Origin of the sequence: Polaribacter sp. MED152 (assembly GCF_000152945.2) — a bacterium.
Classification (GTDB): domain Bacteria; phylum Bacteroidota; class Bacteroidia; order Flavobacteriales; family Flavobacteriaceae; genus Polaribacter.
Window position 1 is genome coordinate 2,522,988 of the sequence record NC_020830.1, and the last position, 57,671, is coordinate 2,580,658.

The window sequence follows — 57,671 nt, forward strand, 5'->3', positions numbered from 1 at the left end:
AAGTTATTTTAAATGGTAAAGATGCAACTGATGCTGTGCAAAACGGACAAGTAATTTTAAATATGCCAGCAGGTAATGTTGGTGAGAAAACAATAAAAGGTACTATTTTTTTTAGAGAAAATGGAGAGGAAGTTCCAGTACCATTTGAAAGTAAATATTCTGTAATTGCAGAGCCAAGTTCTGCAGTAGTATCTGCAGATAAAATGAATGTAGTATATAGAGGTTTAGATAACCCTATATCAGTATCATTACCAGGTGTAGGAGCTAACAATTTAAAAGTTTCTGCAACAGGTGGTAAATTAACAAAAGCAGGAGCAGGTTATGTGGTTAGACCTGGTAGTGGAAATATTGCTACTATAAACGTAAGTGCTAAATTAAGTAGTGGTAAAACTGTAAACTCTAAAGCAACATTTAGAATTAAAGATGTACCAGCAGCACAAGGTTCTGTTCGTAATCAATTTGGTACTGTAAGAATGCCAAAATCAGGGTTAAACAATTCACCAATAAGTGCTGGTTTACCAGATTTTGAATTCGATTTAAAAATTCAAGTACAGAGCTTTAAAATTAAAGTTCCTGGTGAATTAACTATTATAGTTAAGGGTACAAAATTAAGTGCAGCTGCTAAAAAGGTATTATCAAAAGCAAGAAGAGGAGATATCATCAATATTTACGATATAAAGGCAACCTATAATGGTACTCCGTTTAAAAAAGTATTGCCAGTTAATATAGAGCTGACTAATTAGAAAAATATAAATTATGGTTAGAAATTGCATACTAGTATTTCTTTTCTGTCTTTCAGCAAGTTTTGTAAACGCACAAGCTAATGTGTTAAATGCAAAATCTGCTGGTGAAATAGGAAAAAGAAGTACAGAAAGATTAGAGGCAGATAATGATGGCCCAATACCTTATGGGTATGTAGATGATAGAGATATCATGTGGTCTAAAGTGGTTTGGGAATTTGTAGATTTAAATCAAAAGATAAACTTACCTTATTATTTTCCAATAGATACAACAAGTATTTCTTCAGATAGAAGATCATTGTTCGATACTTTAATTAAAGGTATCAGACAAGGTAAAATTAAAGAAGCCTACACAGATTCTTTCTTCACTTCTAAAATTACTCAAGACGAAATTGAAACTCGTTTGGTAAATATTAGAGATGAAAATGGTTATGTAGACACTTTTAACCTTCAAACAGAAGACGTTGCTGGTTACATGCTAAAAGGTATGTGGTATTTTGATAAGCGTCAAGGAGAAATGAAATATCGTTTATTGGCTTTGGCACCTATGGGTAAAGATGTACAAACTTTAGGAGTAGAGAATATAGAAGACGATAATCTATACGAGTTATTCTGGATTTTCTTTCCAGATGCAAGAGAGGTATTGCACGATTCTAAGGTTTTCAATCCTATGAATGCAGCACAACCAATTTCTTATGATCACCTTTTAAATGCAAGACGATTTAACTCAGTAATTGTTAGAGAAGAAAATATTTATGGTAATCGAGCCATAGAAGATTATATTCGAGGCAATTCTTTATTTCAATTGTTAGAAGCTAATAAGATTAAAGAAGACATCAGAAATCGAGAAATAGACATGTGGAACTACTAAAGTACACTGGTTAAAATATTAAAAACGTTTGCGAAAGCAAGCGTTTTTTATTTGAAACCATTTCCTGCTTTTCGCACTCGCTTTTTTTCGTACCTCAAAAAGAGCTCAAACAATTGCTGCAATCAGGGCTAAACTAATTTAAAAGCGTTAGTTAGGCTTTCAATTAAAACAAAACTTAACTACTTTTACAGCGTGAAATTAGATTACATAATAGTTGGTTTGGGTTTGGCTGGTTTAGCGTTTGCAGAGCAGCTAATAAAGGCTAATAAAAGCTTTACAGTCTTTGAAGATAGTTCTCAAACATCGTCTTTGGTAGCTGGTGGAGTCTACAATCCTGTAATTCTAAAAAGATTTACTCCAGTTTGGAATGCAAAACAGCAATTAGAGCTAGCATTGCCTTTTTACGAATCCTTAGAAGAGAAATTCCAAACAACTTTCGATTATAAATTTCAAACAAAGAAAGTATTTAAATCTATAGAAGATCAAAACAATTGGTTTACGGCTTTAGATAATCCAAAATTGGTAGAGTTTTTAGAACCTAATTTAGATCATGAGCAAAAGCAAGGTGTGATTTCAATTTTTGGGTTTGGTAATGTGAAACAAACAGGTAGAATTGACACTAAAAAACTTGTAGATACCTATAGAGCTTATCTAGAAAAAAGAGATATGATCAGGTTTGAGCAATTCAAACATCAACAAATAAAATTCCATTCAAACCAAGTGCAATATCAAGATATAGATGCAAGTACCATTGTTTTCTGCGAAGGTTTTGGTATGAGAGAAAATATATTTTTTAACTATTTACCCTTGAATGAAGTAAAAGGTGAGTTAATTACAATTCATGCCCCAAATTTAAAGATTGATTTTCAGTTAAAATCAACCTTATTTGTGCTTCCTTTAGGAGAAGATAACTACAAAGTAGGAGCAACTTTTAACTGGTCAGATAAAACATCTAAACCATCTAAAGAAGGTAGAGAAGAGTTAATTGAAAAGCTAAACAAAGTAATTGATGTTCCATATACCATACTTTCACAAACTGCAGGTATTAGACCAACTATAAAAGATAGAAGACCTTTGGTTGGCAGGCAACCAGCTTTTCCTAATTTGGCAATTTTAAATGGTTTGGGTACAAGAGGTGTAATGATTGCACCAACCATGGCAGATGCGCTTTTTAATTATCTAGAAAAAGGAAAAGAACTAGATCCAGAAATAGATATTAAACGTTTTGAGTAGTAATTATTCTAGTTTTTCTGATGTGTTTTTTGCTGCATTTGCATCATAACTTACAAACATATTTATCCATAGAATTCTAGATAACCGTAAATTTAAAGGTGCAGTAATTATAAGCGCACCTAAAACAGTCAAAAAAGAGTTTAATAAATCTAATTGAAAACCAAGTTTTGCAATTAAAAATACAGTAACAGAAATGGCTACTGTAATTCCATAATTTATATACATAGCACCATAAAAGAAAGAAGGCTCTATCATATATTTTAAATTACAATGAGAACAAGTATCGTGAATTTGAGTAATTTTTGTAGGATTGAAGGTAATACCATGCGCAAAGAAATCTCCTTCATGACATTTGGGGCACTTTCCGTTTGCAATACTATAGATTTTTGTTCCTTTTTTAAACATCATAACTTTAAAATTTCTCTACTTTTGCCAAAGGTAAAATTTTTACCACTTTTATTTAGTAACAATTATCACATTTCATGTTAAACGTACACAACTTAACTGTTTCTTTTATGGGAACAGACCTATTTTCTGGTATCACTTTTAAATTAAATAAAGGAGATAGAATTGGTTTAATAGGTAAAAATGGTGCAGGTAAATCTACATTACTAAAAGTACTTTCTAAAGATATCGAAAGTAGTGGAGGTACAATGGCTTTTGACAAAGATGTACAAATTGGTTTTTTAAGACAAGACATAGATTTTGTAGAAGGAAGAACAATTTTAGAAGAAGCCTATCAGGCTTTTGAAGAAATAAAAAAAATAGAAGCTGAGTTAGAAGAAATAAACAATCAGCTTACTACAAGAACTGATTATGAAAGTGATTCTTACACACAATTAATTCAAGATCTTACAGACAAACAAGAACGTTATGAACTTCTTGGAGGTTATAATTATCAAGGAGATACAGAAAAAATATTACAAGGTTTAGGTTTTCAGAGAGAGGATTTTAATAAGCTTACAGATACCTTTTCTGGTGGATGGAGAATGAGAATTGAACTTGCAAAATTGTTATTACAAAATAATGATATTCTGTTGTTAGATGAGCCAACTAACCACTTAGATATAGAATCTATTATATGGCTAGAGAACTTTTTAAAGGGCTATTCAGGTGCAATTGTTTTGGTTTCTCACGATAAAATGTTTTTGGATAATGTTACTAACAGAACTATAGAAATTTCTTTAGGGCAGATTTACGATTATAAAAAACCTTATTCTCAGTTCTTAGAATTAAGAGGAGAAATCAAAGAAAAACAACTGCAAGCGCAAAAGAATCAAGAAAAAGAAATTAAGCAGAAACAACAATTAATAGATAAATTTAAAGCAAAAGCAAGTAAAGCTTCTATGGCTCAATCTTTAATGAAACAATTAGACAAAGTAGAGTTGATAGAAGTAGATCAAGATGATAATCAAGCCATGAATGTGCGTTTTGCAATTTCTAGAGAACCAGGTAAAATTATTGTTGAAGCAGAAAATTTGTCTAAAAGTTATGGAGATAAGCATGTTCTAGAAGGTGTTGATTTATTGATAGAAAGAAATAGTAAAATTGCTTTTGTTGGTCAAAATGGACAAGGAAAATCAACTTTAGCAAAAATGATGGTTGGCGAAATTCCATTTGAAGGGCATTTAAAATTAGGGCATAATGTAGAAGTAGGTTATTTTGCTCAGAATCAATCTGAATATTTACCACCAGAAAAAACAGTATTGGAAATTATGGAAGATGCTGCTACAGACTCCAACAGAATGCGTGTTAGAGATATGTTAGGTTCTTTCTTATTTGGTGGAGATGCAGTAGATAAAAAAGCCAAAGTGCTTTCTGGAGGTGAAAGAAACAGATTAGCTTTATGTAAATTATTATTACAACCTTTTAATGTTTTAATAATGGATGAGCCAACAAACCATTTAGATATTGCCTCTAAAACTGTTTTAAAAGAAGCGTTGAATAACTTTAATGGTACTTTAATTGTAGTTTCTCATGACAGAGAATTTTTACAAGGCTTAACCTCTACTGTTTACGGATTTAGAGATAAAGAGATCAAAGAATATTTAGGTGATATTGATTATTTCTTAGAGCAACACAAAATGGAAAGTTTACGTGAAGCAGAAAAGAAAACTGTTGTAAAAGTAGAAAAAGATACTACTAAAAAAGAAGCGCATCAATTATCTAGAGAGCAAGAAAAAGAGTTGAAAAAACTAAATAATAAGCTGTCTAAAATTGAAACTGAAATCGCAGATTTAGAAACAGAGATTGAAAAGATAGATTTAGAGCTTGCTAGTAATTATGATGAAGTTTCTGCAAGACCTAACTTCTTTAAAAACTACAAAGCAAAAAAGGCAAAAGTAGATACCTTAATGGAAGATTGGGAAAAAGTAGAAGAGCAAATCTCTAATTTTTCTTAATTGTAAAGTTTACTTCATCTTTGGAAATTAATTTTTATGGACTTTAATAAACCCTATATTTCCGAGAATCATAAAATAGAGCTACCTATTTTAACACAGAAAAATGTGGCGCTTTATATAAAAAGAGAAGATGAAATTCATCCTTTTGTATCAGGTAATAAATTCAGAAAATTAAAATACAACTTAGCCGAAGCTAAAAAGCAAAATAAAGCTACATTATTAACTTTTGGAGGCGCATTTTCAAATCATATAGTAGCAACAGCTGTTGCTGGTAATCTCAATGGTTTTAAAACTATTGGTATTATTAGAGGTGAAGAATTGGCTAATGATTTAGAAAAAACACTAGCTGAAAATGCTACTTTAAGAGAGGCTCATCTAAATGGAATGACTTTTAGATTTATTTCTAGAGCTGATTATAGAAATAAAGAACAAACAAATTTTATAGCAGATTTAAGTAAAGAATTTGGCGATTTTTATTTGATTCCTGAAGGAGGTACAAACCAACTGGCTATAAAAGGTTGTGAAGAAATTTTAACAAATCAAGACGCAATTTTCGATTATATTTGTTTGGCTGTTGGAACTGGAGGTACTATTTCTGGAGTTATAAATTCATTGCAAGATCATCAAAAATGTTTGGGATTTCCTGCTTTAAAAGGAATTTTTTTAGAAGAGGAAATCAAAAAATATGTAAAATCAGAAGAGAATTGGAGTTTACAAACCGATTATCATTTTGGAGGTTATGCAAAATATAATGATGATTTAATTCGTTTTATAAACACCTTTAAAAACCAAACAGATATTTTATTAGACCCTGTTTATACAGCAAAAATGGTTTACGGTGTTTTAGATTTAATAGGTAAAAATCATTTTCCAGTTAAAACTAAAATACTTGCAATTCATACAGGAGGTTTACAAGGTATTGTTGGTTTCAATAAAAAGTTAGCAGCAAAAAATCAATCTTTAATACAACAATAATGCGCATTCGGTTTGTACTGTTTTTATCAATTATATTTCTTTTACAAAGCTGTGGGTCAAAAAGAAAAATTGTAAATAAAAAAAATCCTGGAGTAGTAATTATTGAGCCAGAGCCTGTAGAACTGCCTTCTGTTAATCAAAAAGAAATCGTTAAAAAATTAGAAAAGAGAAATCCTAATTTAAACAAATACACATTAGCTTATATTAAAAAGTATGCCCCTATTGCAGTTAAAGAAATGCACGAATATAAAATACCTGCAAGTATAACACTAGCTCAAGGAATTTTAGAATCTGGTAAGGGTAGGAGTGAGTTGGCTTTGAAATCTAACAATCATTTTGGCATTAAATGTCATACAGGTTGGGAAGGTGAAAGAGTGTATCATGATGATGATGAGAAAGGTGAGTGTTTTAGAAAATACTTATATCCAGAAACTTCGTACAATGATCATTCGTTATTTTTAACCAGAAGAAAACGTTATGCATTTTTATTTGATTATAATATTAAAGATTATAAAAAATGGGCTTATGGTTTAAGAAAAGCAGGTTATGCAACAGATAAAAAGTACCCAGTTAAACTTTTAAAATTGATAAAAGATTATCATTTGTATGAGTTTGATAAAATCAAAAAAGGTAAGTATACCAAAGAAATAAAAAAGCTAAATGATGGCGAAACGTTTACAAAACCTATTGTAATAGAAAAGAAATCATCCAATATTCATGAAGTTAAAAAAGGTGAAACTTTATATTCAATCAGTAGAAAGTACGGAATTTCTGTTCAATTGCTAAAAAAAATAAATAATTTATCTAGCAATACCATAGCTATAGGACAGCAATTAATTATTAAAAGATAAAAAAATCAAAGTTGAATTATGCCAATTATTAAAGCTGTAAGAGGATTTACACCACAAATTCCTGAAGATTGTTTTGTGGCTGAAAATGCCACAATTTTAGGTGAAGTTTCTTTAGGTAAAGAATGTTCTGTTTGGTACAATGCTGTAATTAGAGGAGATGTGCATTATATTAAAATAGGGAATAAGGTGAATATTCAAGATGGTGCAGTCATACATGCAACGTATCAAAAATCGCCAACTACAATAGGTAATAATGTTTCTGTAGGTCATAATGCAATTGTTCATGGTTGTACAATTCATGACAATGTTTTGGTAGGTATGGGTTCTATTATTATGGATGATTGTATTGTAGAATCTAATTCAATTATAGCTGCAGGTGCTGTTGTAACCAAAAATACTAGAGTAGAAATTGGTAGTATTTATGCAGGTGTTCCTGCTAAAAAAGTTAAGGATATTTCTAAAGAATTAATTTCTGGAGAAATTGATAGAATTGCCAATAACTATGTAAAATATTCAAGTTGGTTTAAAGAATAAAAAACCCGATTTCCTATTCGAAATCGGGCATCAATTCAACTAATCAACCAAAACTAGTTTTCTATCTCTCTCTTCTGTTTTCCATTCTTTTTTTCATTCTTTTTCGTTTCATCATCTTTTTTCCTTTTTGTTTTCTCTCTTCATTCATTTTTTCAAACTTCTCAAACTGCTCTGCTTTTAAAATATCCTTCATTTTATTTTTGAATTCAATTTTAGCTTCTAATTGCTGACTTCTCATTGCAAAAAGTTCATCTGCAGATGGCTTTTTATCTTCATCACGTAAAGCTTTTCTTTTTTCCATTGCAGCTTTTCTTTCTGCTGCTTGGTTCATTAATAATGGTTTAATTTCATCTTGTTGCTTTTCTGATAAATCTAAATCTAAAGTCATTTTTTTAACTGCTAATTCAGTACGTTGTTCAACAGAAAAATTAGGTCTTTTATCTTTTCTTTTTTTCTGTGCTTGAGTAGTAAAAGTAAATCCGAATACTAAAACTAAAATGCTTGCTATTTTTTTCATAATTATAATTTGTTTAATGTTTTATTTATACTTCTTTGACCTTAGAAATTAGAAAAGGTTTAAATTTGTTTTCTGTTTAACAAGTATTTAACAATATTGAGAATGAAGAAATTACTGTGCATTTTATTATTTCTACCATCAATAATAATGGCTCAAGACATTGCGTCTGATAGCGTTTTTGTAGATTTAAGTAACCCAAGAGCTACACTAAATACACACTTAAATTTTTTACAGGATGATAATTATCAACCTAAGAAATCTGCAAAAACTATTAGAGGTTTAGAGCAGAAAAAAGCAGTAAGGAAGGCCATTAAAATAAAGCAGGTTTTAGATGGTAAAGGTCTTTATATTGATTTAAATTCAATACCAACAGACGAAGATTATAAAGATTCTGTAGGTATTAATGCATATTCTAAGTATATCATTTTTCCAAACAGATTGCCAGAAATTTATTTAGAAAAAAAAGGGAACAATTGGTATTATTCAGAAGAAACTGTACTGAAAATCGATGCAATCTACAACAATGTTTTTCCTTGGTATATAAATTGGTTGCAAGAAATAGTGCCTGAATATGGCCATAAAGGATTTTTTGGTATCGAAATTTGGCAATTAGTTGCGCTATTAATTTTACTGAGTTTAGTAATTCTATTGTATTATTTCTTTAGAAAAATTGCCTTTTGGTTATTAAAGAAAATTCAACATTATATTACTAAAAGTAATGCTGATTTAGAAGTAGATAAGGTGCTAAAAAAATTGGCACACCCAATTAGCTTGTTGCTTTCTATTAATTTGATAGATGTAGTTTTTCCTTCTTTACAATTCACTTTAGAAGTAAATAGATGGGTTTTTCTTGGATTGAGTATCGTTGAAACTGTTTTTTGGATTTACGTTTTCTTAAAGCTGATTAAAGTAGTGATGAAAATTTATGCTGAGTTTACAGAAAATACACACAGCAGGTTAGATGATCAATTAGTGCCAATTCTAAATAACTTTTTTACAGGTTTAGTACTTGTTTTAGGGTTCTTTAGATTATTAACCATATTTGGTGTAGATACTACAACGTTAATAGCAGGTGCTACAATTGGTGGTTTGGCTTTTGCTTTAGCATCGCAAGACACTGTTAAGAATTTGATTGGAACCATAATGATTTTCTTAGATAAACCCTTTCATATAGACGATTGGATAGAAGCAGGTGAAGTTGTAGGAACTGTTGAAAGAGTAGGATTTAGGTCTACTAGAGTTAGAGCTGCAGATACTTCAATTTATCAAATACCAAATAGTAAACTTTCTGAAATTGTAATCAATAATAAGGGCTTACGTTTATACAGAAGGTATAATACCAATCTTGGTTTAAGGTATGATACTCCACCAGAATTAATAGAGGCTTTTGTAAATGGTGTTCGCCAAATAATTATAGAACATCCAGAAACCAGATCTGATTCTTACAATGTAGAGTTTACAGGTTTTGGAGATTCTGCTTTATTAATAATGGTAAACGTATATTTTAAAAGTTTAGCATGGAGCGAAGAACAAACTTCTAAACATAGGCTGCATATTGCTATTATAAAATTAGCGGCTGCTTTGGGTGTAGAGTTTGCATTCCCATCTACAACTGTAACTATAGAGCAATTTCCAGATAAAAGTAATTTATCACCTAAATACAATACCAGTAAAGAAAGTATTAATGCTACAATACAAAATATTCTTACTGAGTTTAAAAATGATGTTCCACCAGAAAACACACCAGAAAGTTAATGAAGAATTTATTTAAAATAATTTTACGTCTTTTAGGGTTGCTAATTATTGCATTGGTTGTTTTTTATTTTTGGGCATCATCACCCAGTTTAGAGGAAAGTGAGTATTCAAGTATAACTCATAATTCGAGTATGGCAACAGGTGAAAATGATTCCGTTTTTAGCATAGCAACTTATAATATTGGTTATTTAAGTGGAATGACGAATAACAGACCTGTACCAAAGCCAAAAAGTTTATTTAAGGCCAATTTACAAAAGGTAAAAAAAGAAACACAGGCTGTAAATCCAGATATTATTGCTTTTCAAGAAATTGATTATAACGCATCACGCTCTTATCATATAAATCAGGAAGAAGAAGTTGCAAGTTTAGGCTACAATTACAGTGCAAGAACTGTAAATTGGGATGAAAACTATTTACCTTTTCCTTATTGGCCAATTAGTATGCATTTTGGTAAAGTAATTTCTGGGCAATCTATTCTAAGTAAATATCCTTTAGCAAATCAAGAAAGAGTGGTACTTTCTAGAGTAGAAGATTCTCCTTTTTATAGAGATGCTTTTTATTTAGAAAGGTTGGCTCAAATTGTAAAAGCCAATATTAATGGTAAAGAAATTGTAATTATAAATATTCATTTAGAAGCTTTTGATAAACCAACAAGAGCAAAACAATTTCAAGAAGTAGAGGCTATTTTTAATAAATACAAAAACGATTATCCAACTCTACTTTTAGGTGATTTTAACGCTAGAGCTAGAGATAAGTCATCTGTAGTACAAACGTTTTTTAAGGATGATAACATAGGAAATGCGGCTTTTAATTATGATGCAATTGCCAATACTTTTGATACAAAAGATCCTTATGAAAGAATTGATTACATTTTTTACACAAAAGAAACTATAGAATATGTTTCAGGTCGTGTATTGAATGAATATGAACAGGCTTCAGATCACCTACCAGTTTTTATGAAGTTTAAGTTAAAATAAATGTGAATTATTGCTCTTTAAAATTTTTATAGAGCTGTTGAATGGAATCTTCAATTTCAATTAAACCAAACATAAAAGTATTTCTTAAAAGACTTAGTTCTTTATCATCTACTTTAATTTGAATATTAGATTTAGTGGTATCTATCAACTCAGAAAATTTAGATAAATCTTCTTCCGTAACTTTTTCTTTTTTAGAAAAAGACTCAATTATTTCGCAAGCTTTTTCAGTTACTTTTTCAGAATTTTTTTCGATTCCTGCTTCACCATTTGTAATATTAGAGTTCGATTTGTCTGCAACTCTTTGAATTATAGTAATAGAATTATACAACCTTTCTGTACTTTCTATGAGCTGCAAAATAGATTTTTTATCATTAAAAGTAATTGACTCTGCAGTGTTTTTAGCTTGATTTATATTTGTGCTAAAGTTGTTATTTACCTTAGTGGTTTTCTCATTTTTTTCATCTCTGGTATTACCAAATTCAATTCTAAAACGATCGCAAGTATTTTTTAAAGCTTTACGAATGTATCTAATTGTTCTGTTTTCTGAGGTGTCTGGCCAAACGATTAGCGAAATTAAAATTCCGACTGTTACACCAAATCCTATAGAAAGTAATCTGTTTAAGGCCAAATCGTAAGCATCACCTTCAGAACCCAAGGCTAATGCAACTGCAGCGACAACCCCATACCTCCATTCAGGTCTAAAACTTGCAATTCCGTTAATGATAAAAAGCGAAAGAAGTAAAGATAGAATTACACCCAACTCCCAAGGAATTAAGGCTACAAAAACAAAACCAATTATGATACCTACAATTGTAGAAAGAATTCTACCTTTTGCCTGCTGAAAGGTATTGCCAATACTTGGCTCGATTACTAAAATAGCAGATAAAACTCCAACAAAACGTTCAGAAATGCCCAAAAGAACCATTAAATAATAGCAAATAGCGCCAGCTAAAGCAGATTGAATTGCCAATCGAAAAGCATCTTTTGCTTCCCCTTTACTTATGTCTTTTATAAAATTAATATTCATTTTTAAGACTGTATACTTTTAGTTTTGAGAATTTTATCAATCAAAATTATGGGTAATATTGCTACTTTAAAACAATGGTTTGCATCGCTTTTGCCTCAATTATTGAACTATAATTATCATTTTCTATATTCAAAGAAATTTCAAATGAATCTTCGTTATTGTTGTAAACTACAAGTACTAAACTGCCATCTTTATTCTTAGCAGTAGTGTAAATAACACCATCAATTTTTGAACTTTTTGCATCAATTCTAACTGCATTAGGCCTAATAAATTTACTAAAATGGCCCAATAAATAATATAAAGGAGTGTATATGACTTCGTCTGTATTTGGATTTATCAGAACAGGAGCGCTATTAAAATTGTCATAAGGATTTGGTTTGCCTTCATTACTTAAAATCATGCACCATTCAATATAGCCTTGTGTACCATGATTTAAATCTGTAATAATATCATAGGCATAAGTTTCAAAAGGAATAAATTTACCTGCATAATCTGTGCTTTCTCTCCAATACTGGCCAATAGGATCTTTAACATCTAAATCAATACTAGATTCGGTATGAATCATGGCTTTTTTAGGCCAGTTTTTATGCAGTTTGTCTAGTTCATGAGCATAATAGTTATTTGCTTTCAACTCAGAATTGGCATACCAATGAAACCCAGTTCCCCAAGCATATTTATTCGCTTCAGCATCATTATAGATGGTGTTTGCATAATTATTCATCACAGATTTGTTATGGTCGTAGATTATAATTTTAACGCCTTCATTTAGATTAGAAGTATTTAAATGACCATCTTTTACAAATTGAGGGCCTAAATGATTTTTTAAAAAATCTCTACCTTGTTCTGGTGTAAAACCATTACTATCCCATCTAGCATCATGATAATGAAGTGGTTCATTTTGTGGAGTTAAACCCCAAATATCAATTCCCTCTTCTTTATAGGCGCTTACATATTTAGACAAATATTCTGCCCAAATAGGATAGTATTTTGGGAGTAAACTACCATTTGTCATTGGGCTAGTTTCATTACTTTTCATCCAAGAAGGAGGGCTCCAGGGTGAAGCAATCAATTTAAAATCTGCACCTTCAACATCTAAAGCCTCTTTAATCATTGGTATTAAATCATAACTAGGCTCTTCTAGAACAATGTTTTTTACTTGATTGTTTTCGTTTCCTGTGAATCCTTTTAAATCTTCGTGAATACTAAGTGTTGATAAACTCAAATCGTTTTCCTCTACATACGTATAGTGATTGTTGGAATAGTCGCTACTATTTATATGAGTTCTGGTTAATGAAAAGCCAACGCCCTTTGTTGGGCTAAAAAGTTTGTTTAATACATCTTTACGAAGATCTGCAGGAATTGTTGCCAAATTCCAAGCTGAAGATTCTGTAAATGATGCTCCAAATCCATAATATTTTTGAAATTCAACTTCAGGATGAATTGAAATATTAACTTTTTTTGAGGCTTTTTTATCTTCTGAATTATTAGCTGTTGTGACTAATTTTAGGTTATCACCAGAAAAAGAAGTTTGGTAAACTTCTAGTTTGTATTTCTTAGACTCTTTTTGCGGTTTACAACTACCAATTAAAAGGAAACTAAATAAAATTAATGATTTTACTATGTATTGGTTGATACTTTTTACTGGCATTGTATTTCTAATTTATGCTATTTCTCCTCTATGTGGTTTTAAGGCATCTCTATACGTTTTCATGTCTTTTTCATCAACAATTATGTAGGCAGAAACCAACATAGGATTGTTTTCTTTGATGTCAATTTCATGAAACGCTAGTTTTTCTAAAACAGCAAATTCTTTTAAATGTATAGTATGATGTTTTGCAGTTTCTTTTGCATCAGAGCCTCTAAAATCCCACAATAATTTAATTTTTCTATCCATTTTATTTAATGATTGATGAAGATAAATAAATTTCCTTCTGTAAAGGAAATACTAAGTTCATTTTTAACAGCTTTATTTCTAGTGCCTATTCTTTCTCCAAAAGTCAAGTTTTCGTTTTTTAAAGGATATTGCAATCCTTGAGTGGAAATTTGCTTTGCTTCAGGAAAAGGTATTAGTGAAACAATTTTTTCTTTGCAGTTTTTAATTGATGTAACCTTATCAGCTAAAAAATACATGCTATAATTATCAAAAAAGGTAAGTTTTAATTTGTGTTGCCATTGAATAGTTGTGTGTAAATTACCCAAAAAATGATCTTGTTCTGCACCACTTGCACCAAAAACATCAATATGATAAAATCCTTTATCAAATAGAATTTGAAGTATTTTATCAAAATCTGTAAAATCTTGATCTGGAGTTTCTATGAATTCTATTTCTTTTGGAAAATTGGTTAAAGAATCAAAATCGCCAGTGACAAAATTAGGAGAAACGTTGTTTTCTTCTAAATATTTGTAAGCACCATCAGTAGCGCAAATGAGTTTATACTTATCTAAATTTGGTAATTTCTTTGGTTTATCACCATTTAATAATAAGAAAACTTTGTCTTTTTTCATTTACACAAAAATACAAACAAAAAAAACATCAACTCTAATACAGAGTTGATGTTTTTAAAAGCAAATAATGTGAATAATTAGCTTTTTTTAGAAATCAAAATAATAGAAAAAAGTTTCCCAATTAGAAAGATTACTAAACCAAAAGTGGGGGACAATAAGCCAACTTTAAGACCGCCAGCCAAAACTTGTGAAGAAATATCTGCTGCTTGTGAAATGGCTTCTAAGGCACCTAGCATTCCAATAATAAAACCTAAAACTCCAAACACAAAAGAAAATAAACTAAGTTCTTTTAATAAATTTCTAGTTTTTTCAGAATTGTCTTTTAATCCTTTTACAAATAAAACAATAATTGCAATTAATAGTAGTAATAAAGGAACCATAAATATTGGTCCACCTTCCATAATAAAGTTCATAATGTATCTTTTTTAATTATAGTGTAAATGTATCTTTAAATAGTAGTTTGTAATTTTATTTGCGACGAACTTCTAAATTTCAACTGCTTTTAACCTAAATGTTAGTCTTAGTACTATTTTACACAAAACAAGTAGAATCGACTATTAAAACTGTAATTCGTCTCTAGTTTACTTTTGCAAGATAAAAAAAACCTTATTTTGTAGTATGAATAAAAATGTACTTCATAAAATAAAAAAAGTGCCTTTACACCTCTTGTTTTGGGTAGGTATTTGGTTTTTCTTTTTTACTTTTTTTAGTGTAGGTTCTGCCAATAAGAGTTTTATTTTTTGGTTTTCTACCATTTTAAGTGCAGTATCCATTGTAGCTTCTTACAGTTTTATGTATCAAATTATTCCAGATTATTTAATACAAAAAAAGTACAGCAAGTTTGCTTTATATACCATTTATGCTTTTTTATTTAGCATGAGTGTGGTTTTAATGACTATGGTTTTTGGTTTTGTGTTTTTCTATAATTTAGATTATCAAACAATGCCAAGTTTAACCAAAAACCCTAGTGTTATTTTAGTTTGTGTGTTCTTTATTGTGGCTATTATGAGTAGTTATAAAGTAGTAAAATATAATCTAAAAACTATTGATGATAAACGAGTTTTAGAAACCAAAATTTTAAAAACAGAACTGCAATTAAAAGAGCAAGAATTAAGGTTTTTAAAAATGCAAATTCATCCTCATTTTTTATTCAATACTTTGAATACTATTTACGGTTTTGCCTTAAAAAAATCTGAACATACTTCAGAAATGATACTTAAGCTTTCTAATTTATTAGATTATATTTTATATCAAATAGAAGAGCCTTTTGTATCTTTAAATGACGAAATAAAACACATTAATAATTACATCTCTTTAGAAAAACTGCGCTTTCAGGATGGTTTAGACGTGGATTTTGTTGCTGAAGGTATTAATGATGATATAGAAATTCCACCTATGCTATTTTTGCCTTTTGTAGAAAATGCTTTTAAACATGGACATCAAATAAACAACGTTTTAAAAGTTAAAATTCATTTAGAGCTAGTAGAGCATAGTTTGATTTTTAAAATGATCAATTCTACCAACTTTAAGAGCCAAACAAAAGAAGGTATTGGCCTGGTTAATATAAAAAAGCGATTAGAAATGATTTATAATGATACTTTTGATTTAAATATTAAGAGTAACTCAGATTTGTATTCAGTTCAATTGTCAATCCCAATAAAAAAGCATGAATAAGTACAGTTGTGTTATTGTAGATGATGAGCCAATGGCTAGAGAAATTTTAGAATCCTATATTCTAAAAACACCTTTTTTAGTCTTGAAAAAGGTATGTAAAAATGCATCAGAAGCTATTTTGTTCATGCAGTCTAATACAGTTGATCTTTATTTTTTAGACATAAACATGCCAGAAATAAGTGGTTTGAGTTTGGCAAAAATCATTAAAAACAACTCAAAAATTATTTTTACAACGGCTTATAGAGATTATGCTGTGGAAGGTTTTAATTTAAATATTGTAGATTATTTGTTAAAACCATTCTCTTTTGATCGATTTTTAGAAGCCGTAGAAAAAGCGACAAGTGTTGAAGATAAAGTTGAGGTGAAACATGATTTTATGTTCGTAAGGTCAGATCGAAAAATGATAAAGATAGATTTCAATTCTATCTTATATATAGAAAGCTTAAGTGATTACCTTAGAATTTACTTGGAAGATAAAACTGTGGTTTGTAGAGAAACCATAAGCGGATTTGAAGAAAAATTACCAAAACAACTGTTTATTAGAACTCATAGATCTTTTATAGCAGCAATAAAAAAGATAAATTCTTACACAAATGAGTTCTTAGAAATTAAAGATAAAGCTGTGCCTATTAGTAGAAGTTATAAAGAATCGGTTTTAGATAAATTAGCAGAATTATAGTTATAGGTTTATATTTGTAGTAAATTTTTATACTTTGAATACAGATCAGTTTTTAGTAAAATCAGACATAAATTTAATAGAAAACACAAAGTTTACTTGGAAAACTCCAAGTAACATTGCATTGGTTAAATATTGGGGTAAGAGCAATCCTCAAATACCAAAAAACGCTTCTATTAGCTTTACTTTAAATAACTGCCATACAATAACCACTATTGAGTTTGAGAAGATAGAAAAAACCACTGAGGTTACTTTTGATTTGTTTTTTGAAGGTAAAAAGAAAGAAGAATTTAAGCCTAAAATTGCAGAGTTTTTTAAACGAATACAAGACTATTGTCCTTACATTTTTAATTATAAAATGACGATAAATTCAGAAAACTCATTTCCTCATTCCAGTGGAATTGCTTCTTCAGCAAGTGGATTAAGTGCAATTGCAATGTGCTTAATGAGCTTAGAAAATGAATTGGTACAAGATTTATCTCAAGATTTCATAAATAAAAAAGCATCTTTTTTGGCTAGGCTAGGTTCTGGAAGTGCAAGTAGAAGTATAGAAGGGCCTTTAGTTGTTTGGGGAGAACATCCTGCAATTGTAGAAAGTTCAGATTTGTATGGTGTGCAATTTCCTTTTAAAGTAGATCCTATTTTTCAAAATTACCAAGATGTAATTTTACTGGTAGATAAAGGTGAAAAACAAGTTTCGAGTACTGTTGGGCATAACTTAATGCACAATCATCCTTATGCAACAAATAGGTTTCAACAAGCGAATGACAATCTTGGAAAAATTACTACCATTTTACAAGAAGGTAAAATTAAAGAATTTATTCATTTGGTAGAAAGTGAGGCGCTTACACTACATGCAATGATGCTTACAAGTTCTCCTTATTTTATTTTGATGAAACCAAATACGCTAGAGATCATTAACAGCATCTGGGAGTACAGAAATAATACCAATAGTAATATTTGTTTTACTCTAGATGCAGGTGCAAACGTACATGTGTTGTTTCCTGAAAATGAGAAAGATGAAGTGCTACAATTCATTGATAAAGAGTTGTCTAAGTACTGTCAGAAAAATCATTATATTTGTGATACAGTAGGTTTAGGCGCTACAAAAATGTAACTTACTTGCTGTTAATAAGCCCTTTATGAATTTCAAAATAATATCACCTTTACTTTTTTTACTTTTTATTTCTTTTGCATCTCAAGCTCAAAGCAAGGTTTATTTTGATGCCAATTGGAATGTAGTTACCAAAGAAAAAGCGGTTTATTACAGAACAATTGCTACAGAAAAATCTAAAAAGCAATGGATTATAGACTACTATATTTCTGGAAAAAAAGCACAAGAAGCCAACTATATTAAAGGAAAACCAGATGGTAAGTTTTTAATGTATTACGATTCTGGAGAATTAAAAAGTATTGGTTTTTATGAAGATGGTTTAAGGGAAGGTGTTTGGAAAACCTATGATAAAAACGGAAAAATTATAAAAAAAGGGAAATACAAGAATGGTGAAAAAGTGGGAGTTTGGAAAACTTTTTACAAAAACCTGTAAATCCTATTAACATAAATATTCGTATTTTTGTAAAACAATTGTAAAAGAGAAATGAAAGGTCCATTATTTTATGCTAAAATTCTTCTTTTTGGAGAATATGGAATCATTAAAGATTCAAAAGGTTTAGCCATACCATTTAACGCTTATAGAGGTGCTTTAAAATCATCTAAAGTTTTAGAAGGTGCAGCTAAAGAATCTAATGCTAATTTACTTCGTTTTTACAATCACTTATCTCAGTTAAATTCAGATAAAGTAACTTTTAATTTAGAAGCTTTTAAAAATGATATCGAAAACGGTATGTATTTCGATTCTTCTATTCCTCAGGGTTATGGAGTAGGAAGTTCAGGAGCTTTAGTAGCCTCTATTTATGATAAATATGCTACAGATAAAATTACGGTTTTAGAAAATTTAACCAGAGAAAAACTACTTAAATTAAAGGAAATATTTTCTTTAATGGAATCTTTTTTTCATGGTAAAAGTTCTGGATTAGATCCTTTAAACTCTTATTTAAGTTTACCAATTTTAATCAACTCAAAAGAAAATATTGAACCTGCAGGAATTCCTTCGCAAAAAGAGGGGAAAGGAGCAGTGTTTTTGTTAGATTCTGAGCAAATAGGAGAAACTGAACCTATGGTTAACATTTTTATGAATAAAATGAAAAACGAAGGGTTTAGAAAAATGATAAGCGAAGAATTTGCAATGCATACAGATGCTTGTATAGAAGACTTCTTATCTGGTAATGTTTCTTCTCTTTTTGGTAATGTTAAAAAATTATCTAAAGTTGTTTTAAAGAACTTTAAGCCAATGATACCTGTTGCTTTTCATAAAATTTGGGCACAAGGTATAAATTCTAACGATTACTACTTGAAATTATGTGGTTCAGGAGGTGGTGGTTACATCTTAGGTTTTACAGAAGATTATAAAAAAGCGCAAGAAAGCCTTAAAGATTACAAGTTAGAATTAGTATACAGATTCTAAATCATCTCTTATGAGTTCTTCTAAAATGAAGACTTTCCTTAAAAAAATTTTTAGTTTACTATCTGTTGTAAGAGGCTATAACATTTTGGTACTAATTGCTGCTCAATATTTAGCGGCTATCTTTATATTTTCACCTCAAAATTCGATTAGAGCTGTTGTTTTTGATTTACACTTATTATTTACTGTAATTGCAACTGTTTGTGTTGTGGCAGCTGGGTATATCATCAATAATTTTTATGATGTTAAGGTAGATAGAATAAATAGACCAGTAAAAACAGGGATTGATAATTACGTAAAGCAGGAGACTAAATTAAGTCTCTACTTTCTATTAAATTTTGTTGGCTTTGTATTTTCTTGGTTGGTAAGTTGGAAAGCTGCTCTTTTCTTTTCGGTTTATATTTTCGGAATTTGGTTTTATTCGCACAAGCTAAAAAAATATCCTTTTACAGGATTAATATCAGCCACTGTTTTAACCATCTTACCCTTTTTTGTCATTTTTGTGTATTTCAAAAACTTCTCAGAAATTATCTTTGTGCATGCCATTTTTCTATTTTTAGTAATTATGGTTAGAGAGTTAATTAAAGATTTAGAAAATATGAAAGGTGCTCTAGCCAATAATTATAATACTTTTTCTGTGGCTTATGGTGAGCGAAAAACGAAAGAATTATCGATTGTTTTATTAATTTCTACCATATTTCCAATTGCTATATTATTTCGTTTTCCTGAATTGAGTTACATGAAATATTATTTTTACTTAGCCTTGGTTACCTTAATTGCTGTTGGTATTTTACTTTGGGTGTCACACCAGAAAAATCAATATAGATTGTTACATAATACTTTGAAGATCTTACTCTTAATAGGTGTTTTTTGTTTGGTTTTTATAGATACTTCATTGCTCTTAGAAAAAGTAATAGATAGCCTAAATTAGAAATCTAATTTAAGTACCTTTGCAAAAATTTATAAAATGAATTCAAATAAAAACTCGTCGAGAAGACGACTTGAAGGCAAAAATAGTAAGCCTCTAAGTAGAAAACCCTCTAACAAGAGAACTTCAAAAAAAGATTCTAGCAAATCTTCGCAATCAAGCCAAACCAACTCATCAACAGGAATACGTTTAAACAAATACATTGCCAATTCTGGAGTTTGTTCTAGAAGAGAAGCAGATACGTATATAGAACATGGAAGTGTAAAGGTTAATGGTAAGTTGGTTACAGAAATGGGCTATAAAGTACAGCCAGATGATGTTGTACAATTTGATGGTACATCTATTACACCAGAGCAAAAAAGGTATATTTTATTAAATAAGCCTAAAAATTACATTACTACCATGGATGATGATCGTGGACGTAAAACAGTAATGGATTTGGTCTCTAATGCATCAAAAGAAAGAATTTATCCTGTTGGACGTTTAGATAGAAACACAACTGGTCTACTATTATTTACCAATGATGGTGATTTGGCTAAAAAATTAACGCATCCAAAGCACAATGTGCGTAAATTATATCATGCTTCTTTAGATAGAAAACTAGATCTAAAGGATTTAGAAAAGTTAAGAGGTGAAGTAATTATTGAAGGTAGAAAAGTATTTATAGACGCTGTTTCTTATGTAGATGGGCAACCTAAAACAGAAATTGGTATCGAAATTCATTCTGGTAGAAATAGAATTGTAAGAAAGATTTTTGAACACGTAGGCTATAAAGTAAACAAACTAGATAGAGTTATTTTTGCTGAGTTAACTAAGAAAAATTTACCAAGAGGTAGATGGAGAGCTTTAACTAATCAAGAAGTAAGCAATTTACAAATGATGAAATAATTGTTATTTGCAAAACAATTTAATAAACCTTTTAAGTTTTTCTTAAAAGGTTTTTTTATGCGTTAACTATAATGCAGTCTATCAACTTTGCAGCAAGTTGAGCTGTAATGTCATCTTGATCATAAATTGGGTTAAGTTCTGCAATATCACAAGCAATAGTTTTCTTGCTTTTTAATAAATAAGTTAAAGCTTGATGAACAAAATTGGGGGACAATCCAAAAGGAGAAGGTGCACTTACTCCAGGAGCATATGCAGATGATAATCCATCTAAATCTATAGTTATGTAGAGCAAATCCATTTTAGCTAAAAAGGAGTTCAACTTAGATTTAATGTCTTTAGAAAAGGTTTCACATTCTAAATTGGTAATGAATGAAACGTTTTTTTCTCTTGCAGTTTCAAATAATTCTTTGGTATTAGATTGTTGTTGAATGCCAATTGCCAAATAGGTTACATTATCATTTTCTGATAATATTTGATGAAAGGGCGTGCCAGAATTTGGTTGAAAAGTTGTTGTTCTTAAATCAAAATGAGCATCAAAATTTATAATTCCGATTTTCTGTTCTTTACTATTTTTTACTCCATTTTTGATTCCATTAAATGTGGCATAAGCAATATCATGCCCTCCACCAATTCCAATTGGAAAGTAGTTGTTGGATATTAATTGAGAAATTGTTTTAGAGAAAGCAATTTGGCAATCTTCTAAATTGTTTTCAGTGCAAATAATATCACCAAAATCTGTGATTTTTTTATCATTAAAATGGATGGGTAATTTTCCTAATTTGCCTCTTACAGCATCTGGTCCATTTTTTGCACCAATTCTACCTAAATTTCTTTTCACACCTTCATCGCAAGCATAACCAATAATTCCAAATTGATTTTTTGATTTTTTATCAATGTCTGAAATATTGGAGATTGAGATTTTTTCATGCCAGTATTGATCATTATACTCAGATATTCTTCCTGAATATAATTTCTTATTTGCTTCTTGATATTTAACCTTTAAATTCTTGAGAAATTGCATTTTTACGATTTAATTTCTTGCCCTTTTAAATATACTTTGGCTACACTAGGATTACCAAAAGAATAAGGGATGTAGTTGTATGAATTTATTTCTTTGGTAAGAATTAGGTTTGCTAATTTACCTTTAGTTATAGAGCCCACTTGTTCTTGAAGATTCATAGCGTAAGCACCATTAATTGTGGCTGCATTTATGGCTTCTTCAGGTGTCATTTTCATTTTAATGCAAGCTGTAGAAACTACGAAATTCATGTTTCCAGAAGGAGTAGAGCCTGGATTATAATCTGTAGCTAAGGCTAATGGCAATCCAGAATCAATCATTTTTCTAGCAGGTGCATAAGGTATTCCTAAAAAGTAGGAACAACTTGGTAAGGCAACTGGCATTGTTTGCGTATTTTTTAAATCGGCTATATCATGATCTCTCATTACCTCTAAATGATCTACAGATAAAACATTATGATTCAATCCTTCCTGTATGCCACCAAATGCATTAAATTGATTTACATGAATTTTACCTTTTAAGCCATATCTTGAGCCTGCTTTTAAAATCATTTTAGTATCCTCTAAAGAAAAGTAACCTTGTTCACAGAAAACATCAATGAAATCAGCTAAATTTTCTTTTTCAATTATTGGTAAAACTTCATTAACTAAAAGGTTTAAATAGCCTGTTTTATTATTTTTAAATTCTTTTGGAACTGCATGTGCACCTAAAAAAGTTGCTTTAATTTCTATAGGATAATTTTCCTTTAAACTTTTAATGACACGTAACATTTTCAGTTCTGCATCTTTAGTAAGACCATATCCAGATTTAATTTCAACAGAACCTGTACCTAACTGAATAATTTCTTCTAAGCGTTTTTTAGTTTGATGATAAAGTTCATCTTCTGAAGTGGTTTGTAGTTTCTTGGCCGAGTTTAATATTCCACCTCCATTTTCTGCAATATGTGCATAGGTTAAGCCTTTAATTCTATCTACAAATTCGTCTTCTCTATTGCCAGCATAAACCAAGTGTGTATGAGAATCACACCAAGAAGGTAAAATCATTCTACCATTAGCGTCAATGATTTTACAATTGATTTTTGGACAATTTTTCATAGGTCCAAAATCTTTTATAAGACCATTTTCTATAAGTAAGAACGCATTTTTTATGGTGGGTAGTATGTTCATTTCTTCTCCTGAAATAAATTGAATGCTACCTTCTCTTACTTGCAGTAATTCTTTAATATTTTTAAATAGTATTTGCATTAGAAGAGGTTTTTTAAATAGGTTTCATCTACTAAGTTAGGTAAAGTTACTTTTAGGTTTGGAGTTCTTTCCATTTCCCTTTTAATGGCAAAAATGGCTTCATCATTTCTAGCCCAACTTCTTCTAGCAATACCGTTATTTACATCATAAAAGAGCATGTTTTTAAGTTTTTGTTCGGCTTTAGAAGTACCATCTAGAAGCATTCCAAAGCCACCATTAATAACTTCTCCCCAGCCAACACCACCTCCATTATGAATAGATACCCAAGTTGCACCTCGAAAACTATCTCCAATTACATTATGTATAGCCATGTCTGCAGTAAATTTACTACCATCATAAATGTTAGATGTTTCTCTAAATGGTGAATCTGTGCCACTTACATCATGATGATCTCTACCCAAAATTACAGGACCAATTTCTTTATTTTGTATAGCTTTATTAAAAGCTTTAGCAATTTCTATTCTACCTTCTGCATCTGCGTATAAAATTCTAGCTTTAGAGCCAACCACCATTTTGTTAGATTTTGCATTTTCTATCCAAGTGATGTTATCTTGCATTTGAAGTTGAATTTCTTGAGGTGATTTCTTCATCAATTTACGTAAAACCTTCGCAGCAATTTCATCGGTTTTATCCAAATCATCATCATTACCTGATGCACAAACCCATCTAAAAGGACCAAAACCGTAATCGAAACACATTGGTCCTAAAATATCTTGAACATAAGATGGGTATTTAAAATCGATATTATTATCAGCCATAACATCTGCACCTGCTCTTGAAGCTTCCAATAAAAAGGCATTTCCATAATCGAAAAAATAGGTTCCTTTTTCAGTATGTTTATTAATTGTATTTGCATGTCTAATCAACGATTGCTGAACCTTTTCTTTAAATAATTCAGGATTTTCTTTGATTAACGAATTGGCTTCCTCATAGCTTAAATCTGCTGGATAATATCCTCCTGTCCAAGGAATATGAAGCGAGGTTTGATCTGAACCAAGGTGTATAAAAATGTCTTCTTCATCAAATTTTTCCCAAACTTCAATTACATTTCCTATGTAAGCAATAGATACAATTTCGTTATTTTTTTGTGCTTTTTTGGTGATTTCAACTAGGATGTTTATATCATCAATTAAAATATCTACCCAACCTTGTTGATGCCTTTTTATAGCAGCGTTTTTATTTACTTCAGCACAAATAGTAATACAGCCAGCAATGTTACCAGCTTTTGGTTGTGCACCACTCATACCACCTAAACCAGCAGTTAAGAAAATTTTTCCATTCGGATTTTCATCGCGTTTCAAAATTTTACGAAAGGCATTCATTACAGTAATTGTTGTGCCATGAACTATTCCTTGTGGCCCAATGTACATAAAAGAACCTGCTGTCATTTGGCCATATTGAGATACGCCTAAAGCATTAAATTTTTCCCAATCATTAGGTTTAGAATAATTAGGAATCATCATTCCGTTTGTAACGACTACTCTTGGAGCGTTTTTATTAGAAGGAAATAAACCCATTGGATGGCCAGAATACAAATGCAAAGTTTGTTCTTCTGTCATTAAAGCCAAATATTGCATAACCAATAAGTATTGAGCCCAATTTTGGAAAACAGCCCCATTACCACCATACGTAATTAGCTCTTCTGGATGTTGTGCTACATCAGGATTCAGGTTATTTTGAATCATTAACATTAGAGCAGCTGCTTCTTGTGTTTTTGCAGGGTATTGAGAAATTGGCCTAGCATAAATTTTATGTTTAGGTTTAAAACGAAACATATATATTCTTCCATATTCAATTAGCTCTGCAGCAAATTCTGGTGCTAATTCTTCATGCCACTTTTTTGGAAAGTAGCGTAAAGCATTTTCTATTGCCAATTTCTTTTCAGAAATCGATAAAATATCTTTTCTTTTAGGAGCTCTATTTGCGCTTTCTAAATCTCTATTTTTAGAAGGTAATTTGTTGGGAATTCCTTGTAGTATTTCTTCCTTAAAAGTCATAGTATATTTATTTTACAATTACTTTTTTGTTCTTTACGAGTTGAATTAGAGCATTTATATCGTCTTTCAACAAACGATCTTCTTCTAGTTTTTTAACCTTAGCTCTTATAATTTTATGATTTTTCTCTATAATTTCAGAAAAAGTATTAGGTCTTCTAAATTCTAAAGCTTGTGCAGCATAGAGTAATTCAATCGCTAGTATCTTTTCTAAATTTTCTAAAATCTGATTTAATTTTCTGCCAGAAATACTCCCCATAGAAACATGGTCTTCTTGACCTAAAGAAGTTGGAATACTATCTGCAGAAGGAGGAAAGCAAAGCGATTTGTTTTCTGTAACCAATGCAGCAGTTGTGTATTGAGGAATCATAAAGCCAGAATTTAGTCCACCACTTTTGGTAAGTAATCTTGGTAGCCCATATTTACCTTCCAATAATAAATAGCAACGTCTGTCTGCAATATTACCTAATTCAGAGGCTGCAATAGAGCAATAATCTAAGGCCATAGCTAAAGGCTGACCATGAAAATTCCCTCCAGAAATAGCCTCAGTTTCACTTAGCACAATTGGGTTGTCTGTAACAGAATTCATTTCTATTTCTGCTAATTCTAGTAAATGATTAAATGCATTCCTAGAGGCACCATGAACCTGTGGAATACACCTCATAGAATATGGATCTTGAACACGTTCGCAATTTTCATGTGAGGTGATGTTCTGAGAATCTTTAAACAAATTTCTCATTCTTTTAGCCACCTTAATAGCACCTTTAAAAGGTCTTATTTCATGCAATTCAGGTTTGAAAGGAGATGAACTACCTTTATAACCTTCTATACTCATAGCTCCAGAAACATCAGCCAAATCAAGTAGGTATTCCATTTTTGTAAGGCCAGTTATGGTGTGTGCTAAAATAAATTGCGTTCCGTTAATTAAACCTAAACCTTCTTTAGCTTCAAGTTCTATAGGATCTAAATTGTAGATTTCTAAAATTTCTTTGGCAGTATATATTTCATCATTTACCAAAAAATCGCCTTCACCAATTAAGGGTAAAAATAAATGAGAAAGTGGAGCTAAATCACCAGAAGCACCTACAGAGCCTTGCTTAGGAACAGTTGGTAATAAATCATTTTCTATAAAAAAAACAATACGTTCTATAAGCTTTAATCGAACACCAGAAAAACCTTGACAAAGAGCATGAACTTTGCAAATCATCATTAATTTAGATAAGCGTTTGTTTATGTTTTCACCTACACCAACTGCGTGCGTAATCAATAGATTTTTTTGAAGTAGGTTGGTTTCTTCTTTAGAGATTTTTACATCACAAAGAGGTCCAAAACCAGTGTTTATGCCATAAACCACTTTATCACTTTCTGTAATTGCAGTAACTTTTGCTCTACAACTATTAATTTTAATTTTTGCTTCGGTTGTAATTACTGCTTTTAAAGTTCCGTTAGCTATTTTGTTTACTTTTTCAAGTGTAAGGGTATCTATTCCGTATTTAAACATTGTGTTCTATTGTGTTGTATTGCTACAAAGTTATAATTACTTTTGATGCTTTATAATATCATTTATATCATTAAATAATGCTTACAGGTTATCAAATAGAATTACGTCATATCAAATATTTTTTAGCAGTTGCTGAAGAATTGCATTTTAGAAAAGCCGCAGAAAAGCTATTTATTTCTCAGCCAGGATTAAGCAGACAGATTAAAATTTTAGAGGAGGAATTAGGTGTAGTTTTATTTGAAAGAAATAATAGAAACGTAGTATTAACTGCAGTTGGTGAGTATTTAAAGGTAGAATTTACGAATCAATTAAAAATGTTAACAAATACATTAGATAGTGCAAAACTGCTTCAAGATGGTAAAAAGGGAGATTTAAAAATAGGGTATGTTGGTTCTGCAATGCAGGATGTAATTCCTAAATTATTAATCAATTTTGAAAAGCAGAATCCAAATGTGTTGTTTGATTTAAAAGAGTTGGATAACAAAAAGCAAATTGACGATTTATTGGCGTTGTCTATCGATGTTGGTTTTGTAAGGTTAAGAAGAATTCCTAGAGATTTAGATATTAGAACAGTTTTGAATGAGCATTTCTGTTTGGTATTACCCAAAAATCATCCTGTAGATAAAACCAATTTTAAAAGTATATCCGACTTTAAAGAAGCTTCTTTTATTTTGTTTGATTGGAAATACAGTGCGTCTTATCATGAAAAAGTGATGCAAATTTTTGATGATTGTGGATTTACTCCAATAGTTTCTCACAATACCATTCACTCAAGTTCTATTTTTAAATTGGTAGAAAATAATTTCGGAATTTCTATAGTGCCAAAATCTTTAGCTAAAAAAGAAGGTTATAAGATTAAGTTTATAGATTTAGATATGATACCTCAAAAGACCAAGCTTTCTGTGGTTTGGAATAAGAAAAATACCAATCCTATTTTACAGGAATTTCTAAAACTTATTTAAATGTATGGTTTCTAAAGTTATATCATTTTGACTGTTACTTATTGTTCTAAAAGCAAAAACCCTGTAAACGAATGTTTACAGGGTTATAATGTGGTACCTCCAGGAATCGAACCAGGGACACAAGGATTTTCAGTCCTTTGCTCTACCAACTGAGCTAAGGTACCATTACCATTAGCGGATGCAAATATAAAATGTTTTTTTACATCTCCTACATAAATTTGAGAAAAATGTGTTGTATTTTTGAAATTCCTTAAATTTAAAGAATGAATTTAACAATTGATGTTGGTAATACAAGAGTAAAAGCTGCTGTTTTTGAGGATGATAAGCTTCTTTTGGTTGAAGTTTTTATGCTTGACGAAATTATTACTGAAATAAAAAAAATAGTAGAATCATATGCAGTTCAAGAAGCAATAATTGCAAATGTTTCCTCAATTTCAGAAAAGTTGCTCAATAATATCAATAAAATTGTGCCATTAACCAGAGTTAGTTCTACAATGCAACTGCCATTTACAAACAATTATGCTACACCTCATACTTTAGGTTTAGATAGGTTAGCACTTGTTTTTGGTGCTGTTTTGGAACATAAAAATCAAAATATACTTATCATAGATGCTGGTACTTGTATAACTTATGATTTTGTAAGTGAAGAAAAAGAGTATTTTGGGGGTGCTATTTCTCCAGGAATTCAAATGAGATACAAATCATTAAATCATTATACTTCTAAATTACCTTTGTTAGATTCTCAAATTCCTAATTATTTTATTGGTGATAGCACAGAAGAAAGTATTCATTCAGGTGTTGTTAATGGGGTTGTTCAAGAAATTGAAGGCATCATTTCTCAATACAAAAACAAATATTCAGATTTAACAGTTGTTTTAACAGGAGGAGATACAAATTTCTTGTCAAAACAATTAAAAAGTAGCATATTTGCCAATCAAAATTTTCTCCTAGAAGGATTAAATAGAATACTTATTTTTAACAATAACAAATGATTAGAAAGATTATAGTAATTGTTTTACTATTTGCTTCTGTAAGCTTTATGGCCCAAAGATCTAATTCATCTCCTTATTCATATTTTGGAGTAGGTGAAGAATTTAATACGAATACAGTAATTCAAAATTCTATGGGAGGTATTGGTGTTGCATTTAACCACTACAAATATTTAAACTTTACAAACCCAGCAGCTTACGCAAATTTACGTTATACGACTTATGGTTTTGGGTTGTTGAATAACGATTTAACAGTAAAAACGGCCAATACAAGTCAGAATAGTACATCAACAAGTATAACTTATGTGGCTTTAGCTGTGCCAATTGGTAAAAAAGCTGGTTTTTCTATTGGTTTACAACCTTTTTCTTCTGTAGGATATTCTTTAAATAATGCAGTTTTAAATTCAGATGGTAGTACTTCAGAAATTACGCTTTATTCTGGAAATGGAGGTATTAATAAAATATATGGAAGCTTTGGTATTAAATTATTCAAAGAATTTTCTTTAGGATTAGAGGCAGATTTTAGCTTTGGTAATGTAGAAAATAGTATTATCAACCAAAGAGACAATGTTTCTTTAGCAACAAAATATAATGAGGATACAGATATTAGAGGAGGTGCTTTAAAAATAGGTGCTCAATATAAAAAGGAACTAAAAAATAACTTAGTGCTAGATTTAGGAGCTACAGTAAAATTAGAGCATGAATTAAATGTTTCAGGAAGAGATTATTTATACTCATTAACTTTTGCCAATGGTGGTTCAGAATCTCCTAGAGATACTTTATCTACATCAACCATAAATGGTAGTTTTAACATACCAATCAAATCTACATTTGGTGCTGGTATTGGTAAACTAGACAAATGGTATGCAGGAGTTGAGTACGAAAGTCAAGATGCTTTTACTACAAATGGGCTTTTAGCCAATTCGAATGATGCATACAAATATGGGAAATCGAATAGATTTTCTTTAGGAGGATATTACTTACCTAAAATAAATTCAATTTCAAGCTATTGGAATAGAGTTACTTATAGAGCTGGTTTACGATTTGAGAACACTGGTTTACTGGTAGATGGTACAGGAACTAACACAAATTTTACAGAAATTAAGGACTTTGGCATATCTTTTGGTTTAGGTTTACCACTAAAGAGATTATCTACCATTAATGCTGGATTTGAATTTGGTAAAAGAGGAACTACAGAAAATAATTTAATTCAAGAAAATTATTTTAATTTTAGATTAAGTTTATCTTTGTCTGAGACTTGGTTCGTAAAAAGAAAAATAGATTAAATAAAACTATCAAAATGAAGAAAATAACGTTTTTACTAGCAGCAACCCTTTTATTTATTTCTGCTAAAACTAATGGGCAAGATGATGCAAAAAGAGAGTGTCAAATAAAGTATAACTTATTTAAAGGTGATTATACCTCTAAAAAGAACGATGACGCTTTAGTTAATTTGAATTATTTGTTAGATAACTGCCAAGATTTATCTGTAAGTATCTATCAATTGGGTTCTACTTTGGCTGAAAAACGTCTTAAAGACCCTGCATTAGCTAAAAGAATTTACGAACAAAGATTACAGTATTTTCCAAAGAAAAACCCAGCAAAGGTTCATAGTGATTATGCAACTTATTTATTAAAAAATAAATTAGGTTCAGAAGAAGAAGTTTTTGCTTTATTAGAAAAGGCATACAGTATTGACCCTACAAAAATGGGTGTAAAAAACTTATATGTTTATTTTCAAGGAGTAACTGATAGAAATAAAGATGCAAATCCTCAAAAAGTATTCGATACTTATGATGATGTTTTGGAAAATGTAAACAAGAAATTAGATAATTACGCAGCTCAATTAAGAAAATTAAGTGTAGATACTGTAAAGAATAAAAAGAAAATTTATGCTTACACTGTGAACTCTAAAGCTTTAGGTCAAATTGAAGGTGGTTTAGATAACATGATTTCTGAAATTGCAACTTGTGAGAGATTAGTTCCTTTATACGAAAGAGACTTTGAAGCAAATAAAACCAATTCTGTTTGGTTAAGAAGAGCGGTATCTAGAATGTTCCAAAAAGAATGTCAAGATGAACCAATGTATGAGAAGTTAGCTCAAGCATATGCAGAGGCAGCACCATCACCAGATTCATATACATTTTATGCAGGAATTTTAGAAAAGAATGGCGATGAAAGTGGAGCTGCAGCAATGAGAGAAAAAGCTTTTCAATTAGAGACAGATCCTTTAAAGAAAGCAAAGTATAAATTAAAATTTGCTCAAGCAGCGAAGTCTAAAGGACAGTTGTCTAAGGCAAGAAGTTTAGCTAGAGAAGCAATTAGTTTTAACCCTAACTATGGTAGAGCTTATTTATTAATTGGTAGCTTATATCAATCAAGTGTAAACAGTTGTGGAGATGATGAATTCGAAAAAAGAATGGTTTATGCAGCTGCATTAAGACAAGCGCAAATTGCTGCAAGAGTAGACCCAAGTATTTCATCTACTGCTTCAAGATATATTAGAAGTTACAAAGCAAACTTACCAAGTAAAAAAGTAATTTTTACCAAAGGTGCACAAGTTGGAGCTTCACATACAATTAAATGTTGGATAGGTGAAACTGTTAAGGTTGCTTCAAGCGACTAAGGATGAAAAACATTTTTAAAATATTTATAAAAAGTACTGCTGTTTGTTTATTAACAGTAGTACTTTTTTCATGTTCTAACAACACTCAAAAAGCTAGAGATTTTTTAGCTGATAAAAATTTACCTGTAGGTACAGCCAAAAATATTTATCATATTTATAAAGATTCTGGTAGAATTACTTCTAAGCTTATTACCAATAAAATGTTAGATTTTAGTAATAGGCAAGCTCATCCTTACAGTGAGTTTCCAAATGGAATTAAAATCATAAATTTTGAGAACAAAGGTGTAGATTCTGTAACCATAATTGGTGATTATGCTATAACCTATTCTAAAACCTCTATATCTGAAATTAGAGGTAATGTAGTTGTAAAGAATCATACAGATAAATCTAAGCTAGTAACAGAACAATTATTTTGGGATGAAAAAACAAAGTATTTCGTGTCAGAAAAACCATTTACCCTAACCAAAGAAAACGATACCATATTTGGTATTGGTTTTGAATCTAAAGATGATTTGTCTAAACATCTCGCAAAAAAGACAACAGGAAAATTAGAAACTTCAGAAAATTAAACTATGACTAAAATTTGGAAATTTTTTCAATATGGATATTTAATGGTCGCTTTTATATGTTTGGTAGAAGGTATAGTTCGTTTTAATACAGAAAGAACTAGAGCTTATTTGTTTCTTGGCTTTTCAATTTTTATTACATTAGTGTTTTTCTTTAAAAGACATTTTAGAAAAAAAATTGAAAAAAGAAATAACCAAAATAAGTAATACGTATCTTTTTTAATGGAGGTCGAACTCATTATTATCATAATATCTATTCTATTATCTGCATTCTTTTCAGGTATGGAAATTGCATTTGTTTCTGCAAATAAAATGCATATTGAGTTAGAGAAAAAAAGAGCTGGTTTTATACCTAAAATCCTAACGATTATTACCCAAAAATCTTCTAAGTTTATTACTACAATGCTTGTTGGTAATAATATTTCTTTGGTAATCTACAGTTATTATATGGGTAGTTTACTTATAAGACTTTTTCCTTTAGAAGGTTATAATGATTTTTCTATTTTACTAATTCAAACAGTAATATCTACCATAATTATTTTAATAACTGCTGAGTTTTTACCTAAGGCTATTTTTAGAATTTACGCCAATGAGGTTTTAAAAATTTTTGCAATACCTGCTTATATATTTTATTACTTGTTTCATTTTTTCTCTGAGTTCATCACCCTAATTTCCGATTTTTTTCTGCGGGTTTTTTTCAAAACAAATTCAGATGAACAGCAAACAGAGTTTAGTAAAGAAGAATTAGGGAATTACATTAATGAACAATTAGAAATAGGAAATGATGATGAAGAAGTAGATTCAGAAATACAGATTTTTCAGAATGCCTTAATTTTTCAGAATGTGAAAGCAAGAGAAGTGATGGTGCCAAGAACAGAAATTATTTCTGTAGAAATTCATGAAACTGTTACCAATCTGAAAAAGCTATTCATAGAAACAGGTTTGTCTAAAGTATTAGTTTATAAAACTTCTTTAGATGATGTTTTGGGTTATGTAAATGCATTTGAATTATTCAAAAAACCAAAGACTATAAAATCTATTTTGTTGCCTTTAGAAATTGTTCCAGAATCTATGATGATAAACGATATTCTAAACACTCTAATGAAAAAAAGAAAAAGTGTTGCAGTGGTAGTGGATGAATATGGAGGTACTTCTGGTATGATTACAGTAGAAGATATTGTAGAAGAATTGTTTGGAGAGATTGAAGATGAACATGATTCTCAAGAGTTTTTAGAAGAGAAATTAAAAGATGATCACTTTAATTTTTCTGCAAGAATAGAAGTAGATTATTTGAATGAAGAGTATGACCTAAATATACCAAAATCTGAAGCCTATGAAACTCTAGGGGGTTTTATTATAGAGCACACAGAAAATATTCCTGAAGAAAAAGAGGTGTTAGAAATAGATAATTTCGAGATAACAATCCTTAAAATAAGTGGGGCAAAAATAGACGAGGTTTCACTTAAAATTTCTAATCTAGAAGACTAAATTAAAGTTCCCTCATACACACTTCTTAAAATCACTTAACAAGCTACTAATAAGTAGAAATTGGGTTGGAATATTAAAAGCAAAAATGTATATTCGCCCACTGAAATTAATTTAAAAATCATATGGCAGTTTTATCAAAAATTAGAGAACGTTCAATGTTCTTAATCATCATTATTGGATTAGCACTTTTTGCTTTTGTATTAGATCCATCAACACTTGGTGATTTTTTCAATTCTAGTAAAGTAAATGAAGTTGGTGAGGTAGATGGAGAAGCTATTTCTAGACAAGAATTTGCTAATGAATTAGAAAGTTATAAACAACAAACTGGAGGTAGAGCTTCTGAGATGCAAGCAGCAAAAACAGTTTGGGATAATATCGTAAGAAAAAAAATCTACAAAAATCAATTAAACGAAGCTGGTATTACAATTGGTGAGGCTGATGTTTGGAACGAAGTTGTAAATGCACCTTTTGTACAAAACAACCCTCAGTATCAAAACGAAGTTGGTTTATTTGATGAAAATAAATTCAAGCAATTTTTAGCAGATACTAAAGAAAACAATGAGCAATTATGGGCTCAATGGTCTTCCTATATGAATCAAGTTAGAGACAATGCAGAAACAAATACATTCAACAATTTAGTAACTGCAGGTTTAGGAGCTTCTTTAAAAGAAGGCGAAATGCAATATTTAATAGATAATACTAAATTAAATGGTCAGTTTGTGTATGTACCTTATACGTCAATTGCAGATAGTTTAGTAAAATTAAAAAAATCTGAAGTAGAAGCATATATTCAAAGCCATAAAGATCAATTTCAAGTTGAGGCATCAAGAGATATTTCTTATGTAAAATTTGATATTGTTGCAACTCCAGAAGATGAGCAAGCAATAATGTTAGATGTAGCTGGTTTAAAAGAAGATTTTAAAACTACAGATAACGATGTATTATTTTTATCTGAAAATGATTCTGATACTGGTTTAAATACAGGTTATGTATTTAAAAGTAATGTAAACGCAATTATTGCTGATGATTTATTTGCAGCAAATGAAGGAGACATTGTTGGCCCTTATAAAGATTTAAATGCAATTAAATTATCTAAAATTACAGAAGTAACTCAATTACCAGATTCTGTAAAAGCAAGTCATATTTTAATTCCTTTTGTTGGTGCTCAAAGAGTAGCTGCAGATGTTACAAGAACGGAAGAGGAAGCAAAGCAATTGGCAGATAGTTTATTGGCAGTAGTTAAAAGAAGAAAAAGTAAGTTTGCTGATTTAGCAAAAGAATTTTCTTCAGATCAAGCTTCAGCAGTTAAAGGTGGAGAATATGATTGGTATAATTACAATAGAATGACTCCAGCTTTTAGAGATTTTACCTTTGAAGGTAAAAAAGGAGATATGGATGTTGTTAAGACTCCTTTCGGATTTCACGTAATTAAAATAGACGATCAAAAAAATAAGCAGAAGGTTATTAAAATGGCAACATTTAGTAAAGATATTGTGCCTTCTGAAGAAACTGAAAATGCTGTTTTTAGACAAGCAGAAGAGTTTGCTTTAGCTGTTTCTAAAGAAAATAATTTCTTTGATGCTGCAAAAGAATTAAACTACAAGCCAAAGCCAGCAGTAGGTTTAAAGGTTTTAGATGAAAGTGTACCAGGAATTGGTAACCAAAGACAAATAGTTAGTTGGGCTTTTAATAATGAAACAGATGTAAATGCTTTTAAGCGTTTTGATTTAGAAGGTAGTCATGTAGTTGCTTTTGTTACAGGTATAGAAGAAGAAGGTTTAATGTCTGTGAATAAAGCTACAAGTAAAGTTAGACCAATCTTAATGAATGAAAAGAAAGCTGCTTTAATTGCTGAAAAATTCAATGGATCTGATTTACCAGAAATTGCAAAAGCTAACAATACAAGTTTACGAACTGCAAGTAACATTACGCTAAAAAGCCCTACTTTATCTGGTGTTGGTGTAGAGCCTAAAATTGTAGGTGCAATGTATAATGCAGAAATTGGAAAATTATATAACAAAGTAGAAGGTAATAGAGGAGTATTTGCTTTTAAATTAACAAGCAAAGAAGAGCCAACTGCTTTACCAAATTACGATGCTAACAGAAAACGTATTGCAGAAGCTAGAAAAAGACAAACATTTAAAATGTATGAAGCTATTAAAAAGGCTTCAGATGTAGAAGATAATAGAGCTTTTATGTACAGTAATTAGTACAGGCTTTAATAACTAAAAAAAATCCGTTCAATTGTATTGAACGGATTTTTTTATACCCATTAATTTAAGAAGATAGATACTAAGATTAACGACATAAAAAAGCCTTTTTGAGTAATCAAAAAGGCTTTTTACATATTGTTTAAGTGACTTTAACCATTCATAGAGATTAAGAACTCATCATTATTCTTAGAGAACTTAATTCTTTCATTTATAAATTCCATAGCTTCAATAGGATTCATATCAGCTAAATACTTACGTAAAACCCACATTCTTTGCACTGTTTTATCATCTAATAATAAATCATCACGTCTTGTAGAAGATTTAATTAAATCAATTGCAGGATAAATACGTCTGTTAGAAATATTTCTATCTAACTGAAGTTCCATGTTTCCTGTACCTTTAAATTCTTCAAAGATTACTTCATCCATTTTAGAACCAGTTTCTGTAAGAGCAGTAGCAATAATGGTTAAAGAACCACCATTTTCTATATTTCTTGCAGCTCCAAAGAAACGTTTTGGTTTGTGCAATGCATTTGCATCTATACCCCCAGAAAGAATTTTACCAGATGCAGGTGCAACAGTGTTATAAGCTCTTGCCAAACGTGTAATAGAATCTAATAGAATTACAACATCATGTCCACATTCAACTAAACGTTTTGCTTTTTCTAAAACAATGTTTGCTACACGTACATGTTTATCTGCTGGCTCATCAAAAGTAGAAGCAACTACCTCTCCACGAACACTTCTTTGCATATCTGTTACTTCTTCTGGTCTTTCGTCTATCAATAAAACAATCTGATATACTTCTGGATGATTGGCAGCAATTGCATTAGCAACATCTTTAAGCAGCATAGTTTTACCTGTTTTAGGTTGTGCTACAATCATACCTCTTTGCCCTTTTCCAATAGGAGAGAATAAATCGATAATTCTTGTTGATAACGAAGAACCTTTCTCTGCTAAATTAAATTTCTCTTGAGGAAATAATGGAGTTAAATGTTCAAAAGAAACTCTATCTCTTACAACATTTGGGTTTAAACCATTAATCTTAGAAACTCTAATTAAAGGAAAATATTTTTCACCTTCTTTTGGTGGCCTTACATTACCTCTAACAGTATCTCCAGTTTTTAAACCAAATAATTTAATCTGACTTTGAGATACATAAATATCATCAGGAGAAGAAAGGTAATTGTAATCTGAAGAACGCAAGAAACCATAACCATCAGGCATCATTTCTAGCACACCTTCACTTTCAATAATTCCATCAAATTCAAAATCAGGATCTCTATATCTGTTGCCAGATTTATGATTTCTGTTAGCGTTGTTTTTATCTCTATTCTGATTTTTATTATTTTTTTGATTGCTGTTATTTCTCTGCTGATTATTATTGTTATTGCGTTGTTGATTCTTATGAACAGGTTTTTGGTCCTTATCTTTAGAGTCTACTTTTTTATCTGCAGGATTGTTTTTTACTGATGTAGTTTTAGCAGCATTAGAATCTGTCTTCTTAACCTCTTTTACAGGTTCTTTAGAAGTTTCTTTTCTAGCCTCAGTAGTATTTTTAACTTCAGGAGTTTCCTTTTTTTCTGGAGTTGGTTTAGCAGGTGCTTTTTTTACCACTCTTTTTCTCTTAGGCTTTTCTGCTTTAGTAGGTTCTTCTGTATTTTCTACTTTTTTAGCTGAAGCAGGATTTGCTGCTTGAGTGTCTAGTATTTGGTATACTAAATCTAATTTTTTAAGTTGACTTGTTTTGGTAAGACCAATAGTCTTTGCAATTTTCTGCAGATCTGCAAGAGTTTTTGCTTTCAGTTCAGAAATTTCGAACATTTATATGATAATTAAGTTATAATAGATCTTAAAATTTTAAGATATTTTAAAAATTTTTTTTGATTGTCTTTAATTGTATATAGTACTATACAATTTAATTTGTGCGGTTATTATATTACAAATATATGCTTTTTTTTTCACTTTTAAGTTTTTCTTTTTTTAAAAAGAAATTCTATTTTTGCAACTCAATAAAAAAGAATGATTCAAAGAATTCAAAGCATATATTTACTTTTAGCCTCAATCGTTTCTGGAGGTTTAATTTTTGTATTTAATTTATGGAATACAATTAAAGAAAAAATATTTGTTGTAGATTTGTTTTCGAGAGAGGCAATAACTGTTAAAGTAATTCCTTTTATGTTCTTAGCGTCTGCAGTTCTATCTTTAATGGCAATATTTTTGTTTAAAAATAGAAAATTACAGTTTGTAATTGGGCGTGTTATAATTTTGATAAACCTTTTTTTATTAGGGTTATTGATTTATTTATCTCTAAATTTATCTGGAGAAACAAATGTTTCTGAGAAAGGTATTGGGATGTTCTTACCGATTTTAGTTGTTTTGCTTATTGTTTTGGCAAATAAAGCTATTAAAAAGGATGAAGATCTTGTGAAATCTGTAGATAGATTACGATAATTCAAATAGATAGTATATTTAGTGCGAAAAAAACCGAGATTAGTTTCTCGGTTTTTTGCATTTTATACGAAATCTTATTTTATAGATTTAAAATATCATTCTATCTTTATCAAAAATTATGTTAAATTTAAAATATTGACTATCAATATTTTATAAATCAAGTATCCCTATAAATAGGGATGCCTATCCCCATAAATGGGGAGGGTTAAATTTCCCTATAAATAGGGATTGTGGTAAACTAATAAGTACTTTAAATTTGTAATGTAACAATGAAACAAAAAATATACGTTCATGTAGCTGATGATCACAAAATTTTAATTGAAGGGATTATAGCTGTAATAAATACTGACGAAGATATAGAGATAAATGGATATTCTCTAACAGGCAAAGAGGTAACAAATTGGTTCGATGATAAAAATAACAAAGCCGACGTTCTAATTTTAGACATTACAATGCCAATCTTAGATGGTTTTGAAGTTCTTAAACATTTTAATAGTAATAAGATAGATCAAAGGGTAATTATCCTTTCTAGTTACGATGATATAAAAATTGTACAAGAAATGCTGAGCCTAGGTTGTAAAGGATATATCACTAAAAATTATGCTGGCGAACATATTGTGAAAGCAATAAGGGCAGTAGCGAATGGAGAGCAATATTTTAGTGATGACATACAGAAAATATTATTACAATCACTATCTAAAGAACAAATGCCTCAAGGCGATTTACCTAATAAATTTTTATTAGAAACGCTTACAGAGAGAGAATTAGACGTGTTAAGGTTAATAACAAAGCAACTTAGCACACCAGAAATAGCAGATAAATTAAACGTGAGTGCTAGTACAATTGATTCACACAGAAAAAAATTATTAAAAAAACTAAAAGTTAAAAATGCAGTAGGTTTAGCAATGTATGCCGTAAAAAATAAAATAGTGTAGCCCCCACATATTAAAATTTTCTTTAATCAATAGTAATTGATTACCCCTATAAAGATTGTTTTAAGTCCCTACACTTGTTACTAACCATGGTTACATTGCAATGCCTACCTTTTTTAAATAAAAAAAATAAATCCAAATTAAATAAATACCATGAAAACGATTAAATTAATTGCACTCTTTGTTACAGGATCTTTAACATTGGCATCTTGTTCATCTGATGAAACTTCTTTAGAAGCTAATCAAAAAACTAGTTTATTAAAAACTTACAAAATTCAAAGAGATGCTTCTGGTGCTTATTCTTTAGATTTAAACTTATCTGATAATACAAAAGTTGATAACTTTTTAGATATTGATAGTAATACCAGGCAGTATTTTTTATCAGAAAGCGACCAACAAACTAAAAGCTCTTTATCTGATAATTTAACTATTAGCGATACAAATATGAAGATTGCGTTTGTTGATGCAGCAACTAACAAAGATGAGTATTTATATGTTGAGGATGATAATATTACTTTAAGTGCTAAGTCTAATAAAGTAAGAAGGTTAAAAGATTATAGTATTGTAGCTGAAAGTGATGGTACTTATACTTTAGATTTTAAAGTAAAGAATAAAACTAATGTTTCTTTCGTATTTAATTCTGAATTGCAGGCTTACGAAGTTCATTTAGAAAAAGATAAAAAAGCAACAACAACAGATTTTTCTAGAACTTTAGAAAAGAATGAGGGTGAGCCACTAACTATTCATTTCGTAAATCATAAAGAAGGTAGTTCAAATAAGGGTATGGCTGTTTTAATTAGAAAGCCAATTATTATTATTGACTATTAATAATTACTTTTGAACTAAATTCAATTCTTTTTTTAATTGAAAACAAAAAAATATATTTTTTTGATAATAACTTTATGCTTCAGCATTAAAGTTTTATCAATAAGTCATAAAGAGCCTTTGATTTCAAAGGTCTCTTTTTTGTTATATACTACACAAGACTCAACCTATTTAGAAAAATATAATACTTTAGAAAAGTTGCTGGATGAGCAAGACTACACAGTTGCTTTAAAAAATGCATTAGATCTTCTAAATCAGGATATTGATAATAAAACCAGGTATAAAACATCATTAATAATATCACAAATATTTGCAAATAATAATAGTGTTGAAAAGTCCATAAGTTACGCTAAAAGGTCTCTTAAATATATTAAAGAAGATTCTATTATCTCAGAAGGTAAAACTTCTTTATTACGGAATAATTTTTATTTAAGTAAGGCATATTTAAATATCGGAAATGGATTTTTGAATTTAAGTTTGAATGACTCTATTAGTGGATTAAAATATCGTGATTCTGCAAAAAATTATTATGACAAAGTTATAAATATTGATGGTTTAGATAAAAATATACAGTCAATTAAAGCAAAAGCTTCTTCTAATTTATCTGGTATATACATGCAAGATTCAGCATTTAAAATGTCTGAGAAGTATGCTAAATACGCGATTTCAATTCATGAAAATTTAAATAATAAAATTTCTCAATCAGCAGCCTTAGGTAATTTGGCAAGTAATTATTTAAATCAAGAAGATTATGTACAAGCTAAAGCTACGTATAAAAAGGCATTAGATTTAATTAAATTTGAAACAAGCTTAAGAGCAACAAGAATAAGAGAACAACTTTATTTCAATTTAGCTTATAACCTATACGAATTAAAAGATTACAAAGCATATGAAGCTCAAGAGAAATCGTATAACATAAAGGATAGTTTAAGAGATCTAGAAATAAGAACAATGCTTGAAGATCTTGATTTTAAATATGATTTTGAGTCTCAGAAAAAGATTTTTTTAGAAAAAGCCAAAGTAAAACGATTAGAAGATCAGCGGGTATTTTTAGGAGTTGGTATTGCTTGCCTTCTTGTAATATTTTCTTTAATCTATAAGATTAAGTTGAATAATTTAAAGCAAAACAATCTCGCTTTAAAATTATCAGAAACCAAACTATTACAGAATCAACAAATAGACAAATTAAGATCTGAAACTCAAGTTAGGATTTTAAATGCTACTATTGATGGGAAAGAATCAGAAAGGAAGCAAATTGCTGAAACTTTACACGATAGTGTAAGTGCACTATTATCTTCGGCAAATTTGCATTTGCAAGCAACTAGAAAACAGTTTAATGGTTCTACACCATTAGAAATAGATAAAACTCAAGAAATTATTGCAGAAGCATCTCATAAAATTAGAGATCTTTCACACACACTAGTGTCTTCTGTTTTGTTAAAGTTCGGTTTAAATTTTGCGATTAAAGAAATCGCTACAAAATATTCAAATTCTGAACTTATTATAGAAACAGAGATTGAGAAAGTAGCCAGATATCATCAAAATTTCGAAATTAAAGTTTACAATATTATCAATGAGCTTATTAATAATATTCTAAAGCATAGTATGGCTAAAAAGGCTTTAATTACCCTAAAAGAGGAAGAAGGTAAGCTATACATTACAATAAAAGATAATGGAGTTGGTTTTGATAAAACAAAAATTAACGAAAATCATGGTTTAGGTATCAATCAAATAGATGCTAGAATTCACATGATGAAAGGGTATTTTAATATTGATTCTTCAAAGAAAAAAGGAACTAAAATTACTATTGAATTGCCTATTGTTGGGCGTGAAATTATGAGCCACGTTTAGCCAATTCAATAACTTCCATATTTTCAATTTTCCCCTTATTTAGTTCAAAACGAAGCATGGTTCTAATTTTATGAAACCCATGATTGCCTGCAGCACCAGGATTTAAATGAAGTAAATTTAGTTTTTTATCATATACAACTTTTAATATGTGAGAATGTCCAGCAATAAAAATCTTTGGTGGTTTCTCATTAATTTCTTCTCTAATTCTTTGGTTGTATTTGTTAGGATATCCACCTATATGTGTCATCCAAACTTGCACTTGCTCCAAACTAAATTTAGCATCTAAAGGAAACTCTGCTCTTGCATCTTTATCATCTATATTGCCATACACTGCACGCAAAGGTTTTAGCTTTTTAATTGCGTCAGTAACTTCTAATTTCCCAATATCTCCTGCATGCCAAACTTCATCTGCTTGTTTTACAAATTTTAATATTTGATCATCTATATAGCTATGGGTATCAGATAATAAAAGTATTTTTTTCATAAATGTATAATCTTAAGAAAAATTTAAGTGGGCAATACCTATCAAAAGTAAGTATAACAAAATAAATTCCGTAATTTTGAACGTTTGAAAATCAAAGATTCTTGAGGTATTTTATAGAGCTTTCTTATAATGGAAAAAACTATCATGGTTGGCAAATTCAACCAGATGTTATTTCCGTACAAGAAAAGTTGAATTCTGCTTTAAGCACAATTTTTCAGCAAGATATTCAGGTAGTAGGAGCAGGAAGAACAGATACAGGAGTTCATGCCTCACAAATGTTTGCTCATTTTGATGTTGATAAAAACCTTAAGGGTGATTTTGCATTTAAGTTGAATTCCATTTTGCCCAAAGACATTGTGGTTTATAAGGTTTTTTTAGTAGATGATGAAAAGCATGCAAGGTTTGATGCAGTTTCTAGAAGTTATGAATACAAAATATGGTTGGGTAGAAATCCATTTTTATTAGATTTTTCCTGGCAAATACATTCTCAGAAACCAGATTTAAAGTTAATGAACGAAGCTGCAAAGTTGTTAACAGAATATACAGATTTTCAGACTTTTTCTAAAGTAAAGACAGAGGTTTATACTTTTAATTGTGATGTTACAGAAGCTTTTTGGGAACAAAAAGGTGAGGAGTTAACGTTTCATATATCAGCAAATAGATTTCTAAGAAATATGGTTAGAGCCATAGTTGGCACATTGTTAGATGTTGGTTTTGGTAAAATATCTATAGACGATTTTAGAAATATTATAGAGAGTAAGAATAGAGGTAATGCAGGATTGTCAGTTCCTGCAAAAGGATTATTTTTAACACAGATAAAATATTAAGGTTTGGCAGATAATTCAGGTAATGCTTTTGATATGAAAATTTTTAAAAGACTAATGTCTTTTGCAAAACGTTACAAGTTATATTTTTTTATTGCTTCATCTTCAACCATATTATTAGCCTTATTTTCAGTTTTATCACCTTATATTTTAATCAATACTGTAGATGATTATATCCTAACTAAAGATAAAGAAGGTTTATTGAATTATACCATGCTTATGCTTGGTGTTTTACTAATAGAGGTATTGTTACAGTTCACTTTTATTTACTTTGCAAACTGGGTTGGTCAGCATATTATTAGAGATATTAGAGCTAAAATATTTAGACATATTTTACAGTTTAAAATGTCTTATTTCGATAAAAATTCGGTGGGAAAACTGGTTACTAGAGTAGTATCAGACATAGAAACAATAGCTGCTTTTTTTAGCAATGGAGTGTTTACAATTTTAAGTGATATTCTAAAAATGTTTGCAGTAACTGTAATCATGTTAATTCTAAACTGGAAACTGGCTTTAATTACTTTATTAATCTTGCCAATTTTAATTTATGCTACTAAATTATTTCAAGTGGCTATTAAAGTAACTTTCCAAGAAGTAAGAAATCAAGTAGCAAATTTAAATGGTTTTGTGCAAGAGCGAGTTACAGGAATGAAAATTGTACAGCTATTTAATAGAGAAAAAATAGAATATCAAAACTTTAAAGAAATCAATCAGAAGCATAAAAAAGCTTATATAAAAGCCATTTGGTATTATTCTGTGTTTTTTCCTATTGCCGAAATTTTATCATCAATAGGTATTGGTTTAATTGTTTGGTTTGGTGGTGGTCAGGCTATACAAGATACTGGCATAACTGTAGGTATGATAATGGGTTTCATACAATTTGCTCAAATGTTGTTTAGACCTTTACGTCAAATTGCAGATAAGTTTAACCAATTGCAAATGGGTATTGTTGCTGGTGAAAGAGTTTTTAAAGTAATAGATACTGAGAGCACTATTGATAAAAACGGAACAGTCGTCGCAGAAAATTTAGAAGGTACTATTTCTTTTGATAAAGTTAGATTCAGTTATATTGAAAATGAAGAAGTTTTAAAAGGCATTTCTTTAGAGGTTAAAAGTGGTCAAACTATTGCCATAGTTGGTGCAACAGGAGCAGGTAAGTCTACAATTATCAACCTAATCAATCGTTTTTATGAAATAGATTCTGGTACAATTTCGGTTGATGGTGTATCTGTGGCTGATTACGATTTAGAGAGTTTAAGAGATCAAGTTGCAATTGTTTTACAAGATGTGTTTCTGTTTTCGGATTCAATCTTAAATAACATCACACTAAAAAATAAAAGTATAACAGAAGAAGAGGTAGAAGAAGCTGCCAAGCAAATAGGAATTCATGATTTTATAAAATCGCTTCCTGGTGGTTATCATTACAATGTTAAAGAAAGAGGAGCCATGTTATCTTCTGGTCAAAGACAATTAATTGCGTTTTTGAGAGCATATGTTAGTAAACCTAGCATTTTAATTTTAGATGAAGCAACTTCTTCTGTAGATTCTCATTCAGAACAAATGATTCAATATGCTACAGAAACAATTACTAAAGGTCGTACTTCTATTGTAATTGCTCATAGATTGGCAACTATTAAGCAAGCTGATAAAATTATTGTAATGGATAAAGGTTTAATTGTGGAAGAAGGTTCGCATTCTGAATTATTACAGAAACAAGATGGATATTATAAGAACTTATATGATAAACAATTTAGTTTAGATAAAGCTTCATAGGTTAAGTTAGGTCGTTTCTTAATTTCTCATTCAGTTCTTCTTGTGTTGCATACAAAACAAATTCACCATCTTTTATATACGAAATTTCACCAGTTTCTTCAGAAACAAGAATACAAACAGCATCGGTTTTTTCACTTACACCAATAGCTGCTCTATGTCTTAAACCAAACCTAGCAGGTATTTTTGTGCTGTCTGAAATAGGTAAAACTACCCTAGTTGCAACAACGTAATTATCTCTAATTATAGTAGCACCATCATGTAAAGGGCTATTTTTGTAAAAAATACTTTCTAAGATAACCTCATTTACAAGAGCATTCATTGAATCTCCAGTATTAATTAAAAAATCTAGACTATTGGTTCTTTCAATAACAATGAGAGCCCCTGTTTTAGATTTAGACATGTTACTACATGCTTTTAAAATCTTTTCTGTATCTATTTCAGATGTAATTTCTGACTGTAAAAATTTTAATTGCTTAAAAAAACTTCTTTTGTTAGAGAAATTGGTGGTACCAATCATTAATAAGAATTTCCTAATTTCTTGCTGAAAAACAATGATTAACGCAATAACTCCGCCAGAAAGTAAATAGCCAAGAATACCACTAAGCATCTCCATTCTTAATGCTTGGGTAATTTTCCAAATTAAAAATATAAGAGCAATTCCTATAAAAATATTAATAGCAACTGTACCTTTTAATAACTTGTAAATATAATAGAGTAAGATGGCTACCAATAAAATATCTAGCACATCTAAAAAAGAGAAATCTACAAAATCTAACATGTAAAACAATTCATTTGAAGTAAAAGTACTAATTAATTTTAGGAGTTCAATATGACTTTATTTATCAGTAGTATTTGGTTCAACCACTAAATGAGAAACATCATCTACATTCCAATCAATTACCAAACCTTTGGCTAAAGATTTTGCTATTTCTTTACCATAAAGTACTTCCGATAAATACAAAGCAGCTTCAAAAGATTTTGCACCTCCAGCAGAGGTGATGTATTTCTTATCGTGCACAAATAACACCTTTTTTCTAATATCTAAATTAGGAAACATAGCTCTCATCTTATCAATATCTGAAGGAAAAGTGGTGGAAACAGTATTTTCTAATAAACCTGCCTTAGCCAAAACAAATGCACCATCACAATGTGAAGTTACGTAGAGCGCATCTTTTGCTACTTTTTTTACAAAGTCAATCATGGGTTTATCTTCCAAATCTGTATCTAGATGATGTTCTGCAGAAGGCACTACCAAAATATCTATTTTAGGCAATGAATCTATTAGGTAATTATAATCTGGTAAAATACGTACACCTTCAAAAGTTGTAATTGGTTGTTTAGTATTAGCTACTGTAAAAACATTCATAGCTTTAATGTTTTTCCTGTACTTTGTGTGTTGAAAAATATCAAAAGGAGCAGTAAATTCGGTATTAAACGTACCATCCATAATTAGAAAAGCAACATTATATCTGCCTTCTACTAATTCAGGCAGTTGACTTTTAATTTCTGATGTAGTAATTTCTTTATGATTACAATTTATAAATAGAATGGCAGCAAAAAGCAAGCTAAAAAATTTCATATTCTAATGATTAGACGCACAATATAAAGCAAAAAAAAACTTTCTGTGAAGAAAGTTTTTAAATAGGGTTTTGCTCAAGAATTAAATTAGCTCCTTTTCTTTTAGAGCTTCATCTAAATTCACTTTTATGTACTTATGACTTTTAAAGAAATATTTTCCGTTTTTTAATTGAATCGTTGCTTCAATTTTGCCGTCTTTTTTCTCTTCTAAAGAGGTGATTTCAACTTTTTGATTTACAATATTTTGATACGTTGCAATTCCTCCTCTTTTAATGATAAAATTTTTTCTTGGAAATTTAATATGCTCATAATTATCCATTTTAACTTTAGCAATAGTAAAGGTGTCACCAACTTTTACTTGATCACTTGCTATTTGAGAATAGTTAGAAAATGATAAAAAACAACACATTAATAGGGTAAAAATTGTAGTTTTCATAATTTTAAGTTTATAAATTTATAGATACAAAAATATAGTAATTTGTTATGAATGTAAAATTTTAGACCAATTTCGGTGTTTATTTAGTAAAAATTTAACCAAAGTAATAAGGAGAATATTAATTTATAGGAGAATCTTAATTTATCTTTTTGTAGATTTAAGGACAATAAATAATCAGAAATATGAAAGCGAAGTTATTTTTATTATTAATAGGATTTTTAACGATACTATCATGCACAAACGAAACAACTGAAGTTGAAAAAAAAGATACTTATGTAATTGATAATTACACAAAACAAGAAGTAGATATTACCATGAGAGATGGTGTAAAATTGCATACCACAATTTATACGCCTAAAGATGTTTCTAAAGAATATCCCATTTTAATGCAGAGAACTCCTTATAGTTCTGCTCCATATGGAGAGGATAAAATGAAATCTAAAATTGGGCCAAATGTACATCTAATGAAACAAGGTAATATCATAGTATATCAAGATGTTAGAGGAAGATGGATGAGTGAAGGTGTGTATGATAATATGCGTGCTTATATACCTAATAAAAAAGAAAATCAGTCAGATGAGGTTTCAGATACCTATGATACTATAGATTGGTTAGTTAAAAATGTAGAGAATAATAATGGCAAAGTAGGTACTTGGGGTATTTCGTATCCTGGGCATTATGCAACAATTTCTACAATAGATGCACACCCTGCTTTAAAAGCAGCTTCTCCACAAGCTTGTATAGGTGATTTTTTCTTTGATGATTTTCATCATAATGGAGCTTTTTTATTAAGCTATTTTAGAGCTATTTCTCTTTTTGGTACATATAAAGATACGCCAACAGATTCTGCTTGGTATTCGTTTCCAAAAATGAATACTCAAGACCAGTATCAATTTTTCTTAGACAAAGGGCCATTAAAAAACTTAAACGAATATTTTCAATATGATAAATTAGATGTAAACGCAACAGCATCAAAAGATAAAATAGATGATTTTTTCTGGAAAGAAATTGTAGAACACCCTAATTACGATTCTGTTTGGCAAAGTAAAGGTATCATTCAACATATGGATAAAGTTCCAAGCTCAGTAGCAACAATGATTGTTGGTGGTTGGTTTGATGCAGAAGATTTATACGGACCATTAGAAACTTATAAAGGAATAGAAAAAAATGGAAATAACAATTACAATACTATGGTTTTTGGACCTTGGGATCATGGTAAATGGGCTAGAAATACGGTTAGAAATACGGTAGGTAATTACTATTTTGGAGATTCTATTTCGCTAAAATTCCAATCAGAAATAGAAACTAAATTCTTTAATCATTTCTTAAAAGGACCTGGAAATGGAAATACGGGGTTACCTGAGGCTTATGTTTTTGATTCGGGTAAAAAAGAATGGAAATCTTTTGACAGTTGGCCACCTAAAAATGTGGTAAAACAAGATTGGTTTTTATCAGAAAATCAAGAGTTAACTACCAATAAAAAATCAGCAAAAGCTGTAGATTTTATTAGTGACATTAAACGTCCTGTGCCTTATTCAGAAGATATTAAAACAGTTTTTACGCCAAGAAAATACATGACAGATGACCAACGTTTTGCAGCTAGAAGACCAGACGTTTTGGTTTTTGAAACCGATGTTTTAACTGAAGATTATACACTTGCAGGTGATATTTTGGCAAAATTAAAAGTAGCAACTACAGGAACTGCAGCAGATTGGATTGTTAAGGTAATTGATGTACATCCTTCAGATATTGAAGAAGATAATGAGACTTTACAAGATCACCTTAAAATGAGTAATTACCATTTAATGGTAAGAAGCGAAGTTTTAAGGGGTAGATTTAGAAATAGTTTCGAAAACCCAGAACCTTTTACACCAAACAAAAAAACCAATGTCGATATCAAATTGCAAGATGTTTTTCACACATTTAAAAAAGGACATAAACTTCAAATTCAGGTGCAAAGTACTTGGTTTCCACTAATAGATTTAAATCCGCAAACGTATGTAGATAATATTTATAAAGCTGATGAAGCTGATTTTAAAACCCAAACACATACTGTATTTACAGATTCAAGTATTGAATTTTCGGTTTTAAAATAGGTTATGAAATCAACTGTTGTTATCGTATTTTTATTTATAATGTTTCAAGGCTTTTCTCAAGATTTTAAAAAGCATCAATGGAAAAATAGAGTGCTTATTGTTTCTACGATAGATGATACATCTTCCGATTTTTTAAAACAAATAGATCTATTAAAAAACTTAAATCAAGAATTAAAAGAGAGGAAACTTATCATTTATCAAATAGTTAATGATAAATATAAAGTAGGCTTTTCATCTAATTTTAATAGCTCAAACTCCATCTCCAAAAAATACGTAAATACTAAAAAGGGCCTACAAATTATTTTAATTGGTTTAGATGGTGGAGTTAAATTAAAGCAGAATTATGTTTTAACAGCGGAAAAATTGTTTGCAATCATAGATGGTATGCCCATGAGAAAACGTGAACTTAGAAAAAACAAGTAATCATTATACATGGCTAAAAAATTAATTTATGGAATTCAGCAAATAGGTATTGGTGTAAAAAATGCTGAAATTGCTTTTAAATGGTATGCACAAACTTTGGGTGCAGATGCACTAATTTTTGATGACAGTAATGAAGCTACATATATGGCCAAATATATGGGTGGCAAATCTAGAAGTAAAAGAGCACTTTTGGCTCTTAATATGCAAGGTGGAGGAGGTTATGAAATTTGGCAATATAAAAAGAGAGAACCCAAAGCACCAGAAAATTCATTTCAAATAGGTGATTTGGGTATAAATTTTCCTGTTGTAAAATCTATAGATATTGCTAAAACATTTGCTGTTCTAAAAGCTAAAAACGTTACAATTTTATCGGACATTGTAACAGAACCAGATTCAATTAAAGCCTTTTACATTAAAGATCCTTTTGAGAATATTTTAAAAGTAAAAGAAAATAACCAATTTTACAGTAATAAAAATACTTCTTTAGCAGGTGTTTGGGCTGCTGTAATCGGAGTTTCTAATATTGATGAATCTTTACAATTGTATTCAACAGTTTTAGGATATGATCAAGTGATTTATGATGAAACAGCTGTTTTTAAAGATTTAAAAGCATTAAAGAATGGTGGCAAAAAATTTAGAAGAATATTACTAGGTCATTCAGAAAATAGAACAGGAGGTTTTGCAAAACTGTTTGGAGCAACACAAATTGAATTAATTCAAGCTTTAGATAATAAGCCTAATAAAATTTTTGATAATCGCTTTTGGGGAGATTTAGGCTACATCCATCTATGTTTTGATGTTAAAAACATTAACCAATTGGCTAAAGAATGTAAGGCAATAGGTTTGCCATTTCAAGTAATGAGTGAAGCGTCTTTTGACATGGGAGATGCCAATGGACATTGGGGTTACATAGAAGATTCAGATGGCACTTTAATAGAGTTTATAGAAACCAATAAAGTACCTTTAATTAAAAAGTTGGGCTTAAATATCAACCTAAAAAATAGAGACCCAGAAAAACCCTTGCCAAATTGGATGATTAAAGCCATGAATTTTAAAAGAGTGAAAAAGTTTAAATAATAATTTACCTTGTAAACAAATATAGTTTAGTTTATGGATTTTGATATTATAATTATTGGTGCAGGTTTATCTGGTATAGGTGCTGCATGTCACTTAGAAAGAAAAAATCCGAACAAAACATATAAAATTCTAGAAGCAAGAGAAGAAATTGGAGGTACTTGGAGTTTATTTAAATATCCAGGTATTCGTTCTGATTCTGACATGTATACTTTTGGTTATTCTTTTAAAACTTGGGATGATGATAAATCATTTGCAGATGCACCTTCCATTTTAAAGTATTTGAATGAGGCAGCAGAAGAGTATAAGGTGAAAAAACATATCTCATTCAATCAAAAAGTAATTCATTATAATTTTGATACTGCAAATAGTTTATGGACGATAACTGCCATAAATCTAACTACCAAAGAGGAAACCAAATTTACGTCTCAATACATATTTAATGCCAGTGGTTATTATAATTATGATACTGGTTATACACCTATTTATGAAGGTTTAGAGAATTTTAGAGGTCAATTTTTACATCCTCAAAAATGGGATGCTAACTTAGATTATAGAAACAAAAAAGTGGTGGTTATTGGTAGTGGAGCAACTGCTGTAACAATAGTACCAAAAATTGCAGATAAAGTAGAGAAGGTAACCATGTTGCAAAGATCTCCAACATACATTGCAGCTTTACCCAATAAAGATAAAATTGCCAGGTTTATAAAACGAATTTTGCCAAGTAAGGTAGCACATACAACTGTAAGAGCTAAAAATATTTTAGCAGATATGCTATTCTATAATTTGTGCAGAAAATTTCCAAAAACTATGAAAAAGGTGGTGTTAAAGGGAATTAAAAAAGAGTTAGGTGATTTTCCTTTAGAGCCCCATTTTTCTCCAGATTACAAACCTTGGGATCAGCGTTTTTGCCTAGTTCCTGATGGTGATTTTTTTAAAGCAATTAAAAAGGGTAAAGCCACTGTTGAAACAGATAGTATAGCATCTTTTATAGAAAATGGAATTTTATTGAAATCAGGAAAAATATTAGAAGCAGATATTATTATTAGTGCAACAGGGTTAAAATTATTACCTTTTGGAGGCGCAAAAATATCGCTCAATAACAATCCTTTCGATATTACAAAACAGTTTATTTACAAAGGATTAATGTTAAGTGAATTGCCTAACTTCTTTGTGTTTGCAGGTTATACAAACGCTTCTTGGACGTTAAAAAGCGATTTGACAAGTGAGTATATCTCTAGAATGTTAAAATATTTAGATAAGAATAATTATACTTCAGTGCATGCTAAGGTAATAGAAGAAAATTTGGGTGAACTACCTTTAATCAATTTAGATTCTGGCTATATTCATAGAGCCAAAGACATACTTCCTAAACAAGGAGATCAATTTCCTTGGAGATTGTATCAAAATTATATTTTAGATTACAAAGTTTTACGTTTAAATGCCATAAAAGACAATAGGTTATTCTTCAATTAATAGCAATAAGTTACTTTTGCAGTATGTTTAAACAAAGAATACCCTTAGAAGAAGATGATTTTTATTTAAATGAAAAAGGTTATAAAGTGTTTACCGAAAAATTTCATTTAAAAAGAGGCTATTGCTGCAAAAGTGGTTGCAAACATTGTCCTTATGGTTATAATAAAAAAACAGATAGTTTTAAATAATTCAATTTACGAAACATGAAAAAATTTTTAGTGGTAGTAATAGTCGCATTTCTATTTTCTGGATGTGCAGAATTGCAGCAAGTAGTTAACAATTTACCAAACAATGTTGGTTTAAGTCAAGACCAAATAGGTAATGGTTTAAGACAAGCATTAGATAATGGTATAGAACATCAAGTTGCAAAACTTACTTCTAAAGATGGCTTTTATAGAAATGAATTAGTAAAAATTTTATTACCAGAAGAATTACAAGCTGTAGACAAAGGTTTGCGTAAAATTGGCTTAGGCAATTTGGCAGATGAAGGTATTAAAGTTTTAAATAGAGCAGCAGAAGATGCAGTGAAAACAGCAACTCCAATATTTGTAAATGCTGTAAAAGAAATTACCTTTAATGATGCAAAAAATATACTTTTAGGCGATAAAAATGCTGCAACGAACTATTTACAGTTAAAAACAAGTCAAAGTTTATACAATAGTTTCAGTCCAGTTATCGATAATTCTTTTTCTAAAGTTGGTGCAGATAAAGTTTGGAGTAATTTAATAACCAAATACAATTCTATTCCGTTTGTTAAAAAAGTAAATCCAGATTTAACTGGCTATGTTACTAATGAGGCATTAAAAGGAGTTTTTACGATGATTGAAATAGAAGAGAAAGGAATCAGAGAAAAAGTTGGGTTAAGAAATACAGCTCTTTTAAGACAAGTATTTGCTTTACAGGATAATAGGTAATCTTAAAATTTAACCTGTATAGTTTTTATATAGGTATTGTTAACATAAATTTTGTAATTCAAGTTGTAAATTTACGACTAGATATAAGAACTGTTAATAATTATCTATGAAAAATTTATTACTTGCTATTCTCATTTTATTTGGTTTTAATGCTAATGCTCAGCAAACTGTAGAAGATGATTTTGAAGGAAATGGAACAATTTCTACTTGGTTTGGAGATGATGCAAACATAAATGCACAATTCAATAATCCTTATAAAGAAACTATAAATACGTCAAATACTGTTTTACAGTATGAAGATGTAGGTGGGCAGTATGCCAATATTAGATTCGAATTAGATGAAAAGTTTGATTTGTCAGAAGATTATACTTTTTCGTTTAAGATTTATGTACCTGCAGTAACTATAACAGGTTCACAGGATAATCAAGTTTCACTTAAACTTCAAAATGGCGATTTAAATGAGCCTTGGAGTACTCAAACTGAAATTGTAAAAGATGTTACTTTAAATCAGTGGCAAACAGTTACGTTTAATTTTAAAGACGACAACTATATCAATTTAAATGCAGGTTCTGCTGCTCCAATCACTAGAACTGATTTTAACAGAGTTGTTATTCAAGTAAATGGAGAAAATAATACTGATAGAGTTACAGCTTATATAGATGACTTTTTATACGATGGTACAATTGCTGGAAGCTCAGATGATGAACCAGTTTTTGATAATTTAGTTTGGTCAGATGAATTTGATGGCCAAACAGGTTTCGTAACTGATTTAGATAATTCAAAATGGTTCAAACAAATTTATCCAATAATTGGTGGTAATTCTTGGGCTAATGGAGAAATTCAGCATTATACGGACAGATTAGATAATTCTTACGTAAGTAATGGTACTTTAAAGATTCTAGCTAAAAAAGAAACATATTCTTACAATGGTACTTCAAAAAACTATACATCTGCTAGATTAAACTCAAAATATGCTTTTACTTATGGAAAAGTGGAAATTAGAGCAAAAATGCCAACAGGTGTAGGTACTTTTCCTGCATTATGGATGCTAGGTCAAAACATTACAGAAACTGGTGGTTACTGGGCAGCAACAAAAGGTACAACTCCTTGGCCAGATTGTGGAGAGATAGATATTATAGAACATTGGGGAGATAATCAAGATTTTGTGCAAAGTGCTTTACATAACAGATCTAGTTTTGGAAGTACAGTTAATAAAGGAGGTAGAACTATTAGTAATGCATCTTCTGAATTTCACGTTTATACTTTAGAGTGGACGGCTACAAAAATGACATTTAGTGTAGATGGCATAGTACATTATGTTTACAATCCTGAAAATAAAAATGCAGAGAATTGGCCTTATGATGCACCACAATATCTTTTATTAAACGTAGCTATTTTACCAAATATCACAGCAGGTTTTTCAGAAAGTGCTATGGAAGTAGATTATGTAAGGGTTTATCAAGAATCAGCAAGTCTAAGTACAGAAGATAATACTATTAAAAACCAGGCCTTGAATGTATATCCTAATCCTTCAAACAGTAGAGTTACAGTTAACTTGGGAAACGTAGAAGGAGAAAGTGAATTAGTCTTGTATAGCATTACAGGTAAAAAAGTTCATAGCTTCTCTCAGGATATTCCATCTGAAACCCATGATATCTCATTTTTAAAAAGAGGTGTATATTTTTTACAAGTGGCCTCTTCTAAAAACTCGAAAGTAGTTAAGCTGATTAAAAACTAATAGATAATCTAAATTATTTATTATAAGATAATTAGCGGTTGCAGGGTTAATAATTTTTTCATAGATTTATAAAAACTAATCCTCCATTCGCCATGTATTACCAAAATCAATTCCAAAATTATAAACGGCATCTAAAAGATAGATACGTAAACTTAGTTGAGAAATCGAATAACTATAGATTTGTAGACGAAGCTAAAAGTGATTTGGCAGCCTTTAAAGCGATGAAGCTATTAGAGAAAATTAATCAAGTAAACTATTTAGATAGAGATCTGGTTATTTAATCTAAAGACTTTCTAAAGTTTTTAAAATAATCGAAAGCTTTTAGAAGTCTAGAACCATACCAAGAAAAATACTCACCATCTACCAACTGTATTTGTAATTCTTTATGCTTGTTTGTAAAGGATGTAAAATCTTTCTCCTTAAAAGGATAAGGTTCAGAAGAAAGTAAAATCAACTCCACCTTTTTTTTTAATTGATCAATATCAACCTCAGGATATCTCTCTTTATTTATAAAGATGTTTTTAAACTTATTGATAGTGAGCATGTGGTTTATAAAGGTTCCATTTCCAGCTGCCATCCATGGATTTTTCCAAATGAAATAAGCCACATTTAAAGTTTCTTTATTTGCAATAAATAATTCGAACTTTCTAAATTCAGTGCGTATATTTTTGACTAAAATTGTCGCTTTTTCTGTGCAAGAAAATATAGTTCCATATTGTAATATTAAATCTAGAGTGTCTTGTAGTGTAGCAATGTCTGATACATGAACAACAGCAATTTCTTGGCATTTTTTTACAATATCTTTGGTGTTCTCTTCCTTATTACAAAGTATGATGTCTGGCTTTAATTCTCGAATTTTATCAAAATGAACATTTTTGGTTCCACCAACAATAGTTTTTGATTTTCTTAAGTGAGTAGGATGTACACAAAATTTGGTGACCCCTACAATTGAAGTCTCTAAATCTAAATCTACTAAAAGTTCAGTTAAACTTGGTACTAAACAAACAATTCTAGAAGGTGTTTTTTGCAATTCAAAAATGGTATTCATTTGATCTTTGAACTGCATAGATTTCTATTTTAAAATAACTTCCATTTCTGTTTGTAATTCCTTTGCTTTTAATGCAGCAGCATTTGCAAAATCTTCATTTTTAGAAGCGTATATTATACCTCTAGAAGAGTTTACCAATAACCCAATATTTTCAGTTAAACCGTATTTACAGACATCTTGCAAATTTCCTCCTTGAGCACCAACTCCAGGTACTAATAAAAAAGCTTCAGGTACAATTTTACGAATTTCAGCAAAATACTCAGCTTTTGTAGCACCAACAACATACATCAAATTATGAGAGTTTTCCCAGGTTTTAGAAGTTTCTAAAACCAATTTGTAAAGCTCTTTATTATCTACTTTTTTGGTTTGAAAATCAAACGCACCTTCATTAGACGTTAATGCAAGCATAATAGTGTGCTTATCTTTTATGGCTAAAAAAGGCTCTACAGAATCTTTACCCATATATGGGGCTACAGTTACAGAATCAAAACCTAAATCTTCTAAGAAAGCTCTTGCATACATGTTAGAAGTATTACCAATATCACCTCTTTTTGCATCAGCTATAGTATAGATTTCAGGGTAATTTTCATTCAGATAATTGATTGTTTTCTCTAAACATTGCCAACCTTTTAAACCATAAACTTCATAAAAAGCAATATTAGGTTTGTAGGCAACACATAAATGATGAGTTGCATCAATAATGGCTTTGTTAAACTCGAAAATAGGATTTTCTGATGCTAATAAATGTGTTGGTAGTTTGTCTAAATCAGGATCTAAACCAATACATAAAAATGATTTTTTTTGATTTATTTGTGATATAAGTTCGGCTGTTGTCATTAGTTTTGCTTAAAGTGATACAAAAATACTATTTTTAACGGGTAACATTTGTAAGATCTTAATTTTTTAAAAGACAATTTTTAGATGAAAAGATTAATCTTATTACTTTTTATAGTTTTAGTGAGCTGTAATAAAGAACAACCAACTACATTTTCTGAGCCTGCAAATTTAGAAATGCTGGTTGGTGTAGATGGCACTAAAATTACCTTTAGAGAGGTGCTTTACAAACATAAAGGCAAAAAAATATTGATTGATTTTTGGGCCTCTTGGTGCAAAGATTGTATTGTAGGTTTTCCAAAATTAAATCAACTGCAAAAAGAATTTCCAGATGTAGAATATGTGTTTTTATCAACAGACTTTAGTCAGCCTTCTTGGAAAAAAGGAATAAAAAAATATAAAATTAAAGGTGAGCACTATAATTTGCCAAAAGGCATGAATGATGGCGATCTTGTAGAGTTTATAAACCTTTCTTGGATACCAACTTATATGGTTATTGATGAAGAAGGAGAAATTGCCTTATTTAAAGCTACGAATATTACAGATAAAGCTATCAGAGAGGCTCTTGAAGATAATTAAGGAAACGTTTTAGTAACTATTTAGTATTTAAAAGAATATTTACAGATCATTTCTTAATTTTACCATAGTTTTAAATACATCCTTATGAGAAAAAAAATAGTAGCAGGTAACTGGAAAATGAATAATGATTTAGCAGAGACAAAATCATTAATTAACGGTATTCAGAGTGAAATAGAAAACCTTGAATTAAATAATACAAGAGTTATTGTTTCTCCTTCTTATGTAAATTTATCATTAGCTTTAGAGTTAACTTCTTCAAATAAAATAGAAGTTGCTTCACAAAATATGCACCAAGCAAAAAGTGGAGCTTTTACAGGTGAAGTATCTGCAGATATGTTAAAGTCATTGGGTATTAAATCTGTTATTATTGGCCATTCTGAAAGAAGGCAATATTTTAATGAAACTGATGCTTTATTGGCGGAAAAAATGGATGCTATTATTGCCAACAACTTAGAAGCTATCTTTTGTTTTGGAGAGCTTTTAGAAGATAGAAAATCCGACAACCATTTTAATGTGGTAGAAAGTCAGTTAAAAAATGCTTTATTTCATTTAAAAGCAGAAGATTTCTCGAGTATTGTTTTAGCTTATGAACCTGTTTGGGCTATTGGTACTGGTGAGACTGCAAGTCCTGAACAAGCACAAGAAATGCATGCATTT

The 57,671-nt window shown here is 30.0% G+C and carries 56 protein-coding genes and 1 tRNA gene (2 of these 57 cut by a window edge); 38 read left to right on the forward strand and 19 right to left on the reverse strand.

Annotated features, from left to right (window positions below; translation table 11 throughout):
• The 3 genes from gldM to MED152_RS11135 form a co-directional block, all read left to right on the forward strand.
• Window positions 1-743 carry the end of a gliding motility protein GldM gene (gldM, locus tag MED152_RS11125; protein WP_015481985.1) on the forward strand. Its footprint begins 790 nt before the window's first position, so the window shows 743 of its 1,533 coding nt (coding positions 791-1,533); its start codon lies beyond the left edge, outside the window; its stop codon occupies window positions 741-743.
• Window positions 744-756: 13 nt separating this feature from the next.
• On the forward strand, window positions 757-1,611 hold the full coding sequence (gene gldN / locus MED152_RS11130; RefSeq protein ID WP_015481986.1) for a gliding motility protein GldN: 855 nt from the start codon (window positions 757-759) through the stop codon (window positions 1,609-1,611).
• Between the two features lie 192 nt (window positions 1,612-1,803).
• Window positions 1,804-2,844, forward strand: coding sequence for an FAD-binding oxidoreductase (locus MED152_RS11135; RefSeq protein WP_015481987.1), 1,041 nt, complete (start codon window positions 1,804-1,806; stop codon window positions 2,842-2,844).
• Between the two features lie 3 nt (window positions 2,845-2,847).
• Here MED152_RS11135 and MED152_RS11140 read toward each other — a convergent pair whose 3' ends face one another.
• Window positions 2,848-3,252: a DUF983 domain-containing protein gene (locus tag MED152_RS11140; protein ID WP_015481988.1), complete on the reverse strand. Its 405-nt coding sequence runs from the start codon at window positions 3,250-3,252 to the stop codon at window positions 2,848-2,850.
• A gap of 74 nt (window positions 3,253-3,326) precedes the next feature.
• On the opposite strand from MED152_RS11140, the gene MED152_RS11145 reads away from it, so the two are divergent.
• From MED152_RS11145 to MED152_RS11160, 4 genes are read left to right on the forward strand one after another with little or no spacing between them, the layout of a single operon-like run.
• A complete protein-coding gene (locus tag MED152_RS11145) occupies window positions 3,327-5,246 on the forward strand; it encodes an ABC-F family ATP-binding cassette domain-containing protein (protein WP_015481989.1) in 1,920 nt (639 codons plus the stop codon).
• Between the two features lie 36 nt (window positions 5,247-5,282).
• Window positions 5,283-6,221, forward strand: a complete 939-nt coding sequence (locus MED152_RS11150) for a 1-aminocyclopropane-1-carboxylate deaminase/D-cysteine desulfhydrase (protein ID WP_015481990.1) — start codon at window positions 5,283-5,285, stop codon at window positions 6,219-6,221.
• Window positions 6,221-7,072, forward strand: a complete 852-nt coding sequence (locus tag MED152_RS11155; RefSeq protein WP_015481991.1) for a glucosaminidase domain-containing protein — start codon at window positions 6,221-6,223, stop codon at window positions 7,070-7,072. Before MED152_RS11150 ends, MED152_RS11155 begins: the two co-directional genes overlap by 1 nt.
• Before the next feature lie 18 nt (window positions 7,073-7,090).
• Window positions 7,091-7,606, forward strand: a complete 516-nt coding sequence (locus MED152_RS11160; protein ID WP_015481992.1) for a gamma carbonic anhydrase family protein — start codon at window positions 7,091-7,093, stop codon at window positions 7,604-7,606.
• Window positions 7,607-7,667: 61 nt separating this feature from the next.
• Here the strand turns inward: MED152_RS11160 and MED152_RS11165 are convergent, their stop codons facing one another.
• Entirely contained in the window at window positions 7,668-8,123 is a 456-nt protein-coding gene (locus tag MED152_RS11165; protein WP_015481993.1) for a hypothetical protein, read from the reverse strand.
• A gap of 102 nt (window positions 8,124-8,225) precedes the next feature.
• Here MED152_RS11165 and MED152_RS11170 point away from each other — a divergent pair, with 102 nt between their 5' ends.
• Both MED152_RS11170 and MED152_RS11175 read left to right on the forward strand, forming a co-directional pair.
• Complete coding sequence (locus MED152_RS11170) at window positions 8,226-9,878, forward strand: mechanosensitive ion channel family protein (RefSeq protein WP_148284814.1); 1,653 nt, start codon at window positions 8,226-8,228, stop codon at window positions 9,876-9,878.
• Window positions 9,878-10,855 (forward strand): endonuclease/exonuclease/phosphatase family protein, encoded by a 978-nt coding sequence (locus tag MED152_RS11175; RefSeq protein ID WP_015481995.1) that lies wholly within the window; start codon window positions 9,878-9,880, stop codon window positions 10,853-10,855. The genes MED152_RS11170 and MED152_RS11175 overlap by 1 nt, the downstream gene beginning before the upstream one ends.
• 7 nt (window positions 10,856-10,862) lie before the next feature.
• On the opposite strand, the gene MED152_RS11180 is transcribed toward MED152_RS11175, so the two are convergent.
• From MED152_RS11180 to MED152_RS11200, 5 genes are all read right to left on the reverse strand, one after another.
• Complete coding sequence (locus tag MED152_RS11180; RefSeq protein WP_015481996.1) at window positions 10,863-11,882, reverse strand: aromatic acid exporter family protein; 1,020 nt, start codon at window positions 11,880-11,882, stop codon at window positions 10,863-10,865.
• Between the two features lie 61 nt (window positions 11,883-11,943).
• Window positions 11,944-13,530 (reverse strand): glycoside hydrolase family 30 beta sandwich domain-containing protein, encoded by a 1,587-nt coding sequence (locus MED152_RS11185; RefSeq protein ID WP_015481997.1) that lies wholly within the window; start codon window positions 13,528-13,530, stop codon window positions 11,944-11,946.
• 12 nt (window positions 13,531-13,542) lie between these two features.
• Window positions 13,543-13,776 (reverse strand): hypothetical protein, encoded by a 234-nt coding sequence (locus MED152_RS11190; RefSeq protein WP_015481998.1) that lies wholly within the window; start codon window positions 13,774-13,776, stop codon window positions 13,543-13,545.
• A gap of 5 nt (window positions 13,777-13,781) precedes the next feature.
• Window positions 13,782-14,387, reverse strand: a complete 606-nt coding sequence (locus MED152_RS11195; RefSeq protein ID WP_015481999.1) for a thiamine diphosphokinase — start codon at window positions 14,385-14,387, stop codon at window positions 13,782-13,784.
• Window positions 14,388-14,464: 77 nt separating this feature from the next.
• Window positions 14,465-14,800 (reverse strand): MotA/TolQ/ExbB proton channel family protein, encoded by a 336-nt coding sequence (locus tag MED152_RS11200; protein WP_015482000.1) that lies wholly within the window; start codon window positions 14,798-14,800, stop codon window positions 14,465-14,467.
• Window positions 14,801-15,005: 205 nt separating this feature from the next.
• Here MED152_RS11200 and MED152_RS11205 point away from each other — a divergent pair, with 205 nt between their 5' ends.
• The 7 genes from MED152_RS11205 to MED152_RS11235 are packed head-to-tail and all read left to right on the forward strand — an operon-like array spanning window position 15,006 to window position 21,075.
• Complete coding sequence (locus MED152_RS11205; RefSeq protein WP_015482001.1) at window positions 15,006-16,061, forward strand: sensor histidine kinase; 1,056 nt, start codon at window positions 15,006-15,008, stop codon at window positions 16,059-16,061.
• Complete coding sequence (locus MED152_RS11210; protein ID WP_015482002.1) at window positions 16,054-16,740, forward strand: LytTR family DNA-binding domain-containing protein; 687 nt, start codon at window positions 16,054-16,056, stop codon at window positions 16,738-16,740. The genes MED152_RS11205 and MED152_RS11210 overlap by 8 nt, the downstream gene beginning before the upstream one ends.
• A 34-nt stretch (window positions 16,741-16,774) precedes the next feature.
• Window positions 16,775-17,854, forward strand: coding sequence for a diphosphomevalonate/mevalonate 3,5-bisphosphate decarboxylase family protein (locus MED152_RS11215; RefSeq protein ID WP_015482003.1), 1,080 nt, complete (start codon window positions 16,775-16,777; stop codon window positions 17,852-17,854).
• Window positions 17,855-17,879: 25 nt separating this feature from the next.
• A complete protein-coding gene (locus MED152_RS13435; RefSeq protein ID WP_015482004.1) occupies window positions 17,880-18,284 on the forward strand; it encodes a toxin-antitoxin system YwqK family antitoxin in 405 nt (134 codons plus the stop codon).
• Between the two features lie 51 nt (window positions 18,285-18,335).
• Entirely contained in the window at window positions 18,336-19,262 is a 927-nt protein-coding gene (locus tag MED152_RS11225) for a mevalonate kinase (protein WP_015482005.1), read from the forward strand.
• A gap of 10 nt (window positions 19,263-19,272) precedes the next feature.
• Window positions 19,273-20,190: a geranylgeranylglycerol-phosphate geranylgeranyltransferase gene (locus MED152_RS11230; protein WP_015482006.1), complete on the forward strand. Its 918-nt coding sequence runs from the start codon at window positions 19,273-19,275 to the stop codon at window positions 20,188-20,190.
• Between the two features lie 36 nt (window positions 20,191-20,226).
• Window positions 20,227-21,075, forward strand: coding sequence for a pseudouridine synthase (locus tag MED152_RS11235; RefSeq protein WP_015482007.1), 849 nt, complete (start codon window positions 20,227-20,229; stop codon window positions 21,073-21,075).
• Window positions 21,076-21,130: 55 nt separating this feature from the next.
• Here MED152_RS11235 and hutG read toward each other — a convergent pair whose 3' ends face one another.
• From hutG to hutH, 4 genes are read right to left on the reverse strand one after another with little or no spacing between them, the layout of a single operon-like run.
• Window positions 21,131-22,096, reverse strand: coding sequence for a formimidoylglutamase (gene hutG, locus MED152_RS11240; protein ID WP_015482008.1), 966 nt, complete (start codon window positions 22,094-22,096; stop codon window positions 21,131-21,133).
• A gap of 2 nt (window positions 22,097-22,098) precedes the next feature.
• Window positions 22,099-23,337, reverse strand: a complete 1,239-nt coding sequence (hutI, locus tag MED152_RS11245) for an imidazolonepropionase (RefSeq protein ID WP_015482009.1) — start codon at window positions 23,335-23,337, stop codon at window positions 22,099-22,101.
• The gene (locus tag MED152_RS11250) at window positions 23,337-25,334 is read right to left on the reverse strand and encodes a urocanate hydratase (RefSeq protein WP_015482010.1); all 1,998 of its coding nucleotides are present in this window, start codon (window positions 25,332-25,334) and stop codon (window positions 23,337-23,339) included. Before MED152_RS11250 ends, hutI begins: the two co-directional genes overlap by 1 nt.
• 7 nt (window positions 25,335-25,341) lie before the next feature.
• Window positions 25,342-26,832: a histidine ammonia-lyase gene (gene hutH, locus MED152_RS11255; protein ID WP_015482011.1), complete on the reverse strand. Its 1,491-nt coding sequence runs from the start codon at window positions 26,830-26,832 to the stop codon at window positions 25,342-25,344.
• A 77-nt stretch (window positions 26,833-26,909) separates the two neighbouring features.
• Between hutH and MED152_RS11260 the strand changes: the two genes are divergently transcribed.
• On the forward strand, window positions 26,910-27,794 hold the full coding sequence (locus MED152_RS11260) for a LysR substrate-binding domain-containing protein (protein ID WP_015482012.1): 885 nt from the start codon (window positions 26,910-26,912) through the stop codon (window positions 27,792-27,794).
• Between the two features lie 91 nt (window positions 27,795-27,885).
• Here the strand turns inward: MED152_RS11260 and MED152_RS11265 are convergent.
• Window positions 27,886-27,958, reverse strand: a tRNA-Phe gene (locus MED152_RS11265).
• A gap of 99 nt (window positions 27,959-28,057) precedes the next feature.
• Here MED152_RS11265 and MED152_RS11270 point away from each other — a divergent pair.
• From MED152_RS11270 to MED152_RS11300, 6 genes are all read left to right on the forward strand, one after another.
• Window positions 28,058-28,786 (forward strand): type III pantothenate kinase, encoded by a 729-nt coding sequence (locus MED152_RS11270; RefSeq protein ID WP_015482013.1) that lies wholly within the window; start codon window positions 28,058-28,060, stop codon window positions 28,784-28,786.
• Complete coding sequence (locus MED152_RS11275) at window positions 28,783-30,069, forward strand: TonB-dependent receptor (protein WP_015482014.1); 1,287 nt, start codon at window positions 28,783-28,785, stop codon at window positions 30,067-30,069. The genes MED152_RS11270 and MED152_RS11275 overlap by 4 nt, the downstream gene beginning before the upstream one ends.
• Window positions 30,070-30,083: 14 nt before the next feature.
• Window positions 30,084-31,409: a lipopolysaccharide assembly protein LapB gene (locus MED152_RS11280; protein WP_015482015.1), complete on the forward strand. Its 1,326-nt coding sequence runs from the start codon at window positions 30,084-30,086 to the stop codon at window positions 31,407-31,409.
• Window positions 31,410-31,411: 2 nt separating this feature from the next.
• On the forward strand, window positions 31,412-31,978 hold the full coding sequence (lptC, locus tag MED152_RS11285; protein ID WP_015482016.1) for an LPS export ABC transporter periplasmic protein LptC: 567 nt from the start codon (window positions 31,412-31,414) through the stop codon (window positions 31,976-31,978).
• 219 nt (window positions 31,979-32,197) lie between these two features.
• Entirely contained in the window at window positions 32,198-33,463 is a 1,266-nt protein-coding gene (locus MED152_RS11295) for a hemolysin family protein (protein ID WP_015482018.1), read from the forward strand.
• 122 nt (window positions 33,464-33,585) lie between these two features.
• The gene (locus tag MED152_RS11300; RefSeq protein ID WP_015482019.1) at window positions 33,586-35,673 is read left to right on the forward strand and encodes a peptidylprolyl isomerase; all 2,088 of its coding nucleotides are present in this window, start codon (window positions 33,586-33,588) and stop codon (window positions 35,671-35,673) included.
• 152 nt (window positions 35,674-35,825) lie between these two features.
• Here the strand turns inward: MED152_RS11300 and rho are convergent, their stop codons facing one another.
• Complete coding sequence (gene rho, locus MED152_RS11305; RefSeq protein ID WP_015482020.1) at window positions 35,826-37,499, reverse strand: transcription termination factor Rho; 1,674 nt, start codon at window positions 37,497-37,499, stop codon at window positions 35,826-35,828.
• Window positions 37,500-37,697: 198 nt separating this feature from the next.
• On the opposite strand from rho, the gene MED152_RS11310 reads away from it, so the two are divergent.
• The 4 genes from MED152_RS11310 (at window position 37,698) to MED152_RS11325 (ending at window position 41,737) form a co-directional block, all read left to right on the forward strand.
• Window positions 37,698-38,129: a DUF4293 domain-containing protein gene (locus MED152_RS11310; protein ID WP_015482021.1), complete on the forward strand. Its 432-nt coding sequence runs from the start codon at window positions 37,698-37,700 to the stop codon at window positions 38,127-38,129.
• 269 nt (window positions 38,130-38,398) lie between these two features.
• A complete protein-coding gene (locus MED152_RS11315; protein ID WP_015482022.1) occupies window positions 38,399-39,064 on the forward strand; it encodes a response regulator transcription factor in 666 nt (221 codons plus the stop codon).
• Window positions 39,065-39,214: 150 nt separating this feature from the next.
• Window positions 39,215-39,889: a hypothetical protein gene (locus tag MED152_RS11320; RefSeq protein ID WP_015482023.1), complete on the forward strand. Its 675-nt coding sequence runs from the start codon at window positions 39,215-39,217 to the stop codon at window positions 39,887-39,889.
• A 138-nt stretch (window positions 39,890-40,027) separates the two neighbouring features.
• Window positions 40,028-41,737 carry a sensor histidine kinase gene (locus MED152_RS11325; RefSeq protein WP_148284815.1) on the forward strand — a complete coding sequence of 570 codons (1,710 nt, stop codon included), beginning with the start codon at window positions 40,028-40,030 and terminating at the stop codon, window positions 41,735-41,737.
• Here the strand turns inward: MED152_RS11325 and MED152_RS11330 are convergent.
• Entirely contained in the window at window positions 41,721-42,221 is a 501-nt protein-coding gene (locus MED152_RS11330; protein ID WP_015482025.1) for a metallophosphoesterase, read from the reverse strand. The genes MED152_RS11325 and MED152_RS11330 overlap by 17 nt on opposite strands.
• Before the next feature lie 101 nt (window positions 42,222-42,322).
• Between MED152_RS11330 and truA the strand changes: the two genes are divergently transcribed.
• Window positions 42,323-43,048, forward strand: a complete 726-nt coding sequence (truA, locus tag MED152_RS11335) for a tRNA pseudouridine(38-40) synthase TruA (RefSeq protein WP_015482026.1) — start codon at window positions 42,323-42,325, stop codon at window positions 43,046-43,048.
• 3 nt (window positions 43,049-43,051) lie between these two features.
• Entirely contained in the window at window positions 43,052-44,818 is a 1,767-nt protein-coding gene (locus MED152_RS11340) for an ABC transporter ATP-binding protein (protein WP_015482027.1), read from the forward strand.
• Between the two features lies 1 nt (window position 44,819).
• On the opposite strand, the gene cdaA is transcribed toward MED152_RS11340, so the two are convergent.
• The 3 genes from cdaA to MED152_RS11355 all read right to left on the reverse strand — a co-directional run bounded on the left by cdaA (window position 44,820) and on the right by MED152_RS11355 (window position 46,832).
• A complete protein-coding gene (gene cdaA, locus MED152_RS11345) occupies window positions 44,820-45,596 on the reverse strand; it encodes a diadenylate cyclase CdaA (RefSeq protein WP_015482028.1) in 777 nt (258 codons plus the stop codon).
• A 57-nt stretch (window positions 45,597-45,653) separates the two neighbouring features.
• Window positions 45,654-46,397 carry a DJ-1/PfpI family protein gene (locus MED152_RS11350; RefSeq protein ID WP_015482029.1) on the reverse strand — a complete coding sequence of 248 codons (744 nt, stop codon included), beginning with the start codon at window positions 46,395-46,397 and terminating at the stop codon, window positions 45,654-45,656.
• An 81-nt stretch (window positions 46,398-46,478) separates the two neighbouring features.
• Entirely contained in the window at window positions 46,479-46,832 is a 354-nt protein-coding gene (locus MED152_RS11355; protein WP_015482030.1) for a hypothetical protein, read from the reverse strand.
• Between the two features lie 182 nt (window positions 46,833-47,014).
• Between MED152_RS11355 and MED152_RS11360 the strand changes: the two genes are divergently transcribed.
• The 7 genes from MED152_RS11360 (at window position 47,015) to MED152_RS11385 (ending at window position 54,553) form a co-directional block, all read left to right on the forward strand.
• On the forward strand, window positions 47,015-48,928 hold the full coding sequence (locus MED152_RS11360; RefSeq protein WP_015482031.1) for a CocE/NonD family hydrolase: 1,914 nt from the start codon (window positions 47,015-47,017) through the stop codon (window positions 48,926-48,928).
• Window positions 48,929-48,931: 3 nt separating this feature from the next.
• Window positions 48,932-49,351 carry a DUF4174 domain-containing protein gene (locus MED152_RS11365; protein WP_015482032.1) on the forward strand — a complete coding sequence of 140 codons (420 nt, stop codon included), beginning with the start codon at window positions 48,932-48,934 and terminating at the stop codon, window positions 49,349-49,351.
• Between the two features lie 9 nt (window positions 49,352-49,360).
• Window positions 49,361-50,428 (forward strand): VOC family protein, encoded by a 1,068-nt coding sequence (locus MED152_RS11370; protein WP_015482033.1) that lies wholly within the window; start codon window positions 49,361-49,363, stop codon window positions 50,426-50,428.
• A gap of 33 nt (window positions 50,429-50,461) precedes the next feature.
• The gene (locus MED152_RS11375; RefSeq protein ID WP_015482034.1) at window positions 50,462-51,901 is read left to right on the forward strand and encodes an NAD(P)/FAD-dependent oxidoreductase; all 1,440 of its coding nucleotides are present in this window, start codon (window positions 50,462-50,464) and stop codon (window positions 51,899-51,901) included.
• 23 nt (window positions 51,902-51,924) lie between these two features.
• Window positions 51,925-52,089, forward strand: coding sequence for a DUF5522 domain-containing protein (locus tag MED152_RS13760; protein ID WP_015482035.1), 165 nt, complete (start codon window positions 51,925-51,927; stop codon window positions 52,087-52,089).
• Between the two features lie 15 nt (window positions 52,090-52,104).
• The gene (locus MED152_RS11380; protein WP_015482036.1) at window positions 52,105-52,815 is read left to right on the forward strand and encodes a DUF4197 domain-containing protein; all 711 of its coding nucleotides are present in this window, start codon (window positions 52,105-52,107) and stop codon (window positions 52,813-52,815) included.
• 106 nt (window positions 52,816-52,921) lie between these two features.
• Window positions 52,922-54,553: a family 16 glycosylhydrolase gene (locus tag MED152_RS11385; RefSeq protein ID WP_015482037.1), complete on the forward strand. Its 1,632-nt coding sequence runs from the start codon at window positions 52,922-52,924 to the stop codon at window positions 54,551-54,553.
• A gap of 277 nt (window positions 54,554-54,830) precedes the next feature.
• Here the strand turns inward: MED152_RS11385 and MED152_RS11395 are convergent, their stop codons facing one another.
• Both MED152_RS11395 and pyrF read right to left on the reverse strand, forming a co-directional pair.
• Window positions 54,831-55,619, reverse strand: coding sequence for an ABC transporter substrate-binding protein (locus tag MED152_RS11395; protein ID WP_015482039.1), 789 nt, complete (start codon window positions 55,617-55,619; stop codon window positions 54,831-54,833).
• A 6-nt stretch (window positions 55,620-55,625) separates the two neighbouring features.
• The gene (gene pyrF, locus MED152_RS11400; RefSeq protein ID WP_015482040.1) at window positions 55,626-56,438 is read right to left on the reverse strand and encodes an orotidine-5'-phosphate decarboxylase; all 813 of its coding nucleotides are present in this window, start codon (window positions 56,436-56,438) and stop codon (window positions 55,626-55,628) included.
• A gap of 84 nt (window positions 56,439-56,522) precedes the next feature.
• Between pyrF and MED152_RS11405 the strand changes: the two genes are divergently transcribed.
• Together MED152_RS11405 and tpiA are read left to right on the forward strand one after the other, a co-directional pair.
• A complete protein-coding gene (locus MED152_RS11405) occupies window positions 56,523-57,014 on the forward strand; it encodes a TlpA disulfide reductase family protein (RefSeq protein ID WP_015482041.1) in 492 nt (163 codons plus the stop codon).
• An 84-nt stretch (window positions 57,015-57,098) separates the two neighbouring features.
• Window positions 57,099-57,671, forward strand: partial view of a triose-phosphate isomerase gene (gene tpiA, locus MED152_RS11410; RefSeq protein ID WP_015482042.1) — the 5' portion only. Its footprint extends 186 nt past the window's final position; only the first 573 of its 759 coding nucleotides appear in the window; its start codon is at window positions 57,099-57,101; the stop codon falls past the right edge of the window.

Bases quoted from the DNA above. Each gene is read 5' to 3' on its own strand.
- MED152_RS11190 (WP_015481998.1), bottom strand. From the start codon at position 13,776: ATGGATAGAAAAATTAAATTATTGTGGGATTTTAGAGGCTCTGATGCA.
- MED152_RS11295 (WP_015482018.1), top strand. From the start codon at position 32,198: ATGGAGGTCGAACTCATTATTATCATAATATCTATTCTATTATCTGCA.
- MED152_RS11235 (WP_015482007.1), top strand. From the start codon at position 20,227: ATGAATTCAAATAAAAACTCGTCGAGAAGACGACTTGAAGGCAAAAAT.
- MED152_RS11350 (WP_015482029.1), bottom strand. From the start codon at position 46,397: ATGAAATTTTTTAGCTTGCTTTTTGCTGCCATTCTATTTATAAATTGT.
- hutH (WP_015482011.1), bottom strand. From the start codon at position 26,832: ATGTTTAAATACGGAATAGATACCCTTACACTTGAAAAAGTAAACAAA.
- MED152_RS11200 (WP_015482000.1), bottom strand. From the start codon at position 14,800: ATGAACTTTATTATGGAAGGTGGACCAATATTTATGGTTCCTTTATTA.
- MED152_RS11355 (WP_015482030.1), bottom strand. From the start codon at position 46,832: ATGAAAACTACAATTTTTACCCTATTAATGTGTTGTTTTTTATCATTT.
- MED152_RS11275 (WP_015482014.1), top strand. From the start codon at position 28,783: ATGATTAGAAAGATTATAGTAATTGTTTTACTATTTGCTTCTGTAAGC.
- MED152_RS11210 (WP_015482002.1), top strand. From the start codon at position 16,054: ATGAATAAGTACAGTTGTGTTATTGTAGATGATGAGCCAATGGCTAGA.
- MED152_RS11180 (WP_015481996.1), bottom strand. From the start codon at position 11,882: ATGAATATTAATTTTATAAAAGACATAAGTAAAGGGGAAGCAAAAGAT.
- MED152_RS11205 (WP_015482001.1), top strand. From the start codon at position 15,006: ATGAATAAAAATGTACTTCATAAAATAAAAAAAGTGCCTTTACACCTC.
- MED152_RS11145 (WP_015481989.1), top strand. From the start codon at position 3,327: ATGTTAAACGTACACAACTTAACTGTTTCTTTTATGGGAACAGACCTA.
- MED152_RS11385 (WP_015482037.1), top strand. From the start codon at position 52,922: ATGAAAAATTTATTACTTGCTATTCTCATTTTATTTGGTTTTAATGCT.
- gldN (WP_015481986.1), top strand. From the start codon at position 757: ATGGTTAGAAATTGCATACTAGTATTTCTTTTCTGTCTTTCAGCAAGT.
- MED152_RS11170 (WP_148284814.1), top strand. From the start codon at position 8,226: ATGAAGAAATTACTGTGCATTTTATTATTTCTACCATCAATAATAATG.
- hutI (WP_015482009.1), bottom strand. From the start codon at position 23,337: ATGCAAATACTATTTAAAAATATTAAAGAATTACTGCAAGTAAGAGAA.
- MED152_RS11260 (WP_015482012.1), top strand. From the start codon at position 26,910: ATGCTTACAGGTTATCAAATAGAATTACGTCATATCAAATATTTTTTA.
- MED152_RS11320 (WP_015482023.1), top strand. From the start codon at position 39,215: ATGAAAACGATTAAATTAATTGCACTCTTTGTTACAGGATCTTTAACA.
- MED152_RS11330 (WP_015482025.1), bottom strand. From the start codon at position 42,221: ATGAAAAAAATACTTTTATTATCTGATACCCATAGCTATATAGATGAT.
- hutG (WP_015482008.1), bottom strand. From the start codon at position 22,096: ATGCAATTTCTCAAGAATTTAAAGGTTAAATATCAAGAAGCAAATAAG.
- MED152_RS11160 (WP_015481992.1), top strand. From the start codon at position 7,091: ATGCCAATTATTAAAGCTGTAAGAGGATTTACACCACAAATTCCTGAA.
- MED152_RS13435 (WP_015482004.1), top strand. From the start codon at position 17,880: ATGAATTTCAAAATAATATCACCTTTACTTTTTTTACTTTTTATTTCT.
- MED152_RS11250 (WP_015482010.1), bottom strand. From the start codon at position 25,334: ATGACTTTTAAGGAAGAAATACTACAAGGAATTCCCAACAAATTACCT.
- MED152_RS11165 (WP_015481993.1), bottom strand. From the start codon at position 8,123: ATGAAAAAAATAGCAAGCATTTTAGTTTTAGTATTCGGATTTACTTTT.
- MED152_RS11155 (WP_015481991.1), top strand. From the start codon at position 6,221: ATGCGCATTCGGTTTGTACTGTTTTTATCAATTATATTTCTTTTACAA.
- MED152_RS11365 (WP_015482032.1), top strand. From the start codon at position 48,932: ATGAAATCAACTGTTGTTATCGTATTTTTATTTATAATGTTTCAAGGC.
- MED152_RS11315 (WP_015482022.1), top strand. From the start codon at position 38,399: ATGAAACAAAAAATATACGTTCATGTAGCTGATGATCACAAAATTTTA.
- MED152_RS11395 (WP_015482039.1), bottom strand. From the start codon at position 55,619: ATGCAGTTCAAAGATCAAATGAATACCATTTTTGAATTGCAAAAAACA.
- MED152_RS11310 (WP_015482021.1), top strand. From the start codon at position 37,698: ATGATTCAAAGAATTCAAAGCATATATTTACTTTTAGCCTCAATCGTT.
- MED152_RS11270 (WP_015482013.1), top strand. From the start codon at position 28,058: ATGAATTTAACAATTGATGTTGGTAATACAAGAGTAAAAGCTGCTGTT.
- MED152_RS11230 (WP_015482006.1), top strand. From the start codon at position 19,273: ATGAGTTCTTCTAAAATGAAGACTTTCCTTAAAAAAATTTTTAGTTTA.
- MED152_RS11370 (WP_015482033.1), top strand. From the start codon at position 49,361: ATGGCTAAAAAATTAATTTATGGAATTCAGCAAATAGGTATTGGTGTA.
- MED152_RS13760 (WP_015482035.1), top strand. From the start codon at position 51,925: ATGTTTAAACAAAGAATACCCTTAGAAGAAGATGATTTTTATTTAAAT.
- MED152_RS11280 (WP_015482015.1), top strand. From the start codon at position 30,084: ATGAAGAAAATAACGTTTTTACTAGCAGCAACCCTTTTATTTATTTCT.
- MED152_RS11140 (WP_015481988.1), bottom strand. From the start codon at position 3,252: ATGATGTTTAAAAAAGGAACAAAAATCTATAGTATTGCAAACGGAAAG.
- MED152_RS11360 (WP_015482031.1), top strand. From the start codon at position 47,015: ATGAAAGCGAAGTTATTTTTATTATTAATAGGATTTTTAACGATACTA.
- MED152_RS11150 (WP_015481990.1), top strand. From the start codon at position 5,283: ATGGACTTTAATAAACCCTATATTTCCGAGAATCATAAAATAGAGCTA.
- lptC (WP_015482016.1), top strand. From the start codon at position 31,412: ATGAAAAACATTTTTAAAATATTTATAAAAAGTACTGCTGTTTGTTTA.
- MED152_RS11195 (WP_015481999.1), bottom strand. From the start codon at position 14,387: ATGAAAAAAGACAAAGTTTTCTTATTATTAAATGGTGATAAACCAAAG.
- MED152_RS11380 (WP_015482036.1), top strand. From the start codon at position 52,105: ATGAAAAAATTTTTAGTGGTAGTAATAGTCGCATTTCTATTTTCTGGA.
- cdaA (WP_015482028.1), bottom strand. From the start codon at position 45,596: ATGTTAGATTTTGTAGATTTCTCTTTTTTAGATGTGCTAGATATTTTA.
- MED152_RS11185 (WP_015481997.1), bottom strand. From the start codon at position 13,530: ATGCCAGTAAAAAGTATCAACCAATACATAGTAAAATCATTAATTTTA.
- pyrF (WP_015482040.1), bottom strand. From the start codon at position 56,438: ATGACAACAGCCGAACTTATATCACAAATAAATCAAAAAAAATCATTT.
- MED152_RS11175 (WP_015481995.1), top strand. From the start codon at position 9,878: ATGAAGAATTTATTTAAAATAATTTTACGTCTTTTAGGGTTGCTAATT.
- MED152_RS11375 (WP_015482034.1), top strand. From the start codon at position 50,462: ATGGATTTTGATATTATAATTATTGGTGCAGGTTTATCTGGTATAGGT.
- MED152_RS11300 (WP_015482019.1), top strand. From the start codon at position 33,586: ATGGCAGTTTTATCAAAAATTAGAGAACGTTCAATGTTCTTAATCATC.
- MED152_RS11405 (WP_015482041.1), top strand. From the start codon at position 56,523: ATGAAAAGATTAATCTTATTACTTTTTATAGTTTTAGTGAGCTGTAAT.
- MED152_RS11225 (WP_015482005.1), top strand. From the start codon at position 18,336: ATGAAAGGTCCATTATTTTATGCTAAAATTCTTCTTTTTGGAGAATAT.
- rho (WP_015482020.1), bottom strand. From the start codon at position 37,499: ATGTTCGAAATTTCTGAACTGAAAGCAAAAACTCTTGCAGATCTGCAG.